Source organism: Vibrio sp. Vb2131, from assembly GCF_033338535.1.
GTDB classification, from domain to species: Bacteria; Pseudomonadota; Gammaproteobacteria; order Enterobacterales; family Vibrionaceae; genus Vibrio; species Vibrio alginolyticus.
The window spans coordinates 115,343-173,013 of record NZ_JAWOSW010000008.1; the positions used below are offsets into that span (position 1 = coordinate 115,343).

The 57,671-nt window shown below is 43.4% G+C and carries 39 protein-coding genes and 1 pseudogene (1 of these 40 cut by a window edge); 11 read left to right on the plus strand and 29 right to left on the minus strand.

Features of this window, described 5'->3' with window-relative positions:
* Positions 1 to 514, plus strand: the 3' end of a protein-coding gene (locus R7E38_RS11090) for a putative bifunctional diguanylate cyclase/phosphodiesterase (RefSeq protein WP_226083630.1). It extends 1,190 nt beyond the left edge of the window; the window shows 514 of its 1,704 coding nt (coding positions 1,191–1,704); its start codon lies off the left edge, out of view; the stop codon is at positions 512 to 514.
* Between the two features lie 107 nt (positions 515 to 621).
* Here R7E38_RS11090 and R7E38_RS11095 read toward each other — a convergent pair whose 3' ends face one another.
* The 5 genes from R7E38_RS11095 to R7E38_RS11115 form a co-directional block, all read right to left on the minus strand.
* Complete coding sequence (locus tag R7E38_RS11095) at positions 622 to 1,095, minus strand: response regulator (protein ID WP_005377744.1); 474 nt, start codon at positions 1,093 to 1,095, stop codon at positions 622 to 624.
* Positions 1,082 to 2,419 (minus strand): ATP-binding protein, encoded by a 1,338-nt coding sequence (locus tag R7E38_RS11100; protein ID WP_226083631.1) that lies wholly within the window; start codon positions 2,417 to 2,419, stop codon positions 1,082 to 1,084. Before R7E38_RS11100 ends, R7E38_RS11095 begins: the two co-directional genes overlap by 14 nt.
* A 3-nt stretch (positions 2,420 to 2,422) precedes the next feature.
* The gene (locus R7E38_RS11105; RefSeq protein WP_017634015.1) at positions 2,423 to 3,841 is read right to left on the minus strand and encodes an SLC13 family permease; all 1,419 of its coding nucleotides are present in this window, start codon (positions 3,839 to 3,841) and stop codon (positions 2,423 to 2,425) included.
* Between the two features lie 248 nt (positions 3,842 to 4,089).
* Positions 4,090 to 4,554 carry a GNAT family N-acetyltransferase gene (locus R7E38_RS11110; RefSeq protein ID WP_222712230.1) on the minus strand — a complete coding sequence of 155 codons (465 nt, stop codon included), beginning with the start codon at positions 4,552 to 4,554 and terminating at the stop codon, positions 4,090 to 4,092.
* Between the two features lie 35 nt (positions 4,555 to 4,589).
* Positions 4,590 to 4,952 (minus strand): hypothetical protein, encoded by a 363-nt coding sequence (locus R7E38_RS11115; RefSeq protein ID WP_017634013.1) that lies wholly within the window; start codon positions 4,950 to 4,952, stop codon positions 4,590 to 4,592.
* A gap of 479 nt (positions 4,953 to 5,431) precedes the next feature.
* Here R7E38_RS11115 and R7E38_RS11120 point away from each other — a divergent pair, with 479 nt between their 5' ends.
* Positions 5,432 to 5,989, plus strand: a complete 558-nt coding sequence (locus R7E38_RS11120) for a DUF3750 domain-containing protein (RefSeq protein ID WP_042522865.1) — start codon at positions 5,432 to 5,434, stop codon at positions 5,987 to 5,989.
* A gap of 51 nt (positions 5,990 to 6,040) precedes the next feature.
* Here R7E38_RS11120 and R7E38_RS11125 read toward each other — a convergent pair whose 3' ends face one another.
* The 11 genes from R7E38_RS11125 to R7E38_RS11175 form a co-directional block, all read right to left on the minus strand.
* A complete protein-coding gene (locus R7E38_RS11125; protein ID WP_213891655.1) occupies positions 6,041 to 7,618 on the minus strand; it encodes a sensor domain-containing diguanylate cyclase in 1,578 nt (525 codons plus the stop codon).
* Between the two features lie 185 nt (positions 7,619 to 7,803).
* Positions 7,804 to 8,274 carry a heme-degrading domain-containing protein gene (locus R7E38_RS11130; protein WP_318081786.1) on the minus strand — a complete coding sequence of 157 codons (471 nt, stop codon included), beginning with the start codon at positions 8,272 to 8,274 and terminating at the stop codon, positions 7,804 to 7,806.
* Positions 8,271 to 9,311, minus strand: coding sequence for an oxidoreductase (locus R7E38_RS11135; protein ID WP_226083632.1), 1,041 nt, complete (start codon positions 9,309 to 9,311; stop codon positions 8,271 to 8,273). The genes R7E38_RS11130 and R7E38_RS11135 overlap by 4 nt, the downstream gene beginning before the upstream one ends.
* Positions 9,312 to 9,322: 11 nt before the next feature.
* The gene (locus tag R7E38_RS11140; RefSeq protein ID WP_226083633.1) at positions 9,323 to 10,096 is read right to left on the minus strand and encodes a DeoR/GlpR family DNA-binding transcription regulator; all 774 of its coding nucleotides are present in this window, start codon (positions 10,094 to 10,096) and stop codon (positions 9,323 to 9,325) included.
* A 178-nt stretch (positions 10,097 to 10,274) separates the two neighbouring features.
* Positions 10,275 to 11,117, minus strand: coding sequence for a phosphate ABC transporter substrate-binding protein (locus R7E38_RS11145; protein WP_226083634.1), 843 nt, complete (start codon positions 11,115 to 11,117; stop codon positions 10,275 to 10,277).
* Positions 11,107 to 11,727, minus strand: coding sequence for an OmpA family protein (locus tag R7E38_RS11150; protein ID WP_053303115.1), 621 nt, complete (start codon positions 11,725 to 11,727; stop codon positions 11,107 to 11,109). The genes R7E38_RS11145 and R7E38_RS11150 overlap by 11 nt, the downstream gene beginning before the upstream one ends.
* On the minus strand, positions 11,720 to 13,033 hold the full coding sequence (locus R7E38_RS11155) for a TolC family outer membrane protein (protein ID WP_005377756.1): 1,314 nt from the start codon (positions 13,031 to 13,033) through the stop codon (positions 11,720 to 11,722). The genes R7E38_RS11150 and R7E38_RS11155 overlap by 8 nt, the downstream gene beginning before the upstream one ends.
* A 15-nt stretch (positions 13,034 to 13,048) precedes the next feature.
* On the minus strand, positions 13,049 to 14,362 hold the full coding sequence (locus R7E38_RS11160; protein ID WP_021033865.1) for an HlyD family type I secretion periplasmic adaptor subunit: 1,314 nt from the start codon (positions 14,360 to 14,362) through the stop codon (positions 13,049 to 13,051).
* Positions 14,359 to 16,530, minus strand: a complete 2,172-nt coding sequence (locus tag R7E38_RS11165; RefSeq protein WP_318081788.1) for a type I secretion system permease/ATPase — start codon at positions 16,528 to 16,530, stop codon at positions 14,359 to 14,361. The genes R7E38_RS11160 and R7E38_RS11165 overlap by 4 nt, the downstream gene beginning before the upstream one ends.
* The gene (locus R7E38_RS11170; RefSeq protein ID WP_318081789.1) at positions 16,527 to 28,667 is read right to left on the minus strand and encodes an Ig-like domain-containing protein; all 12,141 of its coding nucleotides are present in this window, start codon (positions 28,665 to 28,667) and stop codon (positions 16,527 to 16,529) included. Before R7E38_RS11170 ends, R7E38_RS11165 begins: the two co-directional genes overlap by 4 nt.
* 152 nt (positions 28,668 to 28,819) lie before the next feature.
* Complete coding sequence (locus R7E38_RS11175; protein ID WP_225478180.1) at positions 28,820 to 30,256, minus strand: arylsulfatase; 1,437 nt, start codon at positions 30,254 to 30,256, stop codon at positions 28,820 to 28,822.
* 247 nt (positions 30,257 to 30,503) lie between these two features.
* On the opposite strand from R7E38_RS11175, the gene R7E38_RS11180 reads away from it, so the two are divergent.
* Entirely contained in the window at positions 30,504 to 32,021 is a 1,518-nt protein-coding gene (locus R7E38_RS11180) for an arylsulfatase (protein ID WP_033905220.1), read from the plus strand.
* 107 nt (positions 32,022 to 32,128) lie between these two features.
* Here the strand turns inward: R7E38_RS11180 and R7E38_RS11185 are convergent, their stop codons facing one another.
* The 3 genes from R7E38_RS11185 to R7E38_RS11195 all read right to left on the minus strand — a co-directional run bounded on the left by R7E38_RS11185 (position 32,129) and on the right by R7E38_RS11195 (position 35,766).
* Complete coding sequence (locus tag R7E38_RS11185; protein ID WP_033905219.1) at positions 32,129 to 33,127, minus strand: HAD family hydrolase; 999 nt, start codon at positions 33,125 to 33,127, stop codon at positions 32,129 to 32,131.
* Positions 33,128 to 33,289: 162 nt separating this feature from the next.
* The gene (locus R7E38_RS11190; protein ID WP_017634003.1) at positions 33,290 to 34,387 is read right to left on the minus strand and encodes a hypothetical protein; all 1,098 of its coding nucleotides are present in this window, start codon (positions 34,385 to 34,387) and stop codon (positions 33,290 to 33,292) included.
* 53 nt (positions 34,388 to 34,440) lie between these two features.
* On the minus strand, positions 34,441 to 35,766 hold the full coding sequence (locus R7E38_RS11195; protein ID WP_149191825.1) for an anaerobic sulfatase maturase: 1,326 nt from the start codon (positions 35,764 to 35,766) through the stop codon (positions 34,441 to 34,443).
* 238 nt (positions 35,767 to 36,004) lie between these two features.
* Here R7E38_RS11195 and R7E38_RS11200 point away from each other — a divergent pair, with 238 nt between their 5' ends.
* Complete coding sequence (locus tag R7E38_RS11200; RefSeq protein WP_411978675.1) at positions 36,005 to 36,733, plus strand: formylglycine-generating enzyme family protein; 729 nt, start codon at positions 36,005 to 36,007, stop codon at positions 36,731 to 36,733.
* Between the two features lie 45 nt (positions 36,734 to 36,778).
* Here R7E38_RS11200 and R7E38_RS11205 read toward each other — a convergent pair whose 3' ends face one another.
* Complete coding sequence (locus R7E38_RS11205; protein ID WP_226083652.1) at positions 36,779 to 39,109, minus strand: tetratricopeptide repeat protein; 2,331 nt, start codon at positions 39,107 to 39,109, stop codon at positions 36,779 to 36,781.
* A 388-nt stretch (positions 39,110 to 39,497) separates the two neighbouring features.
* Between R7E38_RS11205 and R7E38_RS11210 the strand changes: the two genes are divergently transcribed.
* The gene (locus R7E38_RS11210; protein ID WP_005377767.1) at positions 39,498 to 41,063 is read left to right on the plus strand and encodes an arylsulfatase; all 1,566 of its coding nucleotides are present in this window, start codon (positions 39,498 to 39,500) and stop codon (positions 41,061 to 41,063) included.
* 176 nt (positions 41,064 to 41,239) lie between these two features.
* Here the strand turns inward: R7E38_RS11210 and R7E38_RS11215 are convergent, their stop codons facing one another.
* The 7 genes from R7E38_RS11215 to R7E38_RS11245 form a co-directional block, all read right to left on the minus strand.
* Positions 41,240 to 42,661 (minus strand): aspartate kinase, encoded by a 1,422-nt coding sequence (locus tag R7E38_RS11215; RefSeq protein ID WP_005377768.1) that lies wholly within the window; start codon positions 42,659 to 42,661, stop codon positions 41,240 to 41,242.
* 86 nt (positions 42,662 to 42,747) lie between these two features.
* The gene (locus R7E38_RS11220) at positions 42,748 to 43,134 is read right to left on the minus strand and encodes an ectoine synthase (RefSeq protein ID WP_005377769.1); all 387 of its coding nucleotides are present in this window, start codon (positions 43,132 to 43,134) and stop codon (positions 42,748 to 42,750) included.
* 14 nt (positions 43,135 to 43,148) lie between these two features.
* Entirely contained in the window at positions 43,149 to 44,414 is a 1,266-nt protein-coding gene (gene ectB / locus R7E38_RS11225; RefSeq protein WP_017820939.1) for a diaminobutyrate--2-oxoglutarate transaminase, read from the minus strand.
* A 34-nt stretch (positions 44,415 to 44,448) separates the two neighbouring features.
* The gene (ectA, locus tag R7E38_RS11230) at positions 44,449 to 44,982 is read right to left on the minus strand and encodes a diaminobutyrate acetyltransferase (RefSeq protein ID WP_005393379.1); all 534 of its coding nucleotides are present in this window, start codon (positions 44,980 to 44,982) and stop codon (positions 44,449 to 44,451) included.
* A gap of 314 nt (positions 44,983 to 45,296) precedes the next feature.
* The gene (locus R7E38_RS11235) at positions 45,297 to 46,955 is read right to left on the minus strand and encodes a BCCT family transporter (RefSeq protein ID WP_005377772.1); all 1,659 of its coding nucleotides are present in this window, start codon (positions 46,953 to 46,955) and stop codon (positions 45,297 to 45,299) included.
* 192 nt (positions 46,956 to 47,147) lie between these two features.
* Positions 47,148 to 47,894 (minus strand): 3'-5' exonuclease, encoded by a 747-nt coding sequence (locus tag R7E38_RS11240; protein WP_226083639.1) that lies wholly within the window; start codon positions 47,892 to 47,894, stop codon positions 47,148 to 47,150.
* Positions 47,894 to 49,774 carry a DUF294 nucleotidyltransferase-like domain-containing protein gene (locus R7E38_RS11245; protein WP_005377775.1) on the minus strand — a complete coding sequence of 627 codons (1,881 nt, stop codon included), beginning with the start codon at positions 49,772 to 49,774 and terminating at the stop codon, positions 47,894 to 47,896. The genes R7E38_RS11240 and R7E38_RS11245 overlap by 1 nt, the downstream gene beginning before the upstream one ends.
* 438 nt (positions 49,775 to 50,212) lie before the next feature.
* On the opposite strand from R7E38_RS11245, the gene proV reads away from it, so the two are divergent.
* The 6 genes and pseudogenes from proV to R7E38_RS11275 all read left to right on the plus strand — a co-directional run bounded on the left by proV (position 50,213) and on the right by R7E38_RS11275 (position 56,629).
* The gene (gene proV / locus R7E38_RS11250) at positions 50,213 to 51,400 is read left to right on the plus strand and encodes a glycine betaine/L-proline ABC transporter ATP-binding protein ProV (protein ID WP_017633996.1); all 1,188 of its coding nucleotides are present in this window, start codon (positions 50,213 to 50,215) and stop codon (positions 51,398 to 51,400) included.
* A gap of 4 nt (positions 51,401 to 51,404) precedes the next feature.
* The gene (proW, locus tag R7E38_RS11255) at positions 51,405 to 52,490 is read left to right on the plus strand and encodes a glycine betaine/L-proline ABC transporter permease ProW (protein WP_005377778.1); all 1,086 of its coding nucleotides are present in this window, start codon (positions 51,405 to 51,407) and stop codon (positions 52,488 to 52,490) included.
* Positions 52,483 to 53,490, plus strand: coding sequence for a glycine betaine/L-proline ABC transporter substrate-binding protein ProX (proX, locus tag R7E38_RS11260; RefSeq protein ID WP_005385703.1), 1,008 nt, complete (start codon positions 52,483 to 52,485; stop codon positions 53,488 to 53,490). The genes proW and proX overlap by 8 nt, the downstream gene beginning before the upstream one ends.
* A gap of 194 nt (positions 53,491 to 53,684) precedes the next feature.
* Positions 53,685 to 55,634 (plus strand): LTA synthase family protein, encoded by a 1,950-nt coding sequence (locus tag R7E38_RS11265; RefSeq protein ID WP_226083640.1) that lies wholly within the window; start codon positions 53,685 to 53,687, stop codon positions 55,632 to 55,634.
* A 145-nt stretch (positions 55,635 to 55,779) separates the two neighbouring features.
* Positions 55,780 to 56,146, plus strand: a pseudogene (locus R7E38_RS11270) (VOC family protein).
* A gap of 99 nt (positions 56,147 to 56,245) precedes the next feature.
* Positions 56,246 to 56,629, plus strand: a complete 384-nt coding sequence (locus R7E38_RS11275) for a hypothetical protein (protein ID WP_005377782.1) — start codon at positions 56,246 to 56,248, stop codon at positions 56,627 to 56,629.
* An 89-nt stretch (positions 56,630 to 56,718) separates the two neighbouring features.
* Here R7E38_RS11275 and R7E38_RS11280 read toward each other — a convergent pair whose 3' ends face one another.
* Both R7E38_RS11280 and R7E38_RS11285 read right to left on the minus strand, forming a co-directional pair.
* A complete protein-coding gene (locus tag R7E38_RS11280) occupies positions 56,719 to 57,453 on the minus strand; it encodes a chromosome segregation ATPase (RefSeq protein ID WP_017820934.1) in 735 nt (244 codons plus the stop codon).
* 31 nt (positions 57,454 to 57,484) lie between these two features.
* Positions 57,485 to 57,643, minus strand: a complete 159-nt coding sequence (locus tag R7E38_RS11285) for a hypothetical protein (protein WP_005377784.1) — start codon at positions 57,641 to 57,643, stop codon at positions 57,485 to 57,487.
* Positions 57,644 to 57,671 lie beyond the last annotated feature (28 nt).

The following is a 57,671-nucleotide window of genomic DNA, read 5'->3' on the forward strand; positions in this document are numbered from 1 at the left end:
TGAGCGTTACCAAAACCAAGTTCGTGTAAACGTGAATGTTTCTGTACTTCAGTTAATGAATAGTGAATTCCCTGCGCGAATTAAAGCCATGGCGGATGAGATTGGTGTCGATCCTGAGTCTATTGTGTTGGAACTAACAGAAACATTTATTTTGGATAATAATCAGACAGCCATTGCCCCTCTGAATACCCTCAGGGAACTAGGATTTGCACTCTCTCTGGATGACTTTGGATCTGGTTACAGTTCATTAAATAGCTTCTTCGACCTCCCGATGACACAAATCAAAATTGATAGGTCGATGGCGTGGAAAACACTAACCAACCGCTCTTCACAAGAATATCTGAAGTTTCTTATCACTATGTGCCAGGAAAATAATATTGAAGTAGTGATTGAGGGAATTGAAGACGCCAAAATGTGTGAATTTTTTACCGAAATGGGCGTCGATTATCTGCAAGGTTATTGGTTCTCTAAGCCACTTTCTGTTGCCAGTGCAAGCCGCTATTCGTTGAGTTAAGCATACTAGAGCAATATTCCGCACGGCCACGTTAAACATGCTGAACTATTCACTATAGATTTCAGACACTAACTGGCCGTGACGAAAACAAAGCTTAATGCCCCCTATTAACGTAGGCGTTCAAACACCACACTCTGATCTAAATGCTCGTGATACTGAGTGTAATCTAAGCCCACATCAAAGATATATTGGGTCACCAAGTTTCTAACACACTCTATTAATTGGCTTGCTTGCCATGGTTTTTCAAAGTAGCGGTCAATGCCTGCGGAGTTGATCGCATTAATCGTATCGGTGTGCGTCGCTTGCCCGGTAAGAAGCACTTTCCTCGTAAAGCCAAAACGACCGTCTTTTGATACATCGGTCAGCAGTTCTACTCCCGTTTTACCTGGCATCACATGATCGGAAATAATCAATGCGATCATCTCGCCTTCTGCATCAAATTCATCCATCAGTTCTAGAGCCTCACCTGCTGATTCGCAGTCTTCGACATTCAACCATTGATTTAACGGCTCTAAATCTTGTAGAACCGCGCTTAGTACCTCTCGTTGGTCATCAACGCAAATTACATTAAGCTTCTCCATGTTCACCCTCTACTGGTAACTTGATTCTAAAAATCGTTTTTTCACTGTCGCTCTTTACCACAATAGAGCCGTTATATCCGGCGATAATGCGCTTCACAATCGACAGACCTAACCCTAAACCAAACGACAATCCCCCCTTTTTAGTGGTGAAGTTTGGCCGGAAAATTTTTCTACGTGTCGCTTCATCAATTTCTGGTCCATTGTTAGCAATCGTGACCAAAATTTTACCCTTACTCTCCCGAGTATGTATTTCGATACCGGGTTTCTCCGTTTCACCAAGTGCATCGCACGCATTCTTTAATATATTTACCCAAACTTGGACGAGTTCGGTTTGAGAACCAATAAAAGCAGGTAAATCCGCAGGGCTAAAACGAACACTCACTCGTCTTAAGTCACTTTGCAATAGAGCCAAGGCGCGATTGATTGAATCATTGATGTTAATCGCTTCATCCAAGTCGATATCCGTGCGCCCCAATTGTTTTAAGGATCGCACAATGCCAACGGTATGTTTAGAAGCGATGCGTAAGTCATGGAGATCTCGCCCCATTTGCCAGAAACGTATCGCTTCTTCTGGTCTTTTTAGCCAATGTTCCGAAAGGAAATTATTTGGAACGGCACGAGCAAGATCACGAGCAACCTCCTTGGTTAAACCGTAGTATTTTTCGAAGTGGCGCCCCCGCTTTCTCGCTTCGCTAGAAGAGACTTTCTGCCCTTGCATTAAACCAAAATCAAAAAATTGACTCGCTTCCGGATGAACTTCTTCAAGCAGTTCCATGATAACTGTCTCTAGCCGTTCTGATTTACTACTTACAACGCCTATCGCATTGTTCAACTCATGAGCAATACCCGCTGCAAGCTGCCCCAACGTTGTCATTTGCTCTGCGGTATGAAGCTTTTGTAGTGCTTTTTCTTTAGCCAATGCCTCTTGCATTGCGCGCCGTTGACGACGAGATAATTCGTTAACCATCACAGGCATAAATTGTGTCGTCAATGGTCCGTATGTCGCCTCTTCCACGGCAGGCGTATCACGCTGTATCCAAGCCAATTCAACATCTGTTTGAGCAATCACTGTCGAAGAGGCAGTCCACGTACCAGAAAAGAAACTATGTACGCCAATAAACGCACCTTGAGACGCAGAAAATACCTGAATCGGTTTCTTGTCATCTTCCGCGTAATAGCCCGCAAGTTCTCCCGACAGCACATAGTACAAGCGATCGTTGTAGCCAGCTTGCTCAATAAGCACCGACCCGGATAGAACCGTTAATCGGCGTTCAAGGTGATTAAAGTAGCGTTGTACTAACGCGTCTAACTTCGTTTCGTACATGGGTTATCCAATATGCCCAACAGTATGTAAAATCCACACCATCACAAAGCTGAGTAATACGCCAATCACGCCTAGCACGGCACCGATACGAGCCATTTGGCCGCTCTCGACATGCCCTGTTGCATGAGCTAACGCGTTTGGTGGCGTACTGATTGGTAACGACATACCGAGTGAAGCGGCAAATGTCACGACCAAGATCAGAGTAACTTCACCGCCGAGAGGCGTTAACGAAGCCATAGAGGTACCTAACGCAGCCATAATCGGCATCAGCAAGTTTGCGGTGGCTGTATGCGACATAAAGTTTGCCATTAACAAGCACAAGAAAGCCGCACCAAACAAGACAACATATGGCGAGAACTGATCAAACGGAATGCTGTGTACCACCAGCTTCGCAAGCCCGGTTTTATCTAGAGCAAGGCCCAGAGCAATACCGCCTGACACCAACCAAAGCACATCCCAAGAGATTTTCTTCAAGTCTTCTTTGTTAATGATGCCCGTCAATGAGAACACTGCGACCGGAATTAATGCTACTGTGTAAGAATTCATTCCATGTGCAGAACCCATCAACCAAAGAATAATCGTGCCGGCAAAGGTGACGTAAACCATTATTGCTTTGGGTGTTTTCAAAAACTTGCTTTTAATGTTCAGATCGATGGTGGTTTGTTCGGCTTTATACAAAAAGCCAATCAGAAACCAGGCTAACGCCATCATCACAATAACGAATGGCACACCAAATACCATCCATTCACCAAACGTAATTAAGTTGTCACCAACCAAATATTTTAGGGCGATGGCATTCGGTGGCGTGCCGATTGGAGTACCAATGCCACCAATGTTGGCCGCAACAGGAATACACAAAGCGAATGCAATTCGACCTGGGTCTTTAGGCCCGAAAACCGCTATCACAGGGGTTAAAATGGACAACATCATCGCTGTTGTTGCGGTGTTTGACATAAACATGGAAAAAACAGCGGTGATCAGCATCAACCCCAGCATAACGAACTTTGGTTTTTGTCCAAATGGTTTGAGTAACACTCGGGCTAAGTTGACATCTAACCTGTACTTTGTCGCCGCCATAGCCAAAAAGAAACCGCCGAGGAAGAGCATGATAATCGGACTAGCGAAGGTCGCCATTATCTCGTTGTATTGTAATAGCTCACCAAAATGTGGCTGCCCTTCTTGCAAACGAAAGAGCACAATACCTTTATTTGATACAAGCAATAGCTCTAGGACAATGATCACAACCGAAGTGGCGTAGATTGGAATTGGCTCGAATACCCAGCAAAGTGCGGCAAGCAAGAAGATTGCAATCACTCTTTGCTGGACGATAGTAATGCCATCAAATGGGAACGCAGAGAGAGGCATCAACCAAACAAGCAATGGTATCAATGTTGGAACAACGTATTTGAGATAAGGGCGCATAGTACTACTTCTCTTCCTGAGATGGTTAGCCAGACACATTTGGCGTTTGGAACGCTATTACCCGCCGCAAAACCAAAACTTTCAGACTGTTTTTAAGCCTTCAGAGACGAAATGCGGTAATGGCGTTCCAGAGAAGATTATGTACACTGTTTTCAAACAAAACGTTGGTGCGAGATCAATGAACTCGTTTTCACATTGGAAAACATTTTATATCTGTGTTCAAGCTCACTAAATGCTCATGATTTAAGTTAAATATACTTTTCCATCATAAAGTTAGTTAAGGTTTCTCCCCTAACCTCAACACGTTGTCGAGACTTAACTGTGAAACCCATTTTCTCGTAAAAAGGTCGGGCGGTAATACTCACTTCAGAATACATTCGTTTTATCCCCTGTACTTTCGCCTGTGAACAAAGAAAAGACATCAAATCACGACCAACACCTTGTCCTTGGTATTCATGATGGCAAAAGAAATGATCAATCAAGCCGTCACCTTGCAAATCACAATAGCCAACGACCTGCCCTTCTATCTCCGCGACGTATGGTTGAATATCGTCCATTTTTCGTTGCCACACATCGAGGTCAAAATCTGATGGTGCCCAAGCGGAAACTTGTGATTCCGTATAATCGCGACGATTAATGATTCGCACAGTATGGTAAAAGAGTGCCCACAGTGTTGGGGCATCCTCGGTGCGATAGCAGCGTATTGAGAGCATCAATTTCCTCATTCCTATTCAATAAATACTAAGCATTAACGCAAAGTGATACTAGTGAACTCATCATTTTCAATGCCAATCACTAAAGGCTTCCCAATCTGATCACTGTTCATCAATACGGTTGTATTCAGCTCTCGGCTTGATCTGCGTATATTGCTTTTTCTTATGATATGAATATTCACAATATAATCGGAATACTCCTTTGTGATTCCGCCGGAAAATTCTACGTGCTCACTTTCATTGTCTCGGACAACATGAAATTTTCGATTGGCTTGAATATCAGTACTGATGGAGGAGTCACCATAGTTCAGCACAACGGACGTTGGTTCGCTATCTTGATTGGCAAAACAGCCAAATGCGAACATGCTTAATGCGAGTATACTTTTTGATTTAAACATTAATTATTCTATTTCTAGTTATTTTTCTGCTATTTGCATGACCAAACAGCACTTGTTCTGTGAGCGCCTATTGTGCCATAGCTGAACGCTGACTCTAAACGCGCAAAAAGATGAGCGATGAAAATTCCGCCCAAAACAAGCAAATGTGAGACAATGTGAGGGTCCCAAACTCACTCAACCAGTCAAAATCCACTGTAAACCTCTGTTTTTTAATGCTTTTAATTCATGTGACCGTGTAAGGAACACATACAACCTCTTACTTTTTCATACGCAACTAGACGAATCGTTCGAGAAATACGGCACCGTCTATGCCACATGTTACAAATCGGCTTACCTTATTATTACGTATGAACTGGAATTATGGCACTAACTTCCCTCTCTCTTTTAATAAGGAGAGGATTTCAACAATCAGACTTGCCACGTTTTTATAGCTAAAATCAATAGAGCGTTACCAGCATCGGTTGGTCTAGGAGCAATAAATGAAAGACCCTCTCAACTTTACTCACCTTGTAAAAATTGGGTTCATGTCAATCGCGGTTATGCTGGGTGGATGCACTCAAGGAGATTGGCGTACCGCAAGCAGAGAACCTGCGGGTATCGCACCCGATCCTTCTAATGTTAAGCATGCTGTGATTGAGTTTTATGCCGCAGATGCGTTTGGTTGGCGAGGCTGGTTTGCCGTTCATACATGGTTTGCAATAAAGCCTGAAAATGCGAACGAATATACAGTGTATGAAGTAGTCGGCTGGAGAGTGAATCGCGGACAACCCGCTCTATATCAGTACCAAACTGGGACGCCAGATCGATATTGGTATGGTGCAAAACCAGAAAAGATCCTCTCCATACAAGGTGAAAAGGCCCGCCAGCTTATCCCTAAAATACAAAGTGTTATTAACCAATACCCTTGGGCTGAAGAATATACGCTGTTTCCAGGGCCAAATAGCAATACATTTCCAGCTTGGGTGGGTAAACAAATTCCAGAATTAGAGCTGAACTTGCCGTTTCGCGCAATTGGTAGCGGTTACGCCAGCGATTAACAGCAAAGGTTAGTCACTGGCTCGTTTTATGTTCAGCATAAAGCGCAATATCTATTGTGCGTCGTCACCCAACTCCGTTCTATTTCTTCCATTATGTTTCGCTTTATAAAGTGCATTATCGGCGTCTTTCATTACCGCTTCAATTGGTGTGTCATTGCCTTTCCAGTGAGAAACGCCCAACGAAACCGTGACCTTACCAACCACCTGAAAGTCATGTTGTTCCACATTGTGTCTAATACGCTCTGCAACATCCATAGCGTGGTTTACGTCTGTTTTTTCCAAAAACATCATAAACTCTTCACCGCCAGAACGACACAGGTGATCATTAGAGCGAGCTTGGTCTTTCATTAACTGCGCAAACTCTCTAAGTAAGTTGTCACCCACGTCATGGCCATAGTTATCGTTTACGCTCTTAAAGTGGTCAATATCTAGCGCCAAAACAGAGAACGCGGTATTTTCCTGCTTAAACAAACCAAGAACTTTATCTAATCCACGTCGATTCAATAATCCAGTCATCGAATCTGTTAATGTATCCAGTTGCAGCTTATCAATGGTTTTTGACACGATACCAAATGCTTTAAGAAAGCTAAGCTTCAAATGTGAGACCTCAAAATACCAAGACTTAACCAGTTTGAGATCATCGATAGATGATGAATGTTCTTCGACACCTCGCACAGCACCCGCTAACTGCCAAAGTGGTCTAGAAATAAGAAGGGACAAGAACCAAATTAGTAACAAAGTTAATAAACCAATTGGAATCGACTTGAGGAAAACATTCCACATCTGTTCATCTAGCACAGATAACGTCATCGATTTCGGGCGCTGAGCAACAATTCCCCATCCTGATGACTTTACTGGTGCATAACCAGCAAGCATTTCGACGCCGCGAGAGTTAACAATTTCTTTGTTACCGCTCTGCCCCATCGTCACCACTTTGATTGCCTCATTATCGTCGATTACTTCACCAACTCTCGACTGATCTGGGTGATAAATCAGAGTGTTACTCTCATCGACAACGTAAAGGAAAGAACCATCTTTGTATGCGTGCTGGCTGAGTAACTCTGCAAGAATATTTTCTTTTTCTAGATAAATAGTGCCGCCGATATAACCTAAATATTCATTAGATTGAGAAAATATAGGGTATGAGATGGTTAACAAGTAATTTCCAGCTGGCGATATAAATGGTTCAGTAACAACCGGTGCTTGAGCGTTTAAAGACTGGCGTTTTCTTTCACCCACTAACCTTACACCTTTCACCTGAAGTGTTTCAGGGGATACAGAAATAATAACCCCTTTTGCATTAACGACAACCACAGAGTTAAATGATTTGGTTTGCGTTCTTAATCTCTCAGCCTCTTTATCAAGAAGCTGAGCGTCATGCATCTTGTCTTTTAGCACGTTCGCACTGTATTTTAGCTGCGACATTGAGCTTTCTATGAAAGAGTCTGTCATTTCAGACATTTTTTGGGCGTAAACACGGTTTGATTCTAACGTGTTATTGATGATGAGATCCCTTTGAACACGATAAATCGAGTAGAATGCGTTGATCAAAGTGACAAGCACACTGAACACACATAGGGTGACAATAAGATTTCTAAGATTGAGTTTTTCTTTTCTTCTAAAAGACATTGCCAATGGCCAACTTTGAAGGCTTTCTATATGAATGAGCGTATAGGTTATATGAAATTGATTTGATTTTCAGGTAGTAAGTTGGGATCAATGTTAATATTTGCTCACATTAAAGAACACTTTATGAGCTAAAAAGAGAATTCAGTAGCACGATAAAGAAACCGTGCTACTTTCATATTTGGCGTTTAAGAGGGTTTTGTCTCTGTCATCGTTTTTAATATATCCACAACTAGCTGATGATCATCTAACTGCGGTAAACCCGATACCGTCACAACCCCAACCAAACCAGACCCAGAAAGCCGAATTGGGAACGCGCCACCATGAGCGCAGTACTCACGAGCATCGAGATGAGGCTGATTTTCGAAATCACGTTGCTTTTGCTTGTTGTACAGAGAAAGATAGTAAGAGCTGTGGCCATACCATAATACTGAGTTTCGCTTCCTACGGACCCAATCTAAATGATCAGCACAGGTTCCTGCCATCGCGTACTGAAATAGCGTTTGTCCAAAGCCGTAAACCTCAATAGCAACAGCCGCGCCGCGAGCTTCAGCCTCTTCTTTTAGAGCGAGGCCGATAGACCACGCAATATGGTGATTAAATTCGGCCAACTGAAGTTCATGCTCTTGCAGGGCCACGAGTTCAAGCGTCAAACTCATGGTTTCACCTGAATCGTTTTACCCGTTTTACTGCTTTCCAATGCCATCTCAATCAGAGCGATATTCTGTACTGCTTGAGCGGCAGGAACCGGGTTATCAGTGCCCAAACGAATGGCGTCTGCCACACCAACAAAGTAAGCTTGGTACGCGCCTCTCTCCGTTTTGATAGTTTGCGCACCGTCTTCGTCGTAACGGACGCCGTATAACGCCTCATCTTCTTCCGACCAAGCATCGTTTTCCGGCAAACGGCCTTCTTTTAAGTAGCCCTCTTGAGGATCTAATCCGAACTTTTCATATTTAGCTTCCGTACCCAATACTTTGTAGCGGAGATTCGGCTCTGGGCTATACAAGTTTGAATGCAAGTGCACAATATGCTCAGGGTAATGAAGTATCAAGTTGTAATAATCAATCGTTGTCGCACCCGGGCGCATCATTCGACATTGTGCGTCTATCGCATCTGGCAAGCCAAACAACACCAATGCTTGATCGAGAAGATGAGGAGCAAGGTCGAATAGAATACCACCACCATCTTGGGCTAGCTCTCGCCAGCGTTGACGAACTTCAGGGCGGTAACGGTCAAAGTGTGACTCGAATAGCTTTATATCACCTAACTTACCTTGTTCGATAAGAGATTTAACCGTGAGAAAATCTCCATCCCAACGTCTATTGTGAAAAACGCTCAGCACCAGACCTTTCTCTTCCGCCAAGGCGATAAGTTCATTACCGTCTTCTATACGAGTAACAAACGGTTTCTCGACGATGACGTGTTTCCCATTGTTCAACGCACGCTTTGCAAGTTCGTAATGTACGTCATTTGGCGCAGTAATGATTACGAGCTCTACATCACTATCATCGAGTAAAGTATTCGCATCAGAAAACCACTTAGCATCTGGCCAATCATTTTGAACCGCCTCCTGTTGACGCGAGCTTATCGCGCTCAGCGTTAAATTTGGTAGCGCTTTAATGAAGGGTAAATGAAACGTTTTTGCTGAATATCCGTAACCAATCACAGCGGTTTTTACGGGATCGTAAGCCATTCTAAGATTCCTTATTTCGGTGACACAACAATACATTCAATATCATTGTGATCGAGGAGTTGTTGAAAATCTGATTGAGGGGGATGATCGGTAATAATGATGTCGATCTTTGACAAATCACATACGTGGTGGAAATTGTCGCTACCAATTTTTCGGGATTCACAAACGACGATGACCTGCTGAGCTTGAGCAATCATCGCTTGTTTCAATGTTGCTTCTAACAAACTATTTGTTGTCAGCCCTCGGGATGACAATGCACACACGCCAATGAACGCTTTGTTCACGTGATAATGCTGCATTTGCTGCTCTGCTTGCGCCCCTAAAACTGCTCTGGCATAAGGGTCAAAGTGTCCGCCTAAGAAATGAACGTCCATTGTGTCGTTTGTCTCAGCAGCGGTCAGCACATCAATGCTGTTAGTGACAACGTTGAGCTTGTTTTCTCCACAACGCGCTTTTCCTGCATAGAGTGGGAGCAGAGACAAAATGGTGCTGGTATCAATAACAAGATGGTCGCGCTCATCCAACAACGCTGCGGCAGCTTGAGCTAGTCGATGTTTAACGTCACTCACGGGTCGACTCGCGTATGCCTCGGTATGGGAAGAGATCGGCGCAAGCATGACACCACCTCGTATTCTTTGTAACCCAGGTTGCTGACTCAACTTAACTAAGTCTCGGCGAGCTGAATCTCGCGAGATACCAAAGTACTCACAAACTTCAGACAACGTTACTTTGTTTTGCTGCTCCAGCTTCGCTCTGAGTGCTACGAGTCTTTCTTCTTGTGTCATAACTTAAATGCACTTAAGTGATTTTAAGTGAACTTGCCACAATAATAGAAAAATTACCAACAAAACCACTTACAACCAACTCAATTGACCAAAGGTTAACCAAAGATAAATGAGCAGCAAGGCAAAACTTCCTAGAGCGGTACGTTCACTCAAGCCCACATAGTTAGGCGTATGAAGTTTATTTATACCCGTTTAAAACAACTGGCTCATCTAGCCCTAACTTCACCCTATTTATTTTAATAAGCGCTTTTGGTAGTGGAATAAACCCAGCATTTCGTACCTGTTGTGTATTGTTGTCGGTTGTAAGGAGTTCAAATAGTTTTGATTTTGTGATTTTCTGATTGGTGTCGAATTGTTTATTTATATAAACGTAATAGACCACGGAAAATGGATAGCGAAGAGAATAGATGCAATCTGTGCTCAAAGAGCATGAGTCATCGTTATGATGAACAGAGAGAGCCTTGTAGCTCGACCACTGTTCTGAGTATTTAAAATCGGAGTATTGCATATAAGCTTTGGCTGAAAAGTCGTCACTTAAAGCGCGTTTCAATCGGTCTTCATCAAGCATTTGAATCGATGATTGACAACCATTAGAGCTCACATCTGGGTTACTTAAACGCATCTCCCCGAAAGCATACGTATTTGCATCACAGCGTTTCAATTCACTAACGGAAACACTATCTACCGTACTCTTTTGACTATTGATTACGACAATAGCGTTTGCCATTAAAAACAAACGTGTAGGCCTGTGGCCTCTTTCTCGTTGAAATCGGGAGATGTTTTCATCTGACCATTTCTTAGATGTGATCGCAATAGAGGCTCCGTCATTTAGCATGTCGTTAAAACCACCAGACTGAGATGCAAGCGCTACATTTACACTTGGCTCATCTATCAATGTTTCTATCGTTTCTAGTATCTCTGGTTCGACAAAAATCGATGTTCGAGCCTCAGAGTCAGCAAATGCCAGCGGTGAAATCAAACATGAAGTTAGAGCAAGGAAAGGCAAGACTTTAATTTTCATAATTCAGCTCCAACTTCGAATTAGGTGTCAACTCGCTGTCCGAACTAAATATAGTCCACGCTTGTTCAGTACTTTCAGCTTTCGTGTTTACAACAGCAATTGTGCGCCTTTCCCGTTTTTTTAGTTGTACCGTCAATGCCGTATTCTGATAAAACTCTTGCTCTTCAATTCGATTATCTTGAATGCCGTTTCTCACTAGCAATTCTCGTATAGCTGCCGTCCTTTTCTTTGCCAACGCTTTGTTGTATTCGAGTGACGCTTCAGGGCTTGTGTCTCCTATCAGTATGACTTGCGCATTTGGGTTACTCTGAAGCAGTGCTTTCAACTCGCTTAGCGGCATATCATGAGATGGCGTTACCTGATGCTCATCCATCGCAAAGAAAAAGCTGATCAGGTGTGTCTGCGAGTCGTTGACCCAATTCGCACAGCCTTCACTGTCAACAACCACACCTTTTGGCGTATCTGCGCAGTTATCTCGTTGGTTTATCACGCCATCACTATCATTGTCTTTAAGGTCGTTGTACTGGTAAGTGGTCAACGTCGTATTCGGTGATTCAGCACAGCCTGCTAACATGAAAACTAGAAGACTCGTCACTGCGAATTTATCCATTATTGTTCTCCTTCCAGTTCTCTGGATACTCAACTCGCAACGCATAAGTCAGAATCCCCATCGAGTTGAATAAACGGTAAGTGGCAACCAAATGATCGTACTTTGTTCGGGTGTAGTTCCGTCTCGCAACAAACGTTTCAACTTTGGCATCTAATACATCTAACAAACTGCGTCGCCCTACATTGAACTGCTGGATGTACCCTAATTCAGTTACTTTCGCCGCATCAACGTTGACTTTTAAAAACTCCATTTGCTGTTGAAGCAATGTATGTGCGTCCCATGCCAGCCTTACACCTTCATTCGCATCTAGTTCTGCATTTGCTCGAATAGCCCTCGCCTCCTCTACTCGCCAGGCAGATGACTCCACTCGGGAGTCTGTAGAAAAGCCGTTAAAAAGATCGTAGTTGACCGTCAGCATAACCTTTGCATCTTCGTTAATGCCTTCAATATTATCCACGTTGTCTGTTTTGTTGGCTGACAGCTCAAGCTTGAGCTCTGGGTAGTAATCCCCCTTTTCTCTTTTTACTTCATGTCGAGCCGCCTCTAAATCTTTCATCGCTGACTGTATGGATGGGTGCAACCTAACCGCTTGTTTGAGTGCTTCGTCAAGCTTATTCGGAAGCAACTCCTGCGGGTAAACAGGTTCAACTAAGTTTTGCGGCGCTCGACCAACCAAACGTACAAATCTTGTTCTAGCATCGGAAAGATTGTTTTGGGCGGCAATCAATGAGGACTGTGTTGTCGCGACACGCGAAGAAACCTGCGCTAAGTCGGAGTTGCTGGTTAAACCTTTTTCTTTTTTATCTAGAATGAAACGGTAGATCTCTTGGTGTTCATTTAGGTTTCTTTCTGTCAGTTTCATCAACTCTCGGGCATGTAAAACATCCACATACGCTCTGACAGTATCTAATGCAACATTTTCCGCAGATGCCAATAAGTCCAAGCGTTCAGCTTCAGCCTCGTAAGATAGGCGATCAACATCAGCACTTGTTTTAAATCCATCAAATAACAGTTGGGAGATTCTTACGCCCATCTCCGTTCTTTCTAATGTTCTATCTTCACTGTCGATGTAGTTTCCGTTGTTATATCGAGTACCTTCGTACCCTGCTGCTGCATACAAATTAACCTGAGGAAGAAATGAACCATTTATGGCATTTCGGTCTCGTACCATCGACTCATAGCGAGAATAGCGAGCAAGCAAACTGGGGGAGCTATCGAGAGATAACGTAACTGACTCTTCTAAAGTCAAAGCGTTTGGCGACGATGATACTGCAAACAAGACCAATAACGTTGATTTAAGCCGCATCTTATATCCTTATGTCTATCTTTCTCTGAGCGAATTCTCTTTCGCACGTAATATAGGTTTTAACCAATAATTCAGTACTGTTTTTTCTCCTGTAAGAATGTCTACCACAACCTGCATTCCCGGGATGATCGTAAACTTATCATCAACCTTGAAAGTAACGTTGGCACGGTAGTAGGCATTGCCCTCTTCATTTTGAAGTGCATCGGCGCTTACGTAGGTCACTTCTCCTTCTAGGCCTCCGTAAATGACAAAGTCATAGGCAGACAACTTTACCGTTGCCGGCAGGCCAGGCCTTATGAAGGCGATATTCTGAGGAGAAATTCTCGCTTCAACGATTAACGTGCTATTACGAGGGACTATTTCTAAAATAGGCTCACCCGGCTTAACCACACCTCCGATGGTTCTGACAAAAACATCTTTGATGGTTCCATCGACCGGAGAAAGTAACTGCGTTCGATTCAACTGATCCGCAATCGCCTGACGACTTTCATTGAGCTGCGCTAGTTGCGTCACAACTTCATTGAGCTGCCCTTGTGCCTCTGCCCTAAAAGCAAGCGCAGTACCACGATAATCTGCGATGGATTCAGAATACACAGCCCTTTGCTTTTGGGCAGCAGCTTGTGAACTCGCGATGTCTCCTTTGAGCTTTATAACGTCTCTATTCAGTTTTAATAATTCCACTTCAGCCACCGCGCCACTAGAAACCACCTCTCTCAACATATCTCGCTCTTTCGAGACAATAACCAGACTGCTTTTTAGTGTTTGAATGGTATTCAAGGTATCTAGATAAGCTTGCGATTGTTGCTCAATTCGCAATTTAGCCTCCTCCAGCTCAGACTCCAGTTGGCTCAACCGCTCAAGATAGTTTGCTTTGGCATTCAGATAGGCAGAGTGGCCGGTCATCGAAATATCAAATGGCTGAGGCTCGATACTCACTTGTTGTTTCCAATCCAGTTGGAGGCTATTCACTTTTACCGTTTCTAATTCAATTTGAAGCCTCTGCTTTCTGGCGAGCAAAGATTCAACTTGTTCAGAGGTCTCCGAATAGGTCGACTTAAACCTTGTATCATCCAGAATAGCGATGGTTTGCCCCTTAGTGACGCTTTCACCAGGCATGACAAGTAACTCCTTTAGAATGCCTCCCTCTAAGCTCTGAATCGTCTGAACAGACAAAGTAGGAACAACCTTTCCTTCGCCGACAACCACTTCGTCTAACCTCGCCCACGAGGCCCAAATAATCACACTTAGCACTAAAGCGGCAGACAACCAAATCAACGTTCTCGAACGGTTTGCTAAATGAGCATTACTCCAACGAACTGTGCTCATCATTGACCTCCTTCGCGTACAATTGATACTGCGCGTACTCTGTTCGTTTTCGCGTTAGACTGTTGTTTAGCAAAAATTTCTTGGGGCGCTCCTTCCCTCAAAATTGTGCCTTTATCAAGCACAACAATTCGATCACAAAGCGATAATAAGGAATGTTTATGAGAGCTAATAATCATCGTCGTCGAGTGCGGCAACGATTTAAGAGCATTAAACAACGCATTCTCAGCTGGCTGGTCTAAGGAACTGGTTGGCTCGTCTAAAATTAATGCTGCAGGGTTTCGATAAAACGCTCTTGAAATCGCTACAGCTTGCCTTTGCCCCCCCGACAAATAACGCCCTCCTTCTCCGACTTGCGTTTCTAGACCATGAGGAAGGCGGCTCATGTACTGGTTCAAACCCGATAATTCTATCGCACGGCGTAAACGTTCTTGATCAATAACATGATGTCCTAATACTATGTTTTCCATAATGCTGCCGTATATAAGATGCGAATCTTGGCCAACCCAACCCGTTTTCTCTCTTATCAATTCGGCGGGCCAAAGCTGACTGTCAATGTCATCAAAATAAACGCTACCCTGTAAGGCACTGAGTTGATTGGTAATAATAGAAAGGAGTGTAGACTTTCCTGCTCCTGCACTACCAATAACGCCAACGCGTTCGCCTTGCTTGATAGTAAGATTAATATCTCTCAAACATGGCATATCAACATCTGGGTATTGGAAGCTCACGTTTTCTAAACGTATATTCCCTGTAAATTCGGCAGACGTAATGACCTGACTGCGTTGCACCTCCTGAGGTAAAGACATGATAGAATTTAAGCCTTCAACCGCTGTTTTTGTCTGTTGATAGCGAAGTAACAGCATAGCTAACTGGTTAATCGCCCCTGCAGCACGACCGCTAAGCATGACAATAGCAATGAGCCCCCCCATGCTGAGCAATCCCTCAGAAATTCTGTACACGCCTGTTACAAGTAACATTACGGTAATTATCTGCTGGCTAGATTGAATGGAGTAAGCAACGATATTCGAATAGTTTCGCGATTGATTTTGCCAATCAGAAAGCATGGATACCGTTTGCTCCCAACGCTTTTGTGCTTCTCCCGTAGCGTTATTTTGCTTAATCTCTTTTAAAGAGGACAATGAATCAAACAAGTGAGCTTGTCGCTTCATGGATAGTGCAGCACTTTCCGTATGTGATTGTTCTATTTTTGCTTTTACCGCAAAGCCAAGGATCAGCAGGATAAACATGACGGCAATAGGTATGAACATCATTGCCCCACCTAGCCAACCTATTAAGACTAAAAATAACAACGTAAATGGGAGATCAACTAAGGTCACAAGAGATGCAGAAGTAAAAAAATCGCGAACACTATCAAAATCTTGTAGTTGTCGAGCGAATGCACCGACTGATGCAGGACGGTGTTCAAGTTTCATCCCCATAACTTTAGAAAAAAGTATCGAAGAAAGCTTGTTATCGATGTACTTACCCGCTGTATCAGTGACAACTCCCCTTGCTTTACGCAATAGCCAATCAAAAATAATGATGACGGAGACACCAGCGACCAAAACCCATAATGTACTGAAAGCTTGATTAGGCACTACACGATCGTAAACGTTCATAGTGAAAAGCGGAATAACTAGCGCTAGCATATTGATAAGGAAAGAGGCAATCAAAAGATCTCGATACCACGGAGACATTTCTTTCACTACGGCGAAAAGCCAATGTTCATTGTAATCCGCTTGAATAGAACTTATCCGTTTGTCCAGCTCTGGACGCATAGAAACTTGCCATGCTTGAGGCTGGAATTGATTCTGCAGTTCCTCGCTCGTAACGTATTGCGTTTCACTCTGGTCTTCACTAAATAACGTGACTTGATAATCGCTGTTATGTCGCTCAGATATAATAGCGGGTTGTAACGTCTTCCTATTGATTACCACCAATGGAAAGCTCAACATTGCGGTGGATTTTAAATCGATTAATGTGAGTTCAAGATCGGCTCGCTCAGCGGCTCTGATGAATAAGTTACTATCCAATCTACCCTCAGCAAGAGGTAATCCAGAAAGCACCTTTTTTGTATGGTGTCTAACTTCAAAATAACGCATCAACCAAGTTAACGATTGCCCCCAAGGATCGTTAGTCAGCTCACTTGATGAGGATGAGTGATGCTTCATGACATACCACCTACTAGCAAGTTGTTGTCATCAATCATCTTCTGTAAGACATTTTCTTCGGCTACGCCAGTCGAGTCACCTTTGTAAAGCTGATCGAGAGTGACGCCCTGCATAAGAATCTGTTGTTTTGTCCCCGTCTCTTCTGGTTTTATGTGAAGCGTTACGCCATCATCATTCTCTGTTAAATCGAGCTTATTATCGACTTCTGTTATCGAGGTAGCTGTGATTATCGAGGCGATGTCAATTGTGTCATTATCATCACCAATAACGGATATTTGGAAATCGTTGATCACATCGTACGAGGGCTTTAACTCGTTACCGAGCCCTGAACTGTCAAACTGGAATACATCGCTGCCACTTCCTCCAATAAGCAAATCATTAGCATCTGTCGCAAGTAAAGTTTGGCCCCCTTCTTCCACTAAGGTAACGTTGACTGTCTGAGCAGCACCTTCTGCGACTATAGCACCCAGTGTTGCAATCGGTTTTATCGACAACGTAAAATCACTTGCACCGCTAAACCCGCCAACGATGGAAAGATCAGCGACATCCTCTTGATCAACAGTATAAATGCCGTTCAATCTTTCACCATGACTCAACTCTAGATCTGTTGGTAATCCGCGAATCTCCACACTTCCAAACTCTTCGGGTGCAGGATTGACCAAATTCATGCTCAACCCCAAAGGAATACTCCCAGACGCTTCAGACACAATAGACTGATAATCGGCCGTTAGTGTTGGCTCATCAGCTTCAGGGGTAACAACAATGGTTAGATCGGTGCTTTGCACATCTCCAAAATCGGTTTCGAGTTTCCCTGACACTATCGCTTGATCAAACGTTCTAACATTGAGAGCAACATCCATCGTTCCAAATGCATCCTTGGGAACGAACTCCAAACCTGACACTTCATTTGCTCGCACTAATACCGTCGCCACGGCATTGCCCGCGTCATCGAAGGTAAAGGATGAGAATTGAGTCCCGATACGAATCCTACCTAAGCCTTCCAATGCAGAGGGTTCAGAGCTTGCTTTGATCAACATCGACACTTCTATATATTCGTTGCTATTTGTTTCAAAACCGCTCGCTAAAAAGTCAATCGAAATGGAATCACCTTCATCTCCAGTGAACGTGTTAGAGGTTGTATTCAACGATACATCATCGCCAATCGGTTTTACGCCGACGTTGAACTGAGAAGTGGTATAGTTATAGTCGTTTGATCCAGACTCTTGGGTAATAGCTTGCAGTGTTAGTGGAATATCCCCACTAAAATCTAGTGGCGGTAGAAAGTAAACCTTATCAAGTTGTGCTTGAGTTAGCTGCCACTCCTTGCTCTCACCATCCGTTGAACCGTTATTAGGGAGTAATTCGAACGTCCCATTATTGTCCCAAACCAACACGGCTCCGTCTGGCACTCCTGTCATGACCAAAGACATCGACTCAGAACCATCTTGATCGATTAGTGATGCAGATAAGTTTCCTAAATAAATATAACTATCTTCATCACCAACTACGTCTTCTGTTTCCAGAACCGCTTTATCAACCACTGGGGCAACGGTAACGGTAACTTCTGTTGATTTAGTTTGAGTATCTTTCGCACTGTCAGTACTTAAACAACTTCCCGTGACTTCATCAGTAATGTTTGCGTCAACGGAAATAACAAGCTCTCCACTGTAGTTTTCAGGTGGGATTAGCTGAATTTCGTTTAGACGCGTAACATCTGTCACTACCCATGTTCCATCACCGTTGTCAATGAGTAGGCTCGGGTCCACGGCAGTAAACCGCGCATTCTCGTCAGATACAGATAAAGAAACCCAATTGACACTTTCAAGGCCAGTCGCTGCGTCACCTTCTCCAGTAATGGACTGCATTGGCCCTTCACTATCGCCCAATACAAGAGCAAGATTCAGGTTGGTTATAGTATCTTCTTGAACCGTAACTTGGCTTGGTGCTATCGCGATATCATCGACAGCAGGAGAGATTTGTACCGTAATGGTCTGAGAGGTTGTTTTCGAGTCACCATCGCATGGGGCCGTTTCTGTCACTTCTAAATTGAAAGTAATGCAACCAGCAAAGTCCTCATCCACGCCAGTAAGCGTCAAGGAAGACAATCCAGCGCTAGAAATTGAATAACCCAACAGATTGCCCGCATTATCATAAGCAGGTATCACACCTTCGCCAGTAAGCTCGACTCCTTCAGGTAAAGAATCTGCGGCGACAAAGAAGGAAACTAAGTTACCATCACTACTCGCTACATCAGGGTTTAAAAACGCCCCAATTGAGACATCTTCACCTTCTTTACCTACAATATCCCCACTTTGAACGCTTCCTGGTTCACCAGGATCAGCACACTGGTCTCCATCTCCTTCATGGCCAGTAATTTGAATTTGGAACTGACCTGTGATGTATTGAGCATCCGTTCCATCTCGAACATACGCTAACACATTCACATCAAGTATCTCTGTATTAGATGGGCTATAAATCGATGCGCCAGCAAGCAAATCTTGAGCGGTTTCCAACACGCTATCACTTGTGATTCCTTCCATTGGAATCAGCCAGTTCCCATCGGCATCTTGAGAAGCACCATTCGGATGAGTAACAATGAGGTCTTGGCCCTGCGGTATCTGTAAAACGATGTAATCGAGATACTCTGAACCATCAATATCCGCTTCTGTAAATGTAATGCCTCCACTCACGTCAACAGCAGACCCATCCGTACTTGTGAATACTTCAGTCGCGCCTTCTAAACGTGTTTTGTCAATATCTTCATTACCAATATCCACTTTTCCAGAAACCACGACGCTCAAAGAACCGTTGATTGCCTTTACATCAGTCTCCAGCGTAGGAGACGTGTCTGTCACTTCGTACTGAACTTCCAGGCTAAACGTCCCACTTAGGTCTTCATTAGCTTTTACAGTGATTCGTCCACTGTTTAACAACTCAGATAATGTTGCCGAGCTACCATCGAGTAGTTCATTGAGTTCTAACGGTAAATTACTTTCCTCTACTGCATTACCATCAAAGTAAAGTGTTAAGCCATCTGGAATGGATACAATGGTGTATCCTGTCAAGGACTCACTAGAATCTATATCTTGATTAACGACAGGCTCAAGATTTAGTGTGATGAAATTGTCCTCAATACCATTGCTTTGTAATTCTTGACCGTCAGTTTGATCAACAATAGGTGAGATTTCCATTTCCACTTTAAGAGGGGTTTCAGCAGAATCACCATCCGGCTCTGTTGAAACGACGATAACATCCATGCTCAGTGTTCCACTAAAATCTTGCTCTGTTTTGAGGTAAGTGTTTTCAAGAACAGCGTTTGAGACCTGATAAACTGGCCCCGTTATTGGGTCCACGTAAGCAATTGGAAGAACAATAGGGTCACCATTTACATCTGTCAGTTGTGTTCCCACAGGGATGTTCTGAAGCAAGATATTAATTTCTTCTGATAGATCGTCGTCTGATGTCTGGATGATAAAATCCAGTTGTATCAGGTTATCTTCGTCTAACGTAGAGAGATTACTAATTACTTTAGTCGCTTGATCATATTGCCAATTCCCCTGTCCACCATCTAGAACAATTGGTTCATCGACCACGCCTTTTAGCTTAATGTCAATGGTTGCAGATTGGCTCTCGGCGGTTTCATTAAGAGGTGCTAAGTCATCAATAGTCGACTCTGTTGAAATGGCGGTTACTTGAAGGGATAGAGATTCAGTAAATGAGCTGATATCCGATTTTGGTTGAAGTAACGCCTCCGAATTGGCTAGAGCATTGGAGGTCACTAGGTAGGTATTAATACCGATAAGCGTAATCCCAGCTCCGACAGGCAATGTCCAACCATCTTGAACTTCTATGCGATAAGACAGAGACTCCGAGCCATCTGTGTCAGTGAGCCGCCCTAAGATGTACTCTTTTAAGTCAATCGCTTGGTCTTCAAGCCCCTGAATGTTTTTAACGGTCAGCGCAGGCACATCGGCATCTGGAGATATATCGATAACAACTTGCTCAGTGATCTCCGCTGTTTTATCTTGCTCATCGGCAAACACACTACCCGACTCAGTCGTTACTGCCGTTACATCAAAAGTAAATCTTCCGGCTAAGTTTTCGTTAGATGTGATTTCAATTTGATCTAACTCGGATTGGCTATACGATTTCCCTTCCTCAATAGCACTTCCGTTAAGTGTTAATATAAGTCCATCTGGAATATTCGAAACTTGGTAGTGGAGCGTTTCAGAACCGTCTTGGTCAAACTTTTCAGCGACAATATTGAGCGAAAGTGATTCAGCGGAATCTTCAACACTTTGATAAGAAAAGTCCGAATCATTAGACCACTCTGGCAAATCTGCAACCGGTAAGACGTTAACATTTAACGTGTTATTGCCTTGTAATACAAAACCATCTGGTTCGACATCAGATACGATTAATGCAGACACTGCTAACGAAACTTTGATAGTGTTGCCCGACAGGTTTAGCGCTGGTTGATAAGTGAGATCACCATTTGGAACGGTGAATATACCCCCCCCCATTAGCTCTGTACCAGAAAGACTAATAAATCCGTCATTATCATCATCTTCAAGGCGCACTCCGTCTAAAAACAGAGCCCCTCCTTGTAGAGATTCAACAGAGATCCTTATCGCTTCAACACGCTCATTATTCTCCGTATCCCCAGGAGAAACTCTAATCGGTAACGCGACTGGCGTGGGGTCTCCACTATTATTCGCGCCATTATCTTCTAACGTATCTACATTAACGGTTCGAATAAAGCCCCTGGCATCATCAAGAATTAATTGAGCTTCACTGCTTGCTTGGTCACCGTCTGCATCCGTCACAGTTATCGTTAGATCATCAAGCAAACCACCTACAGGCGTATTAACAATAATCTCGGTAGTTAGCGTAAATGTCCCATCTTGAGCAATAGTCAGCGTTCCATATTTTAAGTTACCATCACTACTATTGATTAAATCGATGGTCCAAGCATCATTGCTAAATACCGAACTCGCCGTATCGTATGTTTCACCTGCATAGGTCAAACTTGAAATCAACGTGCCATCTGAACTGATTAAGTCGGCATTATTGCTAAACCAGTTTCCCGAAAACTCATCCCCCTCGGTAAGTTCAATTTCTATTGGTGAGCTTGTGTCTTCAGGGATATCATCTACTACACTAACGGTATATGTCTCAGCTTCAGACTGGTCGCCATCCTTATCAACGGCATAAATTGAAAAACTGAGTTCTAATGTGTTCTCGTCCGCTGGAACACCGTCAGGTTCATCGTGTTCAAGTGCACGGTATAGATCAAACTCGACAGTCCCATCGGTATTAAATCTAATTCTAAAGACGTCTTGCTCGCTTTCATCTCTTGCATATAACCAACCATTCGAGTCCGGTGAATCAAGCGAAACCAAGCTACCACTACTTGTTTTATAGCCGAGCACATTGAACATATCGATATTCACGCTCACACTGGCGATAGAGTCTGAACCTTGTAATAGCGTAATGGATGGTGACGAGCCCTCGATGCCAGAATCAAGCGAATCATCATTCAACCCGCTTTCATTGACTGTGATTCCCTCTGTAATTACTAGTTCCGGAAACAAGCCATCATAGACCAGTATGTTGGACTCCGTAGAGATCTCGCTTCCATCAGAATCTCTCGCCACGATGGGCATAGAGATCGACAATTGCGTCCCATCACCTAAAACATGGTCAAGCGAGTGATAAAGCTCTACAGTTACATTAACGGTAGACGTATCATTTGATGGCAAAGAGAAGTCACTAGGTAACGTGACCCTAAATACAACGTCTCCAGTGTCTGAAATTGCGTCAAAGCTTCCATCATTGTTATCGTACCAAGTGACAGCCTCTCCATTATAAGTAACAGCATCACCAAGCGTAGTTTTGACAGTATCTCCATCATTTATGTCAACACCCAGATACACAATCGGATCGAATGATGACGTAACTATCACATCCGTATTCGCTATGGCTGAAACACCATCAGGAGCAATGTTTGTATCGACAGGTGTTTCGGTCAACTCGACATTGCCACTATTGATTAGCGCTTGTCCATTGTCGTTATCTATCACATTAATGTCTAAAACGACCGACGTGTTATCTTGGTCTGAGTCCATTGCAGTAACAACGAGAGGTACGTTTGGATCAGTATTTTCTTGTTGGTCGAGAGCCTGAAAAAGCTCAAAGGAGTAGGTAATGTCGCCATTTGCATCAATAGGTAATGGAGCATTGAGGATAGCTTGAAAGATGGGAATCTGAGTTTGCCCATCTTCGTCAAGAATATAACCATCAAGTGTTTTGCCATCCGCAGAGACTTGATAAAGCACAACTTGTTCACCACTCGTCAACAAGGGTTGTTCAGAGACGATGAACGACAAAGATTCGAGGTAATCACTGCCAACCTCAACTTGAAAATTCCCTGAGCTCAACACACTTCCATTGGCGAGATCAGATTCTTTTACTTCTACCCCATTCAAATTATTTAAAGTTGAGTCTGCGCCATCCTTTAGAACATAGTCAATTTCATTCTCTACAAGCGGTGTGGCATCTAAATCTACGCCACCAATGGTCAACGGGAAAGTGACCGTATCACTGCTATTGAATTGATCGATAGGGTGCTCAAGAGTAAGCGAAATTGAAGCTAATACATCGTTACCCGACTCAACGCCACTCAATGTTAACGTAAATACAGTGACACCATTCGCAAATGCTGTAATTTGCTTTCCACTGGAACTTAACGTGTAGCTAAGCTCATTATCAGAGACTGAGCTTGTAAGCCCTAATGCTTCTAACTTAGTAATAGATGACCCACCGAAATACAAACTACTCGGATCAGGGTTGTCAGATCCCGCGACAATATTGACAGTTCCTTCAAAGTTCAATATCGGGCCATCCAAAGGGACTTCTGTTACGTCTATAGTCGCATTGCCTACGTAACCTGCTTGTCCATCAGTAATGTCAATGGTCGCGTTAGCCAAGCCATAGTCTTGGGAGTCATCTGCCGCTAAATAGCTGAAAGAAACACTTTGCTCGACCGAATGATCTAGGTTTCGACCTGCATCAAACTGCCAAGAGCCATCAAAAAATACGGTTAATTCGCCTTTTTCTAAACTAAAACTTACGGATCCCCCCTCTAGAATTGACTTCTGCTCCCCGCCAGCCTCTACAAATTTCACATAAAGTGTTCCATCAAGATCAATATCATTTTCAAGTAGATTGCCCGTAATTGTTTGATCTTCTACGACTGAGTATGTGTCATCTCTAATCACCGGATCAGAGTCATAAATAGTAATCGTTAACGGTGCCACAACCGTCTCTTGTGTACCGTCAGCATCACTTTGAATGCTTTCAACCAATACGTTAGTCACCAGCTCATCTTGACCTACACCATGATCAATCGCTTCATAAAAAGTAATTTGAACCGTACCATCATCATTGACCTCTGCTGAGAAAACTAATCGGTCGTCGGTCGATGTTCCTTGTAAGCTCAACCCATCTTCTGCAACAACAACATTAATAGATTGACCGACCGATGTAAGCGCACTCAAACTTGGCTGCTCTGCATGCAGTGCTGGCACACCATTTTCTATGTTGATGGCTGCCGAGCTGCTTTGCTCACCAAAAAATCCAACGATGTTTTCAGAAAATACCGTTGAACCGGGTAGCACTATTGTTGGCATGGTATCGACCGCATGGTTGCCGGCGACATCCAACACTTCAGCTTCAATGGTCCACGTGCTGTTTAGATTGAGAGTGTTTACGTCAATTCCGGTTACTGTCCACGAACCTGATGCATCAACAAGGCCAGTAAAATTCAGCGTGCTGTCTCCGTCACTTACCCGAATCGTCACCGCCAGACCTTGCTCTACACCACTGGTTGTCCCTCTCATTTCCGTGACTATACCCTCACGGAAATCATCAATGGCAAGACCACCGCTAATATAAAAATCCGTATCGATATCAATGGTGGGAGCAGTGGCATCTATGGTCGTAGCCTCATCCATCGCTTTCGCTTGGTTGCCCGCCACATCATTCACGGAGGCAGATACGGTTAACGCCCCATCGGCTAACGTGGATAAGTTCGCCCCTTCGACTTGCCACATACCATCAACGACAACGGCATTGAACGAGAGCATCGCCCCCAAGCTGTCTTGAACCGTGACAGAAACCGTCTGACCATTTTCAACATCACTGACTTGCCCTGACAAAGTGACAGATTGGCGCTCTTCAATGTTTAAATAGCCGTCTCCGCCATCGTCAACGTCCACCGTCACACTTGCAAGCGTATCTTTGACGATGGTGTTTTCACTGGTTGCAGGGTTGCCCGCTATATCTATACTCTCAGCAACAACTGTCAGCGTACCTTCAGACAATCCAGAAAGGTCAACGTCGTCCAGAGACCAACTTCCACCAGTCACCACCGTTTCTAAGTTTATGACCGCTCCTAACGAGTCGGTTACCGTAACTTGGATACGCTGGCCATCTTCAATGTTTTCAATCGTCCCTTCGAGGCGAGTAGTCGCGATTTCGTACTGATTTAAATACTCATCCCCTCCACCATCAAAATTGACGTTCACCGTTGCAAGTGTATCTTTAATGGTCGTATCGACAGCGTTCAGGTTATTGCCATAAATGTCAGAAACCACAGAAGTCACCGTGAGCGGCCCTTCAGCAAGAGAAGACAGATCAACGCCTGATAGGGTATAAGACTCGTTCTCTACGGTCGTTGTAACAGTAATGGAATCATTGAGGCTGTCGGTAATGGTGATAGTAACAAGCCACTCATCGCTTATCTTGAGTGCGTCACCTTGAATCGTGACACTAGGAACTTCAAACTGGTTTTCGTATCCATCGCCGCCATCAAGAATATTCACCGTTAAAGAGGCATCATCGTTCAAACCTTCAATTGCCTCTAAGGTAATATCCAATGTTACGGAGGTGGTGTCACCGTCTGAATCTGTTGCATTAACTAACAATGGTATATCCAGGATTTGATCTTTTGACAGATCGAAAGAGCGATATAATTCAAAGGAATACTCTATTTCACTACTCGACTCTAAAGGTAATGTGGATAATAGTGTCGATTGAAAAATATTTACTTCCACCCCACCTTCTATGATATAGCCAGTAATTGTCGTACCGTCATCAGACAGACGGTAAAGCAACTCACTTTCACTACTCACTAATGTGGGCTGGTTTAATTCGCTAAATCGAAGAGAGTCAACATAATCACTCCCGATATCGAGTTGAAGGCTCCCAGTCTTAAAGATTGTCCCACTTTCTAGATTAATCTCCTCCATTGCAACAACAGTCAAGTTGCTCAACGTAGGATCAACACCATCTTTCAACACGAAATCAATTTCATTCTCTACAAGCGGTGTGGAGTCTAGATCTGTCCCTCCAATGGTCAACGGGAAAGTGACCGTATCACTACTATTGAATTGATCGATAGGATGATCAAGAGTAAGCGAAATTGAAGCTAGTACATCGTTACCCGACTCAATGCCACTCAATGTTAACGTAAATACAGTGACACCATTGGCAAATGCTGTGATTTGCTTCCCACTGGAACTTAACGTGTAGCTAAGCTCAGTATTAGAGACTGAGCTTGTAAGCCCTAATGCCTCTAACTTAGTAATGGATGCCTCACCAAAATACAAACTAGTCGGATCAGGGTTATCAGAGCCAGCAATCACATTAACACTGCCTTCGGTGGTTAATAATGCCGCTCCCAGAGGTACTTCTGCTGTTTTTATAGTAGCGCTACCTACATAACCCGCTTGGCCATCTATAATGTCGATGGTCGCGGTTGCTACACCGTAATCTTTTGAATCATCGGCTGCGAGATAATCAAAAACGAGACTTTGCTCGACCGTGTGATCTAAGTTGCGACTGGCATTCAACTGCCAAGAGCCATCTGAAAATACGGTTAATTCACCCTTCTCTAGACTAAAACTTACTGAGCCACCATCAGGGACAGACTGGATCTCTCCTCCGGCTCTGACATATCGAATGTACAAGTCACCATCAATATCAATGTCATTCTCCAGTACATTGCCAGAAATGACTTGGCCTTCGGTTACACTATATGACTCATTTTCGATCACTGGATCGGCATCAAGGATGGCGATTTCTAGGGGGGCCACAACCGTTTCTTGTGTACCGTCAGCATCACTTTGAGTGCTTTCAACCAATACGTTAGTCACCAGCTCATCTTGACCTACACCATGATCAATCGCTTCATAAAAAGTAATTTGAACCGTACCATCATCATTGACCTCTGCTGAGAAAACTAATCGGTCGTCGGTCGATGTTCCTTGTAAGCTCAACCCATCTTCTGCAACAACAACATTAATAGATTGACCGACCGATGTAAGCGCACTCAAACTTGGCTGCTCTGCATGCAGTGCTGGCACACCATTTTCTATGTTGATGGCTGCCGAGCTGCTTTGCTCACCAAAAAATCCAACGATGTTTTCAGAAAATACCGTTGAACCGGGTAGCACTATTGTTGGCATGGTATCGACCGCATGGTTGCCGGCGACATCCAACACTTCAGCTTCAATGGTCCACGTGCTGTTTAGATTGAGAGTGTTTACGTCAATTCCGGTTACTGTCCACGAACCTGATGCATCAACAAGGCCAGTAAAATTCAGCGTGCTGTCTCCGTCACTTACCCGAATCGTCACCGCCAGACCTTGCTCTACACCACTGGTTGTCCCTCTCATTTCCGTGACTATACCCTCACGGAAATCATCAATGGCAAGACCACCGCTAATATAAAAATCCGTATCGATATCAATGGTGGGAGCAGTGGCATCTATGGTCGTAGCCTCATCCATCGCTTTCGCTTGGTTGCCCGCCACATCATTCACGGAGGCAGATACGGTTAACGCCCCATCGGCTAACGTGGATAAGTTCGCCCCTTCGACTTGCCACATACCATCAACGACAACGGCATTGAACGAGAGCATCGCCCCCAAGCTGTCTTGAACCGTGACAGAAACCGTCTGACCATTTTCAACATCACTGACTTGCCCTGACAAAGTGACAGATTGGCGCTCTTCAATGTTTAAATAGCCGTCTCCGCCATCGTCAACGTCCACCGTCACACTTGCAAGCGTATCTTTGACGATGGTGTTTTCACTGGTTGCAGGGTTGCCCGCTATATCTATACTCTCAGCAACAACTGTCAGCGTACCTTCAGACAATCCAGAAAGGTCAACGTCGTCCAGAGACCAACTTCCACCAGTCACCACCGTTTCTAAGTTTATGACCGCTCCTAACGAGTCGGTTACCGTAACTTGGATACGCTGGCCATCTTCAATGTTTTCAATCGTCCCTTCGAGGCGAGTAGTCGCGATTTCGTACTGATTTAAATACTCATCCCCTCCACCATCAAAATTGACGTTCACCGTTGCAAGTGTATCTTTAATGGTCGTATCGACAGCGTTCAGGTTATTGCCATAAATGTCAGAAACCACAGAAGTCACCGTGAGCGGCCCTTCAGCAAGAGAAGACAGATCAACGCCTGATAGGGTATAAGACTCGTTCTCTACGGTCGTTGTAACAGTAATGGAATCATTGAGGCTGTCGGTAATGGTGATAGTAACAAGCCACTCATCGCTTATCTTGAGTGCGTCACCTTGAATCGTGACACTAGGAACTTCAAACTGGTTTTCGTATCCATCGCCGCCATCAAGAATATCCACCGTTAATATAGCATCGGGATTCAACCGCTCAGGAGCCTGAGTCTCAGAAGTTGGGTTCTCTATTTCTTGCACTGCTGGCCTAGTAACATAGCCATTAGAAACGAGTTGCTCAGGTAAAACAGCGCGAATATAGGCAACAAAACTTAACCCACCAGAAGACTCACTAAAATCTCGAACGCTCTGATTAAAAGTGGATTCAATACCGTTTTGAGATGCAATTAAAAGATCATTCGAACTCGATTCATCCTCACTTGTTGTATCTTCATTAAATGCAATATCGAGAATGTCAGTATTAAGAACAACCACCTCTACTTCTGGAACTAATTGTTCGTTGGGCAACATTTGGATCCAAGAACCGTCACTTAAAACCGCCCAAAGAACATTACCGATTTGAATGTAGAGTATTGGCTGCATAATTCGCCCCATATGAAACAACGAACTTTAAGTATGGTCGACGAATATGACTGTTCAAATGAAACTAGAAAAAACATGGCCCTAAATGGCTCTAATGAGATATTGAACCAAAAACATACCTCATGTATGCGAGAAAGAGCCATTGGGGTAAACTACTTCTGGCGTAACCCATCCACTGGAAATTGATTGAAATTCCCCTTGCTACAATCGGGCTCATATCCAAATGGAGCAGGGAAAGGAATCGTATCGCAGCTTGTTGAAACGGAAGATTCAAACTTTACTCTCTTTCCTATCATGATAGGAAATAACCATGTGGCATTATTTCTTAAATCAAACTCCTCTTTAGGGTCATCAATCAAATTATATATTTCAGGGATCTGTAATGGGCGCCCTTTCTCCGGCATGATATCTTGATCAATAAAGTGCATCTTGTAATTTTCCCACTTATAAGCGTAGGTTTCAGATCCATTGTTAACGATGAAACCATCTCGATTAGACTTTTCACTATCTCCCTTTAAAAAGGCCCACTGATCAATACTATCTATTGTTCTATCGCTTGGTAATTTGTATCCACCGACATGAGAAAGTGAGGCAAATAGATCCACAACATGGATAATTTCATCACTCACTCTACCCGGTTTGATGTGGTTAGGCCAAGAGGCAATAAATGGTGTTCGGAGAGACCCTTCAAGAGCCGTAAAGTACGCACCACGCCATGGCCCGCTAGAGCCTTGGTATGGCATATGCCACTCTGGACCGTTGTCAGAAAACCAAATCACTAGTGTATTGTCTTTAATTCCTGCTTTTTCTATTGCACCAATAACTTGCCCAGCTCGAAAATCTATCTCAGCTAACACATCTGAGTAATTTCCTTTGCCTGTTTTACCAATAAAATCAGGATGAGGTAGCGTCGGTAAATGTGGTTGAGTAAAAGTAATTACAGAGAAAAATGGCTTATTCTCTTTCACATTTCGATTTATAAAATCTGTGGCATGTTCAACTAGCTCACTGTCAATCGTTCTACGTGAGTCCAAATTATATTCTTTGACCCCTTTAGGATCCTGCCCTGCTCTAGCTGAAAGGATTTGAGGTTTAGGTAATATAGCTTTATAACCGGGTTGAGAGCTATATTCTGACTCATCCGTCGTATTTGCAATGCCATACCATTCATCAAAGCCTTGATCCGTTGGAAAGCGCCCTTTTTGGTCTCCCAAATGCCATTTCCCGTAAAGGCTCGTGTTATATCCTTGTTCCTTAAACTTCTCTGCAATGGTTATCTCCCAGTTCACCATACCGTAAGGCACTCCCCAAACAACCTTATCTGTCCCAGATCTAAGCGCTCGCCTCCCCGTCATGAATGAGGAGCGAGTTGGTGTGCATTGCGGTTCCACATTAAAATTAGTAAGGCGTACACCTTCTCTAGCAAGTTGATCTAAGTTTTTGGTTTCAACACCTCTGGTACTCCCATAGGAACTTAATTCCCCCCACCCAAGGTTATCAACCAACATTACTACGACATTTGGTGTCTCTTCCGCAACCACTTCTAACGGGATACATAGAAACAGGATAGTTGCTAGTTTATTTTTCATAGTGTCGCCTTTCATTGAAATTTAATCCTGTAAGTGCGTCTTATCACACTTAAAACACACTAAAGTCTAGTTCATGTTAATTAACATTTTTGAAAAACAGGGATTACTTGGAAGCAACAAAAAACCTCTACTATATTCAATTAACTACATTGTCTCATTTGGTGTCATCTCACTCGACTTCGCCATGATGAACACAATTAGTAACGTTATATAACGATAATGGACTCATTTATCGCGGAGGATTTTCATGCGAAACTCGATTAAAAAGGTAATGGCATTGGTCGGTACATTAGCTGCGTCCACAGCCTTTGCTGCCGATAAGCCCAACATCCTTGTGTTCTGGGGTGACGATGTAGGTGTATACAACATTAGTGCGTATCACAATGGTATGATGGGAGGGAAGACTCCTAACATTGATAAAATCGCCAATGAAGGTGCCATTTTCACAGACGCTTACGCACAACAGAGTTGTACTGCCGGACGAGCCTCATTTATTCTGGGTCAACATCCGTTTCGTACCGGTCTATTGACTATTGGTATGCCCGGCGCAAAAGAGGGTATTCAATCGAAAGATCCTACTATCGCGGAGTTACTTAAAAATCACGGCTATGTGTCTGGTCAGTTTGGAAAAAACCACCTTGGTGACCAAGATGAGCACCTACCAACTAACCATGGGTTTGATGAGTTCTTTGGTAACCTATACCATTTAAACGCGGAAGAAGAGCCTGAGTCTGAGTTTTATCCAAAAGATCCAGAGTTTCGTAAAAAATTCGGACCTCGAGGCGTGTTGAAGGCGACTGCGGATGGCAAAATCGAGGACACAGGTCCCCTTACTCGTAAGCGTATGGAAAACGTAGACCGAGAGTTCATGGATGCTAGCTTGGCCTTTATGGAAAAAGCAGTAAAAGAAGACAAACCATTCTTTATTTGGCATAACTCAACCCGTATGCACGTCTGGACACATTTGAGTGAAGAATATCAAGGGAAGTCAGGTTACGGCTTATACGCCGATGGCATGATGGACCTAGATGATCAAGTAGGTGTCATGCTTGATAAACTTGAAGAGCTAGGCGTAGCAGATAACACCATTGTTGTTTTTAGTACTGATAATGGCGCTGAGAAATTTACCTGGCCAGATGGTGGTACTACACCGTTCAAGGGCGAAAAAGGTACGACTTGGGAAGGCGGATTCCGCGTTCCGATGATGGTACGCTGGCCTGGAAACATTAAACCAGGAACGGTTATCAACGATATCTTTTCACAAGAAGACTGGATGCCAACTCTACTCGCAGCTGTGGGCGAACCTGATGTGAAAGAAAAACTATTGAAGGGTCATAAAGCAGCGGGCAAAACCTTTAAAGCACATTTAGATGGCTACAACCAACTTGATCTGCTGACTGGTAAAGCTGATGAAGGCGCACGCAAAGAAATCTTTTACTTCGATGCTGGTGGTAATTTAAACGCCGTTCGTTATAAAGACTGGAAGATCCACTTCAGTGTTATGGAGGGTGCCATTAATGAGGCATACCGCAAAACACCTAGTTGGCCTTTGATTGTAAACCTTCGTATGGATCCATTTGAGGTCGGTCCAGATGCAGCACTTTACGTCAGACATTTTTACGCTGATCAAATGTGGATGTTCGTTCCTGCTCAAGCTATCGTGCGTAAGTTCCTAGAGACATTTAAGGAGTTCCCTGCAACGAAAGGTAGCTCGTTAAGTATTGAAAAAGTGGTAGAAACAATGACACAGCAACCTAGAAACTAGACCCTAGGTATCGAAGCTATTGTGGAATTAACTAAGGCCTCAATTGTGAGGCCTTTTATTTCGTTGCAATTGTTTGGTTGCAGCAAGTTATGGTCAAACAAAGATTATCATTTAGTGCTCTCTTTAAACACTTGATTCCAATCTTGTTTCATATCGACAAATAGCCAACCTTGCTCTTCACCTACTTTAAACGATTTATCTAACTTACCAACATGAGAATCTTTATCATAAGCCCATTCACGCTTGTCATCCGTGTGATGGATAATCGCAGAAAATCTTGGACCTGAACCTGCTTTCGTCCACTCTAACATCTGTAAATCACCATCAGAATTACCAAACGCCATGACAGGACGTTTGCCAATGAAGTTTTGAATCGTCACAGGCTTTACTGCTTTGTCATTGACAAAGTCTATTTCCGGCATGCGTTGGATGGTAGGTTTTCCATCAACACTTTGATATTCCGCCTTTAACGTCGTCCCCACGATGTTTTGCGTTGGAATGCCGTATACTTCCGGCGCCCAAACGCGCATAAATTCAATTCCGCCTCCAGAAACGATGTAGGTCTGATAGTCGTTCGCTCTTAAGTAGTCGAGCAGTTCGAGCATAGGTTGATAGACCATTTCAGTGTATGGTCTACCCGTTGTTGGATGGACAGCCGTTTTCAACCATTCCTTAACTTCTTGATGAAACTGTTCAGTAGACATTCCAGAATGGGTTGCCATAACAAGCTTCATTACACCTTCGAGTCCTTGTTTACCAATCCCCTCCATGTCACCTTTTAATGCGGAAGCAAAGGGTTCGGTTGTCTTCCAATCAGGATGCTCAGAGGCCATTTCTTTTACTCTATCGATCGCAAAAAACAACTGTAGATAAACAGGCTTTTCTGCCCAAAGTGTTCCATCATTATCAAACGTCGCGATTCGTTGGCTTTCAGGCACATAGGAATCCGAACCTTGGGTCGTTGTTTTCGTAACAAACGCCATAATAGCTTGCTTAGCGTCAGTGTTGTTCCATGACGGAAGTGGATCTTGCATATCAGCAGCAACAGCGTAACTAGACAGAGCAAAACCTGTTGCTAAGACAATCGCCTTTAACTTTATAGCCATCTTAATTCCTTATATTGAGGTGCTAGGTGCGAATCCAATCAAAAGTATAGTTCAATTGAAACAGGCGCATATTGAACTGAAATATGCAACGGCCACCAAAAAGTGACAATGTCACCAATCTGGTCCACTATTTTATTAAAATAGAAACATGGAATTTAACGATTAGAGTTTAAATTCATTGGCTTCAACTGATGTAGAGGCACTTTTACGTCCCTTTTTCTGATTGAGCTCTTCAATAACATAGTCGGGAGCGACCTTCGTTAGCTCTGTTAAGCAGTCATCCGTTTTAGGGTTGCCGTATCTAACATAGATGTCACACACGGCATACAATTGTTCTGGAGCACCGGATATCAAATACGCTTGCTCAAAAGCGTTGACAGACTTCTTCAAGTCTAACTCTTCTTGCAGAACACCATTTAAGTACCAAAAGTAACTGTTCGTCTTTGCCATCGTCGCAGCTTTGTCTATTTCAAACGCCGCTTCTTTCTTTTTGTCTAATCTAACCAAAGCGAGAGATTTAGAATAATGCAGCGAGGCATCTTCTGAATTTAGCTTGATACCCTCGTCAAGCACGTTGATAGCTTTTTGGTCTAGCTGTTGCGCTCGGAAGTTGTCTGCGTAGCTTAACCAAACTTGAGGGTTGTTTGGCTCAAGCTTAGTTAACTCTGGGTATATCAGCGCCGCTTTATCCCAATCACGATGCCAACGGTAAACGTCTGCAAGTAATAACTTGGAAACATTATCGTTCTTACTGGACAAGTGTGCTGTCAGCTCTGAAACAGGCCCCTCAAGTGACTGCTGTTGCTCCGAACTCAAATTGGCGTAATCTCGAACGAGGTTAATCGCTGCTGTAATTCGCACCATGGCGGCGTCATCACTCAATAATGGTGAAATCAAACGCCAACGGTGCTCAATCATATATGGCTGTGCTCCCACGATCGCAGCTTCGCGAATACCTGCATCTTCATCCTGCAACCCACGCGCAACTGCAACCAATGCATTTTGGCTTGGATAGTTGGCTAACTCACGTAAAGCATCAATACGTTTTTCTGAAGACAACTTTTTATTTTGCGCATCATAAGACAGCTTTTCGACTCGTTGCGCCGGTGTCATTTGAGCTTCTTGTGGAGTGACAACCGTTGTCGGCGATACTTGATCTGGGTCTAGCAATGTTGTTTCTTGTGCCACCACGGCTTGACTCGTAGCAATGCCGATCGAGATCACGAGTAATGATTTAGAGAGCAGCTTAATTTTTTGCATTCAATAACCTATATTCTTTCATTTCCGGGCCTGTAGCAGGCGTAGTGACTATCTTAAAACTTCATTTCAAACACAGTCTGTGTTTGAGTAGCTTGCTGGCGTAGAATCTGGTCACTGTATTTACCGTGAACCACTGGGTTACCTGTCGCTCGTAAGATGTACGCCATCGACTGATCAACATGGGTAAAAAACTTCTTCCAACCCGCGCAGAGATAATTAAGACCAGGCTCACCTTGCCTAGTACGGATAAAACGATTTTTGGGACATTCTCCAAAACATGCAAATTGATAATCACATTGAAGGCACTGTTGGGGCAGCGTACGACTTTTAGCAAACCCAAATTTCTGCTGCTCAGAGCTATAAGCGAGCGTATCGAGCTTTTCGTGATGAATGTTTCCAACCTTATATTCTGGGTACACGTAATGATCACACGCAAACACATCACCATTAGGCTCCATTGCTAAGCCTTTCCCGCAGATTTCACCTAACGTACACAGTGGGTTTTTTCTGCCCATCCAGGTTTCGATACTGGCTTCAAAGTACTGAACAAACACGTTGCCGATATCGTGTAAAACCCATTCATTGAAAATCGCGATCAGAAAATTTCCCCATGCTTCATCCGCAACGCAAAAAGGCTCAACAACGGCATCTTTATGACCTGGGATCAACCGTTTATCTCCTTGCTTTAGTTGCTCGTTTGGCTCCCAAGTTTGAGGGGCGGTTGTTCTGAATATTTTCTGCTCAACTATTGGAATAAACTGCATTTGAGGGGAGCGTACTTCATCTCGCAAGAATCGGTACACTTCAAGTGGGTTACGGCCGGTCAAGTTGTTAACACAAGTGAGCGTAGCAAACTTTACTTCGTGCTTATGTAATAATTCAACCGCATTCATAACTTGCCGGAATGTGCCTCTACCAGCTCGGTTTGTTCGGTAAGCGTTGTGCATCATTTCTGGGCCATCAATGCTTAAACCGACGAGAAAGTTGTTCGCCTTTAAAAACTCACACCATTCATCGTTAAGCAGTGTGCCATTAGTCTGGAGATCATTGGAGATCGTAATGCCATCGGGACGGTATTTATTCTGTAGCTCAACAATTGTCTTGAAATAATCCAAACCTAGCATTGTCGGCTCACCACCCTGCCAAGAGAAAATGATTTCAGGTGTATTCTGTCCCGCTATATATTGACGGATATAGGTCTCTAGCGTTTCCTCATCCATGACTGGTGAGCAGCCAGGCTTGTACTCAAGTAAATCTTGTTTGCTTAGGTAATAACAATAGGTGCAATCGATATTGCACACTGCACCGATAGGTTTCGCCATGACATGTAATCGCTTGGATGCTTTTCCATTGAACTGCGGACCTTGAGTTATGTGCATTCATCACCTTCTTAGTTGCTAGCCTGTGCCCAACGGCGTTAAGACTAATCATTAAGTTAATCGCCTAGTGTGATGATAATGTTCAATTATTCGTGGCGCTTGTTATAGTGTGTATAACTGTTTTTCATAGACTTGCCTGATAAAATTCTTTGATCATAAATGTTGATGGAGCTCCCCTATGAAGCATTCCAAAAGTAATACTCTTTACCTTGGTGCCGCTATTTCGATTTCGCTAATTATGACTGGATGTGCAACAACACAACCTAGCCCTCTTGCTCAAAAAATCGATCAAGATATGGTTCTTATTGAAGGTGGACAATTTATGATGGGCTCGGATAATCCATCAGCAAATAAATCCGAGCACCCGGCTCGCACCGTTCGCGTGGATGATTTCTATTTGGCAAAATTTGAGGTAACCCAAGAGTTATTCGAATCGGTTACAGGATCTTCTCTGAGCTATTTTAGAAACCCAAATACGCCCGTGAATAACATTAGCTGGCAACAAGCCAATTATTTTATAAAGAAATTGAATGAAAAAACGGGAGAGCACTATCGTTTACCCACCGAAGCAGAATGGGAGTTTGCAGCGAAAGGGGGGAATCTAAGTCAAGGATTCACTTACGCGGGGTCTGATGATATTAACGACGTTGCCTGGTATGCCAGTAACTCAAACAATAAGGCACACAAGGTAGGTCAGAAAAAACCGAATGAGCTTGGCTTATACGATATGACGGGTAATGTTGGTGAGTTTGTTATTGATGCGTTTGATGAAAGCTATTACAAATCAGCACCAAGTGATAATCCGGTAAACGCAAAAGATGAAAAAGAAAGCCTTGCACACAAGTCTGTACGAGGTGGTAGCTTTGCCTATGATGCTGACGAATCCGAAAACTATCGTCGCGATTTTGCTAGCCAGTCAGTCATCATGTCCGACATGGGGCTGAGATTAGCGAAAGACGCTGATTAAACCAAGTAAGAAAAAGTGGAGCGATAAAAGCTCCACTTTTGGTAATTAGCTCCTATTGACCCCAACAATAGAGGCTTTAAGCTGATCAATAGCTTGTTTAGGTGCATAGTGACTAAGCTCTTGTATGCACCTATCGAAAGCAAAAGCGACAGCACCTTTTTTATGATTTCTCGCTAGAACCTCGCATTGAGCAAACAAGTGTTGTGGATTGCCACCGACTTCAAATGCTGTATGCAACGCTTTACTGGCTTCTAGAACATCGCTTTTTTCTAAAGCTAGACCGTACACGTACCAATAATGCGCATTAGTTTCACCAATTTCTGCGGCGCGTCTAAGTAGCTTTTTCGCATCATCGGCTTTGCCTTGACGTAACAAAGAAAGACCTGCGCTGTATGGTAATGTGCTGGATTTAGGTTGAGCTTTCATCCCTTGTTGTAGCACCGTGATCGCAGCTTCTTCTTTACCTAGGTGGCGATACAAATCTGCTAGGTTAACGTAGCTATTTTCGAAGTAGGGTTCGATGCTGATCGCTTGTTTATACAGCTCGGCCGCTTTGTCGATTTCACCTAAGCTGCGGTACACATTCGCCAAATTGGTTCTTCCGAAACCACGATCGGCATTAAACTCTTGAATTTCCATGTACTCTTCTAAAGGCGATTTAATTATATCTTTTTGTAAAGGGGTCATTTGTGCGTAGTTCGCTACCAGCGCCGAGGCAGCTTCCGCTCTCACTGAAAGCACCGGGTCACCAAGCAATGGCTCTAGAATCCGCCACCGATCATGAAATTCATAACCAGACGAGCCTGAAATTGCCCCTAATCGAACCATTTCATTCTCATTCTTAACGGCCCTAGCCAAAGATACTGTTGTATTTTGGTCAGTATTGCCCCCCATTCTCTCCAGGGCTGAAGCACGAATAATGTCTTTTAACGACGAATCCTGAGCAGAGTATGCCAACGCATTTGCTGCTCCTTGATGACCAATTGAATCCGCATAAAATGCGACAGCAAAATGTTGTTGATTACGATACTTCGAATTCGGGTACCATTCTGCTATCTGTTCATCGGCCCATTGATTGCTTTTATCTTCATGGCATGACATGCAAACATTGGGCGTTCCAATGTGTTTGCTCAAATCCGGTCGTGGAATATGCCAACTGTGGTCTCTACGAGGATCGACTTGCATGTAAGTCGTTTCTGGCATGTGACAAGTCGTACATTGCGATGCTTCAGATCCAGCCTTATGAAAGGTATGCTTTTCAGGTGTATATTCCGATGCAATATGGCATTGCGAACATACTGCCTCTTCTGGGATCGTTAACTCTGCCGTGTGTGGATCATGGCAATTAGTGCACGTGACCCCCTTCTCCGCCATTTCAGATTGAAGAAACGAACCATAAACATAATCTTCGTCGTAAATCTGTCCATCATGATAGTAGAGTTCAGGTGTTATAAGACTTAAGCGATATTTATCAAAAAAAGAACCTTTAACATGATCACCTGTTTCATTTAACTGGGTTCGGCGACTATGGCATTGAGCGCATGTTTGCACTTGATTGGTTGCTTCAATTGATTTCGGCTGTAACGTACTATGGCCTTCCTCAAACACCCAATCCGACACTGCTTTAGACAAATTTCGATCAAAGCCATAATGGCTGTCATGCTCAAAAGACGTGCCAGCATTTTTGTATTTCTTGGCCAGTTCTATGTGCTGACTAGCGGGACCATGGCATGCTTCGCATCCCACATTAATCTCTGACCATGAGCTGTTGTAAGTGTTTTTGTCAGCGTCGTAATTCTTCTTTAGGTTCGTTGAATGGCAATCAGCACACATGAAGTTCCAATTTTGCCCGGTATTGGTCCAATAGAATTCATCCGTTGTTGTCGTTTCTGGATAAAGATGAAACCAACGCTGTCCCCCTTCAACTTTAGCTCTTGTGTCCCAAGCAAAAGGAATAAGCTGCACGCGGCCATCTTCAAACTCGACCATGTACTGCTGTAATGGTTCCCAGCCAAATGTATAGCTGATCTTATAGTCATGCCATTGCCCGTCAGAGCCTTGAATGTTGACCCAATATTCGCCGCCTTTTTTAAAAAAACGATTAGGCATTCCTTTGTGTGTTACAACATGGTTATCAAAATTACCACGCACAGAGGTTGTACTTGCATGCTTCATGGCCATATCGTGATGTGACCCTTTCCAGGCCTCCACCTCGTTTTGGTGGCAATCTATACAAGCTTGTGTGCCAGCATATTCTGGATTTAAGCCTGAAGGAATATTTGGTTTCTCTGTTAATAACTCTTGAGAAAAAGCCATAAAACTGACAACAACGTTGACCAGCAATAAAATGCGAAACCGGCCTGCCCACTGACTCATAGATATCCTTATATTTATAATGTACAACCTAAATCAATATAGACACTAAATCACTGGTTATACAAATAATTACAAGCAATACATAACGACTTTAGTATTGCTTTAGGACCGTAAAACAAGCGAACATCCTATTGTTTTTCATTTCCATCCCCTCTTCTACTACGCAATAAAAATAAGGCTCTTCAGTGATCTAAATCTACTTTACGAATCTCTACAAACTAACAGGATAATCCTATTTCTTCTTAATTAACAAATGGTTACTACCTAGCAATAACTTATGGTTATATCGAGTATAAGAGGATTTTTCTATATACATCATTAACTTATGCAGCAACTAAGCATAAGGCTCACTTGTGCTTATCTTTACTCTCAACAATCTGGAGTTTTTATGGCAAATCAATTGAGCAAAATCGCTGTAGGCGCAGGACTGTTAGCGGCGTCCAGTGCTGCTATGGCAGCCGACAAACCGAATATTCTGGCAATTTTTGGTGACGATATCGGCTACTGGAATATCAGCGCATACAACCAAGGTATGATGAGTTACAAAACGCCAAACATCGACCGTATAGCGAATGAAGGCGCGTTGTTCACAGATCACTACGGACAACAGTCTTGTACTGCTGGTCGCGCGGCCTTTATTACAGGTGAAGAGCCATTTCGTACGGGTTTGTTAACAATTGGTATGCCAGGCTCTGACCACGGTATACCTGATTGGGCGCCAACCATTGCAGATCTGTTAAAAGAACAAGGTTACATGACGGGTCAATTTGGTAAAAACCACTTAGGTGACCAAGATAAGCACTTACCGACCAAACACGGCTTTGACGAATTCTTCGGTAACTTATATCACCTAAACGCAGAAGAAGAGCCTGAAACTTATTACTACCCTAAAGACCCAGAGTTTCGTAAAAACTATGGCCCTCGTGGTGTCATTAAGTCTTATGCCGACGGTAAGATTGAAGACACTGGCCCGATGACACGAAAACGTATGGAGCACGCAGATGAAGAGTTCCTAGAGAGCTCTTTGGCATTTATGGAAAAAGCAGTTAAGGCGGATAAACCCTTCTTTATTTGGCATAACGCCACTCGTATGCACGTTTGGACTCGCTTGCAAGAAAAATACCAAGGTAAATCAGGTGTAAGCATTTATGCCGATGGTATGCTGGAACATGATGATCATGTAGGTGTTTTACTCGACAAGCTGGATGAGCTAGGTGTTGCAGACAACACTATCGTTATCTACTCAACGGACAACGGCGCAGAAACCATGACTTGGCCAGATGGTGGCGCAACACCATTCCATGGTGAAAAAGGTACAACTTGGGAAGGCGGTATGCGTGTTCCTCAACTGGTTCGTTGGCCAGGCGTCATTAAGCCAGGAACCAAGATCAATGAAATGATGGCACACCAAGACTGGTTGCCTACATTATTGGCAGCTGCTGGCGTACCTGATGTAAAAGAAAAACTGGCAGAAGGCTACAAAGCAAATGGCAAAGAGTGGCGTGTACATTTAGATGGTTATAACTTCATGCCATACTTTGAAGGTAAGGAAGAAAAAGGCCCTCGTGAGTCGCTGCTTTACTTTACGTCTAATGGTGAATTAAACGCTGTCCGCTGGAATGACTGGAAACTTCACTTTGCAACGCTTGAAGGGAACCTAAGTAACGCAGTTCGTTTTGCTCCGAACTGGCCTAAAATCATCCACCTACGCGCTGACCCATTCGAAAAAGGCCCAAGCGAATCACAAATGTACTTGCGTTGGATGGCTGACAACATGTGGCTATTTGTACCTGTTCAAGACGTTGTGGGAGAGTTCTTTAAAACACTTCCAGAATACCCAATGCAACGTGGCACAGCGATGAACCCTGCTTCACTAAACTACGACTCTCTAAAAATGCAAGAGAAGCTGCAGCAACTAGACAAAGTTGAACAAGAAATCAGCAAGTTTAAGTAAACTAAGTTAACGTTAGTTAATCAGTAACATTAAGCCAGCAGACCATTCTGCTGGCTTATGTGTATCGCCACATAGGAACTTACTTAAATCGTCTGTTTAGACTATGCAAAAGTACAAACTGAAAAACAAAAAAGGAGAGCTAACCTGCTCTCCTTTGTATTTTAACCGTGGATAAACTAAGCCACATTAACCGATTTAGCTAAACTGCTACTTTGGAAAAACTCATCATGCAATGCGCAAATCGCGTGCTGGTATTCCTTATCACCGACAACAAATTGAACATTTACATTTCTCAATGATGAGTGCAGTGCAACTGGCGTAACGCCATTATTCATCAATGCAAGCACACCTTTCGCCAACGTCTTGTTGGTATCAATTTGAGAACCGATGGCTGAGATAAGCGCGACCATACGACCTTTAATCGAGGCATTCGGATAACGTTTCTCGGCTTTATACAATACTTTGTTTAAGCTATCTGTACTGCCACCTAGATAGTAAGTAATAGAGTTAGCGTTCATCTCTTTACCAACCAAACTTACACGAGCATCGGAGATGATTTCCATCAATTCGTAACTAACGTTATCGGCTTTTCCTACCATTGCTTGGTCAAACAAATGCAGTGCAAATACTTTCTCTTTACCTGCGATGATCTCGACTTTGTCTTCTTCTGGGCGGTAGCTTGAAGAGATCAAAGTACCTTCGTGTTCAGGTTCGAATGTATTTTTAATCTGTAGCTCAATACCACTTTCACGCAAACCCGCAGCGGCATTTGGGTGAATCGCTTCCATGCCAAGGTTGGCAAGTTGGTCTGCTACGTCATAGTTTGTACTACCAATTGGTAATACTTTTTCAGGGCCAACAACGCGTGGGTCCGCTGAGCTCAAGTGGTACTCTTTGTGAATTACTGCTAAATCCGCTTTTGTTATTGCTGCAATTCGGCTAAATGTCATCTCACTATAACCTCGGTCATAAGTGTGCATTAGGCCCTCTTTACAGTAAGCATAACCTGTCACGATTGGCAGTTCTTTTGATACATCGATATCAGCAAACGCGTCACTGATCGACTCATCAAGGCTTCTTGGCGCTTGATTATCCCAACCAGACAGGTCAACGAACTTAGCGTTAATACCCATATTTTTTAGTTTTAGTGCTGTGTTGTAAGCACTATGTGCCTCACCGATAGACGAGAGAAACTCTCGAATTTGAGGCAAGTACTGGCGCAACGAAAATTGACCGTACTGACAGGTTTCTAAAATATTCGCGATACAGTTTTTCGCTTCAGCAATGCGGGAGCGAATGAATTTATCCGCACGGATACGATTCATTGGGTCCGCAAAAATATTTTCATTGGTCAGCAACATACGGCTTTCAACGTACGCTAACGCTTCTTCCCATTTGTCGTCGCGTTTCGCGATAAGCTGATAAACGCCTGGTTTACTGGTTTTTTTACACTCAAGCAGCGCATCGGTCATACCACCGTATGCAGATACGACAAAAATACGATTGTATGGTGTTTTGGGACGAAGAATAATATTGTCGAGAACAGCATCAAATGCTGTCATTGATGTACCGCCGATTTTTTCTACGGTAAATGTCATGATAAGCCTTTTTTGATTGGTAACTTTAAAAAGAAAAAAGAAGAGATAGTAAAGTGTGGGGTGGCAAAGCACCCCACCATCATCTTTTAGTCAACGAGAGGATAAACACCGTTTTCATCGTGCACTTCAGCGCCAGTAATCGGTGGGTTAAACACACACGCCATTACCATTTCTTTATTCTTATAAGCTCTCAAGTAGTGCTCATCGTGTTTATCAAGGATGTATAATGTACCTGGTTTGATTGGGTACGTTTCTCCACCTACAACTTCAATCTCACCTTCACCACTCATACAAAACACCGATTCAAGGTGGTTTTGATAGTGAATATGAGTTTCTGTATCTTCATAAATCGTTGTGATGTGGAAAGAGAAACCCATGTTGTCGTCTTTCAACAACATGCGGACACTTTCCCAGTTATCTGAAACAACACGTCGTTCGCTGTTGCGGCATTCATCTAGAGTTCTGACGATCATAATTAAAATCCTTATTAAGATGCTTGTTTGAAATGTTTCGCAGCGATAGTCTCTACTGCATTTTCAAAGATGCTTAGTCCTTGATCTAGCTCTGATTCGCTGATGGTTAGTGGACAGAAGAACTTCACAACTTCATCGTCTGGACCCGCTGTCTCTATCACCATTCCATTCTCGAAACAGTTTTTCGCAATTTCAGATGCCATGTCACCATTGATACATTCAATACCAACCATCATGCCGCGGCCTTTTTTCTGCACAAACATTTGTGGAAAGCGACGAACACAACGGTCAATAACAGCACTTACCTTGTCTGAACACTGCTTGATGTGTGTTTCAAAATCATCGTTTGCCCAGTAAATTTCTAGTGCTTTTGCAGCAGTAATAAAGGCGTGATTATTGCCACGGAACGTACCGTTATGCTCGCCTGGCTTCCACTGGTCAAGCTCAGGCTTAAGTAATACGACAGCCATCGGCAAACCGTAACCACCGATCGACTTCGATAGCGTCACGATATCCGGTTGGATACCAGACGGCTCGAAACTAAAGAAAGTACCGGTACGTCCGCAACCTGCTTGAATGTCATCGACAATCACAAGAATGTCATTGGCTTTACAGATTTTGCTCAAACGTTGTAACCACTCGTTTGAAGCAGCATTTAAACCACCTTCACCCTGCACAGTTTCAAGAAGTACAGCGGCTGGTTTATCCATACCTGCAGAGTTATCATTTAGCATGGTTTCGAACAGCGCGAGACCATCTACGCCAGCGTAACCTTCAAATGGAATACGAGTGACGTTACTTAGACTAGAACCGTTACCTTGTCTGTGATGCTGGTTACCCGTTGCAGCCAGTGCGCCAGCAGTACAACCATGGAAACCGTTAGTAAACGCAACGACGCTGTCGCGGCCTTTTACTTTTTTAGCCAGCTTCAATGCCGCCTCAACAGCGTTAGTACCTGTTGGGCCCGTAAACTGAACCTTGTAATCCAAGTTTCTTGGTTTAAGGATGTAAGTATCCAACGCTTCCAGAAACGATGCTTTCGCTTCTGAGTGCATATCCAAACCGTGAGTAATACCGTCCATTTCAATGTACTCAAGCAACGCTTGTTTTAGTACTGGATTGTTATGGCCGTAATTTAGAGATCCCGCTCCAGCAAGGAAGTCTAAGTATCGTTCACCTTGTTCTGTTTCTAGCCAGCAGCCTTTCGCTTTACGAAAAACGACCGGGAAATTGTTTGAATATGAGCGTACGTTGGATTCCTGCTTTTTGAAAATATCCATGATGAGACCGTTTTTAATTCCTATTGTTTGAGGATTATTTGAGAGGAATGCGATACAAATATTCTGTATCGTGTTTGCCTTTAAAGTGGGCTTCTTCATCCAAAAATGTGCTTACTTGGCCAGAATTGCCGTTCATCGCATCTAACTTTTTGAACAGTGCCCAAGAGGCTTTATTATCTTCCGTGATGGTAGTTTCTACCGATTTAACACCGCCTAATTCCTCTCGGGTGAGAAGTTCTTTCAACATGCGGAATGCTAAACCATGACCTCTAAAGCGAGGTGAGACTGCAACTTGCCAGACAAATAAAACGTCTTGCTCGTCTGGTTTCTGATAACCGGAAATGAAACCTGCGATTTCGCCTTTTTGCTCAACCAAAATACTGGTTTTGCTGAAATGCGTAGACTGTAGGAAATTGCAATAAGATGAGTTCATGTCCAATGGAGGACAGTCTGCAATCAAGCTGTAAATGTCGTCACCATCAGAGATTTTAGGCTCACGAAAAATCCATTTTTTACTTGAGTCTTCTCCAATCTCTGGATAAAGGACCCAAGGTGCTGATGTGATCATGTGAAAATACATATCCTTTGAGGTCTAATTAAATTTCCTTTTTATTATGGCCATCCCTCGCGACTAAAAATCAAATAATCTGCCTTTTTATCGGTATTTTTGTGATGCAGATCACAAAAATAAACCTATTAACCAAAAGTTAAAATAGTTCGAGGTCTAATTTATTAAATAGTCACCCAAATGCGCAGTACAAAAAACAACCAGAATAAGACCATTTTCCATGCTGTTCATTTCTCAGAGAAAAATAGAAATCCAAAAAAAAGCGGCATGCTTTCGCATACCGCTTTTATCAATAATTTAACTGCTGATACTAGTTATTTTGATTTCTTAGAAACCGCCTTTGGACGAGGTTCATCCATCAAACCTTTTATCAAAGATACCGTTGCAACAAGCAAAACAATAGTAAATGGTAAACCAGTCGTCACCGCCATTGCTTGAGCAGCAGCTAGACCACCACCCAACATCAATGCAATCGCAACCAAACCTTCAAACGTACACCAGAACACGCGTTGTGGCGTTGGTGCATCGACCTTACCGCCCGCAGCAATAGTATCAATAACCAGTGATCCTGAGTCAGAAGAGGTAATGAAGAACACCACGACTAAGATAATGCCGACAAAAGATGTTATCTCAGCCAATGGCATAACATCTAACATGGCAAAAAGTTTTAAAGGCAGTTCTGCGTTAAACACCGCCTCGTAGCCATCATTAACGTATTGGCTAATTGCGTTACCGCCAAAAGCCGTCATCCATAACACACAAACTGAAGATGGGATAAGAATAACGCAAATAATAAACTCACGAACTGAACGACCGCGAGACACACGTGCGATGAACATACCCACAAATGGTGACCAAGAAATCCACCACGCCCAGTAAAACGCCGTCCAGCCTTGAGAGTAATTCACATCCTCTCGTCCAAATGGCATAGATAAGGCAGGGATATTAGCCACATAGGAAACGATGTTCTCGAAGAAACCAGTTAAAATCGCAATCGTCGGGCCAACAACAATAACAAATAGCAATAGCAGCGCTGCAAGCCCCATATTGATTTCAGATAAGATTTTCACGCCCTTATCGAGTCCAGCCACAACAGAGATTAAAGCGAGCGCAGTAATACCAATAATCAATATAACCTGCGTGGTATTGGTCATTGGGACATCAAACAGGAAGTTCAAACCCGTTGCGGCTTGAGATGCACCGTAGCCTAGCGATGTTGCTAAGCCAAAAACCGTCGCTACCACTGCAAGAATATCGATAATATGACCAGTCCAACCCCATACACGCTCACCAAACAAAGGGTAAAAAATTGAGCGCATGGTGAGTGGCAAACCTTTGTTAAATGAAAAGATAGCCAGCCCAAGAGCCAAGAGCGCGTATATTGACCACGGATGAAGTGCCCAGTGGTAAATCGTCGCAGCCATCCCTAATGCCGAAGCTGCAGTTGCATCGCCCTCTGCACCACCTAGCGGTGCCCAGTCAGTACGTACACCATTCTCAACGCTCACGCCACCAATCGCAGAACTAAAATGGGACATCGGTTCTGATACACCGAAGAATACAAGACCAATGCCCATACCCGCAGCAAATAGCATTGCCAACCATCCGGCATACGAATAATCCGGTGTTGCTTCAGTACCACCGATTCGTACACGGCCTAATGGTGTGAAGATCAATCCGACACAGACAATGACAAAAATATTACCTGAAGCGAGAAAAAACCAGTCTAAATTGTGCAACAAACCCGCTCGTAGGTCTGCAAAAAACGGCTCTACCTGTTCTCGGAATAATAGTGTTATCACAACAAACATGACGATTGCTAAGCCAGAAATTGCAAAAACACGGTTATGAATATCAAGGCCAAATGGGCCTACCTTTAGCGCAACGTTATCCTGACCAATTTGATAGTCAGTATCTATTGCGTTTACTTTTCCATCGGGGCGTTGAATGCCACCGTTATTATCGGTGCTCACGGATAATCTCCTTAAAAATACGTGACCAAGTTTAAATTACTTTCGTCGGAGTTCGAGTAATGAAACGTCTTCATCACTACCAAGCACATGTTCATAAAACATTGTTCTTATAAGCGGTTACTCAATCCGCCATCATAATCTTAAAGCCCCCTATCTCTCATTGCATTTTATTGTTTTCACCATAAATAACGCCTATTGCCAAACCGAAGATATTGGCATGTCTCGATTAAAGTGATACTGCAGTTGTGCTTGAAACAGCTCCGCAGTTGCTAACGCATCCGTCAGGGCATGGTGAGGTTGATAAGCAGGGAGGCCATATCTTTCACGAGCGTGCCCTAATCGTACAGAACCGGGTTTCTTGCCTTTCAACTTATTGATAAAACCTCTGCATTCACGGCGTTGTATCGCATACTCAATATCTAACGTATCAACAACAGGAAACTGTATCCCCTCTCCGATGCTATTTAGCAAGGCGTTATTAAAGAACTGCCTTTCAATGTTCTTGTAGTGAACAAGTACCACTTTGCCTGACAACGCATCCAATATTTCACCCAAGATCTGAGACAGCTGCGGCGCGTTTTTAACCTCAGAGTCAGTGATACCGTGAATAATGACAGACTCGTGGTTTAACTCTCTGTTTGGGTTAACGACCCAATGAGCAGAGCCATTACATTGAACACGATCAATAGTAAACGGGACAAGTCCGATCGTGAGAATGACATCCTCTTCCGAGTTCAATCCTGTTGTCTCAAAGTCTACCGAGACAAATGGCACTTGTTCAATTGGTGTTTCCCCATTAACCATCGGTGCCGAATAGTAGCGTTTGAGCCTCTCGTCTTTCGCTTCTTTAGCGAGTTGTTTGAACAACATTGACCACTCTGGCGTCTGGGATGTATCCAACAACGGCTGTTCTTTTTCTACTTTTTTTGAGAACCACATTATTTGCTACTTCTCTGGTATCGAAACTTAATGAAGTTCTGAGCGTTACTTAGAATTTGAAATGCTGCTTTTAAGTTTCGACGTTCAAATTCAGACATGTTCTCCGGCTCAATATTGTTGTCTGGCTCTTCTCCATTTTCTATATCAAGGGCTTGGTGACGAATTCGAACCATGTAGATTAGCTCCATCGCATCCCTTAAATCCAAACCTCGACCTTTCGGTAAAATGCCAGCATCATTAATGTCATCTAAACGGTCGAAAGAGTTTTGCGATCGGGAACCGATTGCCAGAGAATGCACCCGTATTAAATCGGCCAACGGAGCCGTCCCCCTTCGCTTCAAGTTAATCGAGTTGCGATGACGACCATCTTTCTCCATCACAAAGTCTTTGAAAAAGCCCAGTGGAGGCGTCCTACGTATTGCGTTGTACGCCATACAAGCAAGAAAGCGGTTATTTCTTTTCGCTCGTCTCACAATAAAGCTGCTTAATTGCTCCGCCCATTTCACTCGCCCATGCACACCGAGGAGATCAAAAAAGATATTACTATTTAACAACCTCTCAGGGGTTGGATTGTCTATCCAGTTTCCAAAGCATTCTTCCCATTCTGCACGAGTTTTTCGCCATTCTGGGTTGGTAGCCATAATGTCTCCAGTACAATAAGCATAGCCGCATGCCGCTAAACCATCACAAACAAATTTAGCAAACTTTTCAAAGTACTCTCCGTGAATCTCAACGTCATAACTGTTATCGAGAATAAGCGCGTTATCTTGATCCGTTACAATTAGCTGCTCATCCCTCGCCATTGAACCCATTGCGACTAAACAATAAGGAATGGGCGCTGGGCCGAACTCTTGCTCAGCTAATTCAGCGAGGCGTTGTTTGAAACTACTGCCTATAACCGACATGGCTCGACCAATCATGTGCGCGTTGGCATCTTCATTGACCATTCTTACGAAACAGTCTTTTACTTGTTCAGAAACCTGCTTGAGATCCTCGACACTGGTTTGCTGAAAAATAGAGCTCACTAGCAATAGGCTGTTCTGAGATTCGTAACGAACGATGTCCGTCATGCCAATAATTCCTATCGGCTTTTTATCTTTTAAAATTGGTAAATGATGCACGTTGTAACGCAACATGGTTAACATGGCCTCAAACACATAGGCGTTATAATCCAATGAAACCACGTCATAACTCATGACCTCACTCACTGGAATATTGGTATCAATACCTTGAGCTAGTACGCGAATGCAAAGATCGCGATCAGTCAAAATTCCAAGCAGCTGTTCGTCATCTTCTTCTGTGAGCTCCTCTGTCGGGCGAATAATGAGCAGAGAGGTGACATTTTCCTCTGCCATTAGTATCGCAGCTTCCTGAATTGAAGCCGTTGCCTCCAGAGTTACTGGATCTCTTGCTAAGATTTTACGTGCCTTAGCGGTGGTAAAGTCATTGCTTTCGGAGCGGCTAGATATTGCGCTTCGCAAACGCGCGCTATCTTCCAGTTCCATGTAGTCCGCAAAGTTTTCAAACTCATCACAAAGTTCATTGAAGATGTTTTCCGGAATACAGTAAACGAGAGTGTCTTCTATCGCTTTGGCTGGCATACGTACGCGGTTGTTCATCAACAACCCCATCTGACCAAACAGTCCACCAGCATCAATCCTGTTGTAAAGTTCACCTTTACGTCGATAAATCTCTACCGCCCCACTTCTCACCATATACAAGTCGCGGATCGTATCTCCGAAGTTAAGGATTTTTGTTCCTTGCCGAAAGTATGCAACCTCGGCATTGAGAGCAATTTTTCTAAGCTGCTCTTCAGGTAGGTCATCAAAAGGTGGGTACTGGCTAATGAAATTGAGCACTTCTAACTGTTCGGCTTCCATTTTTTATTCCATACGTTGCCTAAACTACAGCGATAAATATCACCCTGAGTGAAATCAAGCAATAAATAAATCTAAGGATAACAGTACCTAACCGATTTCACAGGACCAAGCCTTAACCAAAAATTAGAGCTCTAACCTTTTTATATGTAGAGCTCTAAGCTATCACAGCTTATATCTATGCAAGCGAGTTGAGTTGAAATGTACAAAAAAATTCAAAATAAATTCAACCCTACGTCAGGGCAACGTTATGGCGGATAAAAACACATCACAAGCAATTGTTTTAAATATAAAAAACAAGAATTGAACATACCTTGCTCAACGAATTCTCTATGCACGGCAGAACTAGTTAACCAACCCCCTTTCGTTGAAAGTTGAACTAAAATTAATTAGAGTACAAATCGTTAAACAGTTATAAACACACGAAAAAGGACAGATAACATGGATCCCATACTGGAAGTTAAGGGACTGTATAAAGTGTTTGGAGAAGACCCAGAGAGAGCCTTCTCGCTTATCGACAAAGGCGTCGATAAAGACGGTATTTTTGAACAGACAGGTTTAACAGTCGGCGTAAACGATGTATCTCTCACCATAAATGAAGGGGAAATTTTCGTAATCATGGGCCTTTCTGGCTCCGGGAAATCCACCCTTGTTCGACTTCTTAACCGGCTCATTGAGCCGACTAAAGGTAGTGTTTATCTCAAAGGAAGAGATATCGCCCACATCTCCGAGAATGAACTTCGAGAAGTTCGTCGTAATAATATCTCAATGGTGTTTCAAAGTTTCGCACTCATGCCACACATGACGGTGATTGAAAATGCCGCCTTTGGTTTAGAACTTGCCGGCATCGATGTTAATGAGCGTCAGAAAAGTGCCCTTTCCGCCTTAGAAAGAGTGGGTTTAGACCCTTATGCAGAATCTTTCCCTGACGAATTATCCGGTGGTATGAAACAGCGCGTTGGTTTAGCGAGAGCGTTAGCCTGTGATCCTGACATCCTATTAATGGACGAGGCGTTTTCCGCTTTAGACCCATTGATCCGTTCTGAGATGCAAGATGAGCTTATTCGTCTACAGAACGATGACAAACGCACAATTGTCTTCATTTCTCATGATTTGGATGAAGCAATGCGCATTGGCGACCGTATCGCCATCATGCAAAACGGTGAGGTTGTTCAGGTTGGTACACCTGATGAAATATTACACAGTCCAGCAAATGATTATGTCGAAGCCTTTTTCCGCGGCGTAAACATCGCAAGTGTCTTGACAGCAAAAGATATCGCGCGCAAGAAGCCAGCGGCTGTTTTTAAGAAATCGGAAAATGACGGTCCAGGCTCTGCGATGCAGATTCTGATGGATCACGACCGTGATTACGGTATTGTCGTCGATAAATCTAGCCGATATTCCGGCATCGTATCTCTTGATTCACTACGTTTGGCTCATAAAGAAAACCGTTCGTTAGCCAGTGCTCAATTACCGGATGAAGTTACTCTTCAGCCTGATCAGTCAATTAATGACATTTTGGGTCTGGTTGCTGGTGTTCCTTATGCCGTGCCTGTCGTAGATGAGCAAGGAACTTACTTTGGTGTCGTGACTAAATCACGTCTTCTACAAACACTAGATAAGGATTAACACGATGTCTTCAGAGCAAACTAACAATGATCCCTGGTCAAATACTGCTCCTGCGCAAGATGATCCTTGGTCGCAAGGTACAGAGGCCGCGCCAAGTAATGATTGGCTCAACTCAGAAACTGTAGAGCAAGCGCCATTCGATATTATGAACCCATTCCAAGATGCGGTTTTACCCCTCGATAGCTGGGTAGAATCCGGTTTGAACTGGCTGGTGGAACATGGTCGACCTGTTTTCCAAGCAATACGAGTTCCAATCGACTTTATTCTAACGTCGTTTGAAACTGCTTTGGTGTCTACACCTGCGCCTATAATGGTACTCATTTTATTTTTGCTAGCGTGGCAGTTTTCCAATGTAAAACTTGGTTTTTCTACTCTTGTATCCCTTGTTTTCATCGGCCTAATTGGTGCGTGGTCACAAGCGATGACAACGCTAGCACTGGTGTTAACCGCCGTTTTCTTCTGTTTGCTTATAGGGCTACCAATGGGGATATGGTTGGCAAGGAGCCAAACCGCTGCCAAATTTGTTAGGCCAATATTAGATGCAATGCAAACGACTCCCGCGTTCGTTTACCTTGTACCAATTGTTATGTTGTTTGGTATTGGTAACGTTCCTGGCGTAGTAGTAACGATCATTTTCGCCCTGCCTCCCGTTGTGCGCCTGACTATTTTGGGTATTCAGCAAGTACCTGAAGAGCTTATCGAAGCTGGCCACTCTTTCGGGGCAAACAAAAAACAGATGCTTTATCGCATCCAGTTACCGTTGGCGTTACCAACTATCATGGCAGGTGTAAACCAAACCTTAATGCTGTCACTTTCTATGGTAGTGATTGCTTCAATGATTGCTGTTGGCGGCTTAGGCCAAATGGTACTTCGTGGTATTGGCCGACTTGATATGGGTCTTGCTGCCGTTGGTGGCTTAGGCATCGTTATTCTTGCGATTTTGTTAGACCGTATCACCCAGGTGTTAGGGGTTAATGCGGGCAACACTAAACTTCGCTGGTATCACACAGGTCCTGTTTCATACCTATTAAAACTGAAAACAAAGACGAACCAAGACGATCTAAAACTTAGGAGAAACATCAATGAATAATTCATGGAAGAAAGCGCTCTCTGTTGGAGCTCTAAGTACTATCGCATTTTCAACTTATGGTGTGGCAAGTGAACTACCGGGTGAAGGTGTCACTGTTCAGCCTGTTCAATCAACCGTTGCAGAAGAAACATTTCAAACGTTGATCGTAAACCGCGCACTTGAAGAGCTTGGTTACGATGTTAAACCGACCAAAGAAGTGGACTACAACGTAGGCTACACCTCTATTGCTAAAGGTGATGCTACTTTCTTAGCGGTTGGTTGGTTCCCTCTTCACGCCGATAAGTACACGATGTCTGGCGGTGATGATAAGTTCTTCCGTAAAGGCCAATACGTAAGTGGTGCTGCGCAAGGTTATTTGATCGATAAGAAAACCGCGGAAAAATATAACATCACTAACATTGGTCAGTTAAAAGATCCAAAATTGGCGAAGCTATTCGATGCAAACGGCGATGGCAAAGCGGACTTAACTGGTTGTAACCCAGGTTGGGGTTGTGAAATGGTTGTTGAGCATCAGTTGGATGCTTTCAAACTTCGTGACACAGTAACACACAACCAAGGTAACTACGCGGCGATTATCGCTGATACGATCTCACGTTACAAAAAAGGCGATCCGATTCTTTACTACACTTGGACACCGTACTGGGTAAGTGGCGTTTTAGTTCCAGGGAAAGATGTTGTGTGGTTAGAAGTGCCATTCTCTTCACTTCCTGGTGAGCGTAAGGACATTGATACGACACTAGAGAACGGTAAGAACTACGGCTTCGAGATGAACTCTATGCGCATCGTTGCCAATAAAGAGTTTACAGAAAACAACCCTGCTGCTGCAAAGCTGTTTGAAATCATCAAACTAAATATCAATGATGTTAGTGCTCAGAATATGATGATGAGCCAAGGTAAGAACAGCTCAGCGGACATCGAGTCTCATGTAAATGGCTGGATCAAAGCGAACCAGAAAAAGTTCGACGCATGGGTCGAAGAAGCGAAGAAAGCCGCAATGTAATCATGCCTTTATCAACCTCTAGAGCCAGTTGGTGTTATCAACTGGCTCTTTTTTTACACAAACGCCCCTCCCCCTTACATAGACATACCAACACTTACACTACTCGACCATAAACCCACATTATAATTCACGTTTATTTCACGCTTGCTTTGCTAAAAACAACACAACATAACAATTAAACTATTCGAATAAATATGAAAAACTTATCAAAGAGCTCTGTGTGGGGGCCTTTGCAGCCAATTGCTGCCTTTTCTTTGTTTTCGCTTCTATTTCTGTCTATCTCAAGAGTTTTGCTAGCTTTTTGGCAGATTGACCGTATTGACTCTCTAAACGACTTAATTTACATCCTAGGTCAAGGTTTGCGCGTAGATATTGCAACGCTTTGCTGGTTATTTATTCTTCCAGCACTGTTATCAACCTTCATGCCATTAACCGGTAAGATGGGAGAGTGTTGGAAGCGAATATTACGCATATGGATGGTTTTAGGGCTTTGGGTGCTTGTATACATGGAGCTAGCAACAGCGCCATTCATTCAGGAATACGACCTACGTCCAAACCGCCTGTTTGTGGAATACTTAATCTACCCAAAAGAAGTCTTGAGTATGCTCTGGACTGGCTACAAATTAGAACTGTTTATTGGTGCGTTAGGTACAGTTTTAACCATCACTTTAGGTTGGAAGTGGAGCAAGAAACTGACCGATAAGGCGCAGCAGGTCAACTGGAAATGGCGACCACTATTGGCACTTTTCGTTGTTCTTTTTGGGGTTGCAGGTGCTCGCTCATCTTTAGGGCACCGCCCGCTAAATCCTGCTATGGTCGCCTTTTCTAACGATCCACTGCTTAACGACTTAGCACTGAACTCATCTTACTCATTGTTGTTTGCGGTTAATAGCATGAAGTCAGAAAAGAGCGCGGAGCAGTTCTACGGAAAAATGGACACTCAAAAGATGTTGGAATTAGTTCGCACTTCATCAACAAAGTCCGACTTCACCCCTTCATTACTCCCAACCATGAACAGTAACCCCGCGACTTACCAGGGTAAACATAAAAACTTAGTGATTTTGCTACAAGAAAGCTTAGGCGCCCAATTTGTCGGTGCTTTGGGTGGTTTGCCTCTAACACCAAACCTTGATGAACTCATGAAGGAAGGTTGGCAGTTCACACAAATGTACGCCACTGGTACTCGTTCTGTTCGTGGAATTGAAGCCGTAACCACGGGCTTTCCTCCATCTCCGTCTCGCGCGGTAGTGAAGCTGAGTAAAAGCCAAACGGGTTTCTTTACCATCGCGGACTTACTGAAAGCTCAAGGCTATCACACGCAATTTATTTACGGCGGTGAAGCCAACTTTGACAACATGAAAACTTTCTTCTTTGGTAACGGTTTTGATCAAATAGTAGAAGAAGACGATTATAACAACCCAAGCTTTGTTGGCTCTTGGGGTGTTAGTGATGAAGATCTATATAACAAAGCAAACGAAGAGTTTGAACGCCTTTCAAAAAGCGACAAACCTTTTTTTAGCTTAGTTTTTACGTCAAGTAATCATAGCCCTTATGAGTATCCAAAAGGCAAAATTGAGCCATACGATTCAGAATATATGACGCGTAACAACGCCGTTAAATATTCCGATTACGCTTTGGGCACTTTCTTTGAAAAGGCGAAAAAGTCATCTTATTGGGATGATACCATTTTCATTGTAATTGCAGATCATGATGCACGTGTTTCTGGCGCTAACCTTGTTCCAGTTAAGCACTTTCACATTCCAGCATTGATCCTTGGTAAAGGCATTCAACCACGTAAAGATGACCGCATAGCAAACAACATAGACATGCCGCCTACACTGTTATCTCTGATTGGGGTAGATGCTAAAACACCGATGATTGGTCGTGATTTAACGAAGCCACTGGCTCGCGAAGATGAACGCGCAATGATGCTATACGACAAAAACTTTGGTTATTTAACGCGCGACAATCTCGTTGTGCTTTCCCCTGGTGAAAAGATATCGACCCTGGCGTACGACTTTAAAGACCAAACCATGAAGCCGCTAGAGGTGGACGAGTCTATTATCGAGCGTGCAAAAGCAAACGCATTATTTGCATCTAAAGCGTATCAAAACAACTGGTATTCTTCCAAACACACTCATTAATACCAATGATTCCGCTGATAAAAAGGAGCTAAACGGCTCCTTTTTCTTATTCTGTCACTCACCTCGGGAATGTTCTACTGACAACTCCTGTCGTTCCTTTACGTTAGATTGCCCCTACTATTTCTAATTGATTAAGGAACAAACCATGCTGACTATCAATTCATTCGTTCTCTACGTTGAGGACATCCACATAAGCCAAGTTTTTTTATTCGAAACTGTTCGAACGCAAAGTCACGCAGTTGTCTCCAACCTTTGCCGCTATTCCAATGACCGAAGGCTTAACGTTGACACTCAAGCAAAGAGATAATCTTTCACCCCACAGCGGAATTAGAGGTGGTGGCACCGAGCTGTCTTTATCAGTGCCCAACAGGCATACGTTAGAGCGCATTTACAAGCGCTGGAAAGACCTAGGTGTTGAGTTTGTTCAACCACCAGCGACATCAGTGTATGGGTTAAATTTTATGGCTATCGATCCAGATAAGCATCGCATTCGTGTTTTCATAAATGAATAAAAATGCGTTAAAAATGCTTTTTACCCATTCCCAATGTGACTTCAATAAATTAGACTCAAGGAAACATTAAAAGCGGCGTAGTAATAAGAAGGAATGCCCATGAGCTCAAGTATGATCCTTAGCGAATCCCTAATCGAGAGCGGAAGAGATATCCCCCTCAAAGAACTGCTTTATGCAAAGCGCGTGCTGGATAACTACATGGCAGTAGCCAAAGAAAGTAGCCCGCTTGAGCTATTAACTGAGATGAAATCGGCAGCAAAGCAAGTAGAATACTTTACAACGACGAGTAACCCGTGTGAGGCTCGTAATGTCATCAGTCAGATGATTGATAAAATCGACACCGCGGAATCTTTTGCTTCGTTCAAAGCATTAGCAGGTAAGCCATCTCAAGCACTCAATGAACTAATTGAAGATCGAGCTCAGCTGATTAAACACGAACGAGAGCTCCTGCTCGCCTCAGGCTATGACGCCTCACGAATCTAATATACGAGCAGCCTTAAAGTCATAGCTAACAACGAAAAAGGAGCTCTTAAAGAGCTCCTTTTGCTTTTCAAAAATCGGATACAAAAGACTTAAAGGCCGATATCTTCCGTTATTGCTTTGATTTGTTTGAGGTCCATTTTATAGACTTCAATCATTTGATCGACCTGACTTAGTCGTGAATTAGCTTCGTCATGTTTATCACACGCGTCCGACTTCACGTCCCAAGATTTGCCTTCTAAAAATACGTCACACTCTTTCTTGAGTTTCTCAATCTTAGGTAATAATTTCGACCGTTCTTTCTCGAGAGACTCTAATTCTTGCGAAATTTTTAGCTCTTTCTGGAATACTTCGCGGGACCGCTCAAACATAGTCGCTTGCATATCCGCTTGACGACTCAGCTTCTCATTTTCTGACTTCGTCGTGTTGATCTTATCTGCCTGCTGCTTCAATTGAGACTCTAGTGACAAGTTGACCTTCTCGACCTCAGTCAATTGCTTTTGCAACTTCTTAAGTGCTTTCTGGTGCGCTTCGTCTTTCGCGGCAAGTAACTCACTAACTTGGTTTTGTATTTCTTGGTCAAGCGCCTCTTCACGCACTTTTACTTGAGATGCCAACTGGGTTTTATCTTGCGTTAGTGCTTGATACTTTTCTTCTAATACGTGGTAAGTCGATTCCCACTTGTTCGCAGTGACAACCGATCCAACAAGGCCACCAAATGCCAAGCCTAACACCGCAGCGATTGCGATATAGATATGCGTACGTTTGTCACGCTCTTCAATGACAACTACGTCGTCTTGCTCTTCCATTTTGTTCTGAGAACTCACCGTATACTACTCCAAGGACTCTTTTACTTTGCTAGCGGATCAATTCCGCAAACATAATTGATGCTGTATAAATCAGAAATGCGCCAATTAATGTTATAACGGTCGCTTTTTGGACTTTTTCATTGGTTCGATAACGAAACAGCACAAATGCTACTGCAATCAACACCGCAATGGCTAATAATCTGGTCATACCGCCTCCTTGTCCACTCATGAAAAAC

Excerpts from the sequence above, each read along its gene's own strand:
- R7E38_RS11285 (WP_005377784.1), bottom strand. The coding sequence starts at position 57,643 with ATGACCAGATTATTAGCCATTGCGGTGTTGATTGCAGTAGCATTTGTG.
- R7E38_RS11185 (WP_033905219.1), bottom strand. The coding sequence starts at position 33,127 with ATGGCTATAAAGTTAAAGGCGATTGTCTTAGCAACAGGTTTTGCTCTG.
- R7E38_RS11170 (WP_318081789.1), bottom strand. The coding sequence starts at position 28,667 with ATGCAGCCAATACTCTACATTCAAATCGGTAATGTTCTTTGGGCGGTT.
- proX (WP_005385703.1), top strand. The coding sequence starts at position 52,483 with ATGAATAATTCATGGAAGAAAGCGCTCTCTGTTGGAGCTCTAAGTACT.
- R7E38_RS11220 (WP_005377769.1), bottom strand. The coding sequence starts at position 43,134 with ATGATCGTCAGAACTCTAGATGAATGCCGCAACAGCGAACGACGTGTT.
- R7E38_RS11110 (WP_222712230.1), bottom strand. The coding sequence starts at position 4,554 with ATGCTCTCAATACGCTGCTATCGCACCGAGGATGCCCCAACACTGTGG.
- R7E38_RS11115 (WP_017634013.1), bottom strand. The coding sequence starts at position 4,952 with ATGTTTAAATCAAAAAGTATACTCGCATTAAGCATGTTCGCATTTGGC.
- proW (WP_005377778.1), top strand. The coding sequence starts at position 51,405 with ATGTCTTCAGAGCAAACTAACAATGATCCCTGGTCAAATACTGCTCCT.
- R7E38_RS11125 (WP_213891655.1), bottom strand. The coding sequence starts at position 7,618 with ATGTCTTTTAGAAGAAAAGAAAAACTCAATCTTAGAAATCTTATTGTC.
- R7E38_RS11215 (WP_005377768.1), bottom strand. The coding sequence starts at position 42,661 with ATGACATTTACCGTAGAAAAAATCGGCGGTACATCAATGACAGCATTT.
- R7E38_RS11265 (WP_226083640.1), top strand. The coding sequence starts at position 53,685 with ATGAAAAACTTATCAAAGAGCTCTGTGTGGGGGCCTTTGCAGCCAATT.
- R7E38_RS11140 (WP_226083633.1), bottom strand. The coding sequence starts at position 10,096 with ATGACACAAGAAGAAAGACTCGTAGCACTCAGAGCGAAGCTGGAGCAG.
- R7E38_RS11120 (WP_042522865.1), top strand. The coding sequence starts at position 5,432 with ATGAAAGACCCTCTCAACTTTACTCACCTTGTAAAAATTGGGTTCATG.
- R7E38_RS11160 (WP_021033865.1), bottom strand. The coding sequence starts at position 14,362 with ATGATGAGCACAGTTCGTTGGAGTAATGCTCATTTAGCAAACCGTTCG.
- ectB (WP_017820939.1), bottom strand. The coding sequence starts at position 44,414 with ATGGATATTTTCAAAAAGCAGGAATCCAACGTACGCTCATATTCAAAC.
- R7E38_RS11145 (WP_226083634.1), bottom strand. The coding sequence starts at position 11,117 with ATGAAAATTAAAGTCTTGCCTTTCCTTGCTCTAACTTCATGTTTGATT.
- R7E38_RS11105 (WP_017634015.1), bottom strand. The coding sequence starts at position 3,841 with ATGCGCCCTTATCTCAAATACGTTGTTCCAACATTGATACCATTGCTT.
- R7E38_RS11200 (WP_411978675.1), top strand. The coding sequence starts at position 36,005 with ATGACTGGATGTGCAACAACACAACCTAGCCCTCTTGCTCAAAAAATC.
- proV (WP_017633996.1), top strand. The coding sequence starts at position 50,213 with ATGGATCCCATACTGGAAGTTAAGGGACTGTATAAAGTGTTTGGAGAA.
- R7E38_RS11100 (WP_226083631.1), bottom strand. The coding sequence starts at position 2,419 with ATGTACGAAACGAAGTTAGACGCGTTAGTACAACGCTACTTTAATCAC.
- R7E38_RS11210 (WP_005377767.1), top strand. The coding sequence starts at position 39,498 with ATGGCAAATCAATTGAGCAAAATCGCTGTAGGCGCAGGACTGTTAGCG.
- R7E38_RS11095 (WP_005377744.1), bottom strand. The coding sequence starts at position 1,095 with ATGGAGAAGCTTAATGTAATTTGCGTTGATGACCAACGAGAGGTACTA.
- R7E38_RS11190 (WP_017634003.1), bottom strand. The coding sequence starts at position 34,387 with ATGCAAAAAATTAAGCTGCTCTCTAAATCATTACTCGTGATCTCGATC.
- R7E38_RS11155 (WP_005377756.1), bottom strand. The coding sequence starts at position 13,033 with ATGCGGCTTAAATCAACGTTATTGGTCTTGTTTGCAGTATCATCGTCG.
- R7E38_RS11205 (WP_226083652.1), bottom strand. The coding sequence starts at position 39,109 with ATGAGTCAGTGGGCAGGCCGGTTTCGCATTTTATTGCTGGTCAACGTT.
- R7E38_RS11180 (WP_033905220.1), top strand. The coding sequence starts at position 30,504 with ATGCGAAACTCGATTAAAAAGGTAATGGCATTGGTCGGTACATTAGCT.
- R7E38_RS11245 (WP_005377775.1), bottom strand. The coding sequence starts at position 49,774 with ATGGAAGCCGAACAGTTAGAAGTGCTCAATTTCATTAGCCAGTACCCA.
- R7E38_RS11195 (WP_149191825.1), bottom strand. The coding sequence starts at position 35,766 with ATGCACATAACTCAAGGTCCGCAGTTCAATGGAAAAGCATCCAAGCGA.
- R7E38_RS11240 (WP_226083639.1), bottom strand. The coding sequence starts at position 47,894 with ATGTGGTTCTCAAAAAAAGTAGAAAAAGAACAGCCGTTGTTGGATACA.
- R7E38_RS11275 (WP_005377782.1), top strand. The coding sequence starts at position 56,246 with ATGAGCTCAAGTATGATCCTTAGCGAATCCCTAATCGAGAGCGGAAGA.
- R7E38_RS11135 (WP_226083632.1), bottom strand. The coding sequence starts at position 9,311 with ATGGCTTACGATCCCGTAAAAACCGCTGTGATTGGTTACGGATATTCA.
- R7E38_RS11150 (WP_053303115.1), bottom strand. The coding sequence starts at position 11,727 with ATGGATAAATTCGCAGTGACGAGTCTTCTAGTTTTCATGTTAGCAGGC.
- R7E38_RS11165 (WP_318081788.1), bottom strand. The coding sequence starts at position 16,530 with ATGAAGCATCACTCATCCTCATCAAGTGAGCTGACTAACGATCCTTGG.
- R7E38_RS11175 (WP_225478180.1), bottom strand. The coding sequence starts at position 30,256 with ATGAAAAATAAACTAGCAACTATCCTGTTTCTATGTATCCCGTTAGAA.
- R7E38_RS11130 (WP_318081786.1), bottom strand. The coding sequence starts at position 8,274 with ATGAGTTTGACGCTTGAACTCGTGGCCCTGCAAGAGCATGAACTTCAG.
- ectA (WP_005393379.1), bottom strand. The coding sequence starts at position 44,982 with ATGATCACATCAGCACCTTGGGTCCTTTATCCAGAGATTGGAGAAGAC.